49 protein-coding genes (2 of these 49 cut by a window edge) are annotated in these 57671 nt (G+C 60.0%); 22 read left to right on the top strand and 27 right to left on the bottom strand.

Annotation, left to right across the window (positions count from 1 at the left end):
• The 4 genes from aroC to NE637_RS05780 form a co-directional block, all read right to left on the bottom strand.
• Positions 1-153, bottom strand: the beginning of a protein-coding gene (aroC, locus tag NE637_RS05795) for a chorismate synthase (protein WP_256267613.1). Its footprint begins 945 nt before the window's first position; 153 of the gene's 1098 nt are visible here — the first part of the coding sequence; its start codon is at positions 151-153; its stop codon lies beyond the left edge, outside the window.
• 348 nt (positions 154-501) lie between these two features.
• Positions 502-1674 carry a methionine adenosyltransferase gene (gene metK / locus NE637_RS05790; protein WP_192112566.1) on the bottom strand — a complete coding sequence of 391 codons (1173 nt, stop codon included), beginning with the start codon at positions 1672-1674 and terminating at the stop codon, positions 502-504.
• A gap of 40 nt (positions 1675-1714) precedes the next feature.
• On the bottom strand, positions 1715-2563 hold the full coding sequence (gene panC, locus NE637_RS05785; protein ID WP_215648171.1) for a pantoate--beta-alanine ligase: 849 nt from the start codon (positions 2561-2563) through the stop codon (positions 1715-1717).
• Positions 2564-2594: 31 nt separating this feature from the next.
• The gene (locus tag NE637_RS05780) at positions 2595-2717 is read right to left on the bottom strand and encodes a hypothetical protein (RefSeq protein WP_256186038.1); all 123 of its coding nucleotides are present in this window, start codon (positions 2715-2717) and stop codon (positions 2595-2597) included.
• On the opposite strand from NE637_RS05780, the gene NE637_RS05775 reads away from it, so the two are divergent.
• Positions 2716-3285 (top strand): hypothetical protein, encoded by a 570-nt coding sequence (locus tag NE637_RS05775; RefSeq protein WP_022658923.1) that lies wholly within the window; start codon positions 2716-2718, stop codon positions 3283-3285. The genes NE637_RS05780 and NE637_RS05775 overlap by 2 nt on opposite strands.
• A gap of 126 nt (positions 3286-3411) precedes the next feature.
• Here the strand turns inward: NE637_RS05775 and NE637_RS05770 are convergent, their stop codons facing one another.
• Positions 3412-5655: a putative bifunctional diguanylate cyclase/phosphodiesterase gene (locus NE637_RS05770; RefSeq protein WP_192112569.1), complete on the bottom strand. Its 2244-nt coding sequence runs from the start codon at positions 5653-5655 to the stop codon at positions 3412-3414.
• A gap of 173 nt (positions 5656-5828) precedes the next feature.
• Between NE637_RS05770 and rimO the strand changes: the two genes are divergently transcribed.
• Entirely contained in the window at positions 5829-7157 is a 1329-nt protein-coding gene (gene rimO / locus NE637_RS05765; protein ID WP_227118669.1) for a 30S ribosomal protein S12 methylthiotransferase RimO, read from the top strand.
• 124 nt (positions 7158-7281) lie between these two features.
• On the opposite strand, the gene NE637_RS05760 is transcribed toward rimO, so the two are convergent.
• The 5 genes from NE637_RS05760 to surE form a co-directional block, all read right to left on the bottom strand.
• On the bottom strand, positions 7282-8169 hold the full coding sequence (locus tag NE637_RS05760) for a flagellin N-terminal helical domain-containing protein (protein WP_192112571.1): 888 nt from the start codon (positions 8167-8169) through the stop codon (positions 7282-7284).
• Positions 8170-8889: 720 nt separating this feature from the next.
• Entirely contained in the window at positions 8890-9777 is an 888-nt protein-coding gene (locus tag NE637_RS05755) for a flagellin N-terminal helical domain-containing protein (protein WP_192112572.1), read from the bottom strand.
• Between the two features lie 421 nt (positions 9778-10198).
• Positions 10199-11200 carry a type I glyceraldehyde-3-phosphate dehydrogenase gene (gap, locus tag NE637_RS05750; protein WP_192112573.1) on the bottom strand — a complete coding sequence of 334 codons (1002 nt, stop codon included), beginning with the start codon at positions 11198-11200 and terminating at the stop codon, positions 10199-10201.
• A gap of 26 nt (positions 11201-11226) precedes the next feature.
• Positions 11227-12153, bottom strand: a complete 927-nt coding sequence (gene fba / locus NE637_RS05745) for a class II fructose-1,6-bisphosphate aldolase (protein ID WP_192112574.1) — start codon at positions 12151-12153, stop codon at positions 11227-11229.
• A gap of 287 nt (positions 12154-12440) precedes the next feature.
• Entirely contained in the window at positions 12441-13202 is a 762-nt protein-coding gene (gene surE / locus NE637_RS05740) for a 5'/3'-nucleotidase SurE (protein ID WP_227118670.1), read from the bottom strand.
• Positions 13203-13358: 156 nt separating this feature from the next.
• On the opposite strand from surE, the gene NE637_RS05735 reads away from it, so the two are divergent.
• The 6 genes from NE637_RS05735 to NE637_RS05710 all read left to right on the top strand — a co-directional run bounded on the left by NE637_RS05735 (position 13359) and on the right by NE637_RS05710 (position 20093).
• Entirely contained in the window at positions 13359-14390 is a 1032-nt protein-coding gene (locus NE637_RS05735) for a 3'-5' exoribonuclease YhaM family protein (protein ID WP_227118671.1), read from the top strand.
• Entirely contained in the window at positions 14366-15019 is a 654-nt protein-coding gene (gene tmk / locus NE637_RS05730; protein WP_192112577.1) for a dTMP kinase, read from the top strand. Before NE637_RS05735 ends, tmk begins: the two co-directional genes overlap by 25 nt.
• A 101-nt stretch (positions 15020-15120) precedes the next feature.
• Entirely contained in the window at positions 15121-15456 is a 336-nt protein-coding gene (locus NE637_RS05725; RefSeq protein ID WP_215648174.1) for a hypothetical protein, read from the top strand.
• The gene (locus tag NE637_RS05720; RefSeq protein ID WP_192112579.1) at positions 15449-16813 is read left to right on the top strand and encodes a histone deacetylase family protein; all 1365 of its coding nucleotides are present in this window, start codon (positions 15449-15451) and stop codon (positions 16811-16813) included. The genes NE637_RS05725 and NE637_RS05720 overlap by 8 nt, the downstream gene beginning before the upstream one ends.
• 227 nt (positions 16814-17040) lie before the next feature.
• On the top strand, positions 17041-18249 hold the full coding sequence (locus NE637_RS05715) for a saccharopine dehydrogenase family protein (RefSeq protein WP_022658910.1): 1209 nt from the start codon (positions 17041-17043) through the stop codon (positions 18247-18249).
• 254 nt (positions 18250-18503) lie between these two features.
• Complete coding sequence (locus NE637_RS05710; protein WP_227118672.1) at positions 18504-20093, top strand: histidine kinase N-terminal 7TM domain-containing diguanylate cyclase; 1590 nt, start codon at positions 18504-18506, stop codon at positions 20091-20093.
• Positions 20094-20267: 174 nt separating this feature from the next.
• Here NE637_RS05710 and purE read toward each other — a convergent pair whose 3' ends face one another.
• The 3 genes from purE to NE637_RS05695 form a co-directional block, all read right to left on the bottom strand.
• Complete coding sequence (gene purE / locus NE637_RS05705) at positions 20268-20765, bottom strand: 5-(carboxyamino)imidazole ribonucleotide mutase (protein ID WP_192112581.1); 498 nt, start codon at positions 20763-20765, stop codon at positions 20268-20270.
• Between the two features lie 62 nt (positions 20766-20827).
• A complete protein-coding gene (purD, locus tag NE637_RS05700) occupies positions 20828-22114 on the bottom strand; it encodes a phosphoribosylamine--glycine ligase (protein ID WP_227118673.1) in 1287 nt (428 codons plus the stop codon).
• Between the two features lie 187 nt (positions 22115-22301).
• Positions 22302-23981 carry an FG-GAP repeat domain-containing protein gene (locus tag NE637_RS05695; RefSeq protein WP_227118674.1) on the bottom strand — a complete coding sequence of 560 codons (1680 nt, stop codon included), beginning with the start codon at positions 23979-23981 and terminating at the stop codon, positions 22302-22304.
• Positions 23982-24199: 218 nt separating this feature from the next.
• Here NE637_RS05695 and NE637_RS05690 point away from each other — a divergent pair, with 218 nt between their 5' ends.
• Entirely contained in the window at positions 24200-25591 is a 1392-nt protein-coding gene (locus NE637_RS05690) for an RsmB/NOP family class I SAM-dependent RNA methyltransferase (RefSeq protein WP_227118675.1), read from the top strand.
• A 53-nt stretch (positions 25592-25644) separates the two neighbouring features.
• On the opposite strand, the gene hypF is transcribed toward NE637_RS05690, so the two are convergent.
• Complete coding sequence (gene hypF, locus NE637_RS05685) at positions 25645-28146, bottom strand: carbamoyltransferase HypF (protein WP_227118676.1); 2502 nt, start codon at positions 28144-28146, stop codon at positions 25645-25647.
• A 176-nt stretch (positions 28147-28322) separates the two neighbouring features.
• On the opposite strand from hypF, the gene NE637_RS05680 reads away from it, so the two are divergent.
• The 4 genes from NE637_RS05680 to NE637_RS05665 all read left to right on the top strand — a co-directional run bounded on the left by NE637_RS05680 (position 28323) and on the right by NE637_RS05665 (position 32736).
• On the top strand, positions 28323-28892 hold the full coding sequence (locus NE637_RS05680) for a helix-turn-helix domain-containing protein (RefSeq protein ID WP_192112586.1): 570 nt from the start codon (positions 28323-28325) through the stop codon (positions 28890-28892).
• Between the two features lie 108 nt (positions 28893-29000).
• Positions 29001-30680, top strand: coding sequence for an AMP-binding protein (locus NE637_RS05675; RefSeq protein ID WP_192112587.1), 1680 nt, complete (start codon positions 29001-29003; stop codon positions 30678-30680).
• A gap of 351 nt (positions 30681-31031) precedes the next feature.
• Positions 31032-32072, top strand: a complete 1041-nt coding sequence (sppA, locus tag NE637_RS05670) for a signal peptide peptidase SppA (protein WP_227118677.1) — start codon at positions 31032-31034, stop codon at positions 32070-32072.
• Positions 32073-32244: 172 nt separating this feature from the next.
• Positions 32245-32736: a hypothetical protein gene (locus NE637_RS05665; protein ID WP_227118678.1), complete on the top strand. Its 492-nt coding sequence runs from the start codon at positions 32245-32247 to the stop codon at positions 32734-32736.
• 84 nt (positions 32737-32820) lie between these two features.
• On the opposite strand, the gene NE637_RS05660 is transcribed toward NE637_RS05665, so the two are convergent.
• The 4 genes from NE637_RS05660 to NE637_RS05645 all read right to left on the bottom strand — a co-directional run bounded on the left by NE637_RS05660 (position 32821) and on the right by NE637_RS05645 (position 36840).
• Positions 32821-34083: a sensor domain-containing diguanylate cyclase gene (locus NE637_RS05660; protein WP_227118713.1), complete on the bottom strand. Its 1263-nt coding sequence runs from the start codon at positions 34081-34083 to the stop codon at positions 32821-32823.
• Between the two features lie 372 nt (positions 34084-34455).
• Complete coding sequence (locus NE637_RS05655; protein WP_192112591.1) at positions 34456-34800, bottom strand: hypothetical protein; 345 nt, start codon at positions 34798-34800, stop codon at positions 34456-34458.
• Positions 34797-36215: a tetratricopeptide repeat protein gene (locus tag NE637_RS05650; protein ID WP_256267612.1), complete on the bottom strand. Its 1419-nt coding sequence runs from the start codon at positions 36213-36215 to the stop codon at positions 34797-34799. Before NE637_RS05650 ends, NE637_RS05655 begins: the two co-directional genes overlap by 4 nt.
• 40 nt (positions 36216-36255) lie before the next feature.
• Positions 36256-36840, bottom strand: a complete 585-nt coding sequence (locus NE637_RS05645; RefSeq protein WP_022658895.1) for a YajG family lipoprotein — start codon at positions 36838-36840, stop codon at positions 36256-36258.
• A gap of 239 nt (positions 36841-37079) precedes the next feature.
• On the opposite strand from NE637_RS05645, the gene serS reads away from it, so the two are divergent.
• On the top strand, positions 37080-38354 hold the full coding sequence (gene serS / locus NE637_RS05640; protein ID WP_192112592.1) for a serine--tRNA ligase: 1275 nt from the start codon (positions 37080-37082) through the stop codon (positions 38352-38354).
• A gap of 84 nt (positions 38355-38438) precedes the next feature.
• On the opposite strand, the gene NE637_RS05635 is transcribed toward serS, so the two are convergent.
• The 5 genes from NE637_RS05635 to NE637_RS05615 all read right to left on the bottom strand — a co-directional run bounded on the left by NE637_RS05635 (position 38439) and on the right by NE637_RS05615 (position 43998).
• Positions 38439-38927: a DUF4198 domain-containing protein gene (locus NE637_RS05635; RefSeq protein WP_227118679.1), complete on the bottom strand. Its 489-nt coding sequence runs from the start codon at positions 38925-38927 to the stop codon at positions 38439-38441.
• A 90-nt stretch (positions 38928-39017) separates the two neighbouring features.
• Complete coding sequence (locus tag NE637_RS05630) at positions 39018-39809, bottom strand: DUF4198 domain-containing protein (RefSeq protein WP_225529932.1); 792 nt, start codon at positions 39807-39809, stop codon at positions 39018-39020.
• A 141-nt stretch (positions 39810-39950) separates the two neighbouring features.
• Complete coding sequence (locus NE637_RS05625; RefSeq protein ID WP_215648186.1) at positions 39951-40592, bottom strand: class II aldolase/adducin family protein; 642 nt, start codon at positions 40590-40592, stop codon at positions 39951-39953.
• A gap of 33 nt (positions 40593-40625) precedes the next feature.
• Positions 40626-41693, bottom strand: a complete 1068-nt coding sequence (gene thiL, locus NE637_RS05620; protein ID WP_215648187.1) for a thiamine-phosphate kinase — start codon at positions 41691-41693, stop codon at positions 40626-40628.
• 1 nt (position 41694) lies between these two features.
• Positions 41695-43998, bottom strand: a complete 2304-nt coding sequence (locus NE637_RS05615; protein WP_227118680.1) for an ATP-dependent helicase — start codon at positions 43996-43998, stop codon at positions 41695-41697.
• Between the two features lie 117 nt (positions 43999-44115).
• Here NE637_RS05615 and NE637_RS05610 point away from each other — a divergent pair, with 117 nt between their 5' ends.
• The 5 genes from NE637_RS05610 to panB all read left to right on the top strand — a co-directional run bounded on the left by NE637_RS05610 (position 44116) and on the right by panB (position 48810).
• A complete protein-coding gene (locus tag NE637_RS05610) occupies positions 44116-45372 on the top strand; it encodes a multidrug effflux MFS transporter (protein WP_227118681.1) in 1257 nt (418 codons plus the stop codon).
• A 133-nt stretch (positions 45373-45505) separates the two neighbouring features.
• Complete coding sequence (locus tag NE637_RS05605; protein WP_227118682.1) at positions 45506-46273, top strand: class I SAM-dependent methyltransferase; 768 nt, start codon at positions 45506-45508, stop codon at positions 46271-46273.
• A gap of 10 nt (positions 46274-46283) precedes the next feature.
• Complete coding sequence (locus NE637_RS05600) at positions 46284-46820, top strand: hypothetical protein (RefSeq protein WP_227118683.1); 537 nt, start codon at positions 46284-46286, stop codon at positions 46818-46820.
• 272 nt (positions 46821-47092) lie between these two features.
• Entirely contained in the window at positions 47093-47980 is an 888-nt protein-coding gene (speB, locus tag NE637_RS05595) for an agmatinase (protein ID WP_192112600.1), read from the top strand.
• A complete protein-coding gene (panB, locus tag NE637_RS05590) occupies positions 47977-48810 on the top strand; it encodes a 3-methyl-2-oxobutanoate hydroxymethyltransferase (RefSeq protein WP_215648191.1) in 834 nt (277 codons plus the stop codon). The genes speB and panB overlap by 4 nt, the downstream gene beginning before the upstream one ends.
• A gap of 74 nt (positions 48811-48884) precedes the next feature.
• On the opposite strand, the gene NE637_RS05585 is transcribed toward panB, so the two are convergent.
• Positions 48885-52100 carry a DEAD/DEAH box helicase gene (locus NE637_RS05585; protein WP_227118684.1) on the bottom strand — a complete coding sequence of 1072 codons (3216 nt, stop codon included), beginning with the start codon at positions 52098-52100 and terminating at the stop codon, positions 48885-48887.
• A 32-nt stretch (positions 52101-52132) separates the two neighbouring features.
• Positions 52133-52804 (bottom strand): acyltransferase, encoded by a 672-nt coding sequence (locus NE637_RS05580; protein ID WP_227118685.1) that lies wholly within the window; start codon positions 52802-52804, stop codon positions 52133-52135.
• Between the two features lie 254 nt (positions 52805-53058).
• On the opposite strand from NE637_RS05580, the gene NE637_RS05575 reads away from it, so the two are divergent.
• Positions 53059-53310 (top strand): FeoA family protein, encoded by a 252-nt coding sequence (locus NE637_RS05575; RefSeq protein WP_192112604.1) that lies wholly within the window; start codon positions 53059-53061, stop codon positions 53308-53310.
• 95 nt (positions 53311-53405) lie between these two features.
• Here NE637_RS05575 and NE637_RS05570 read toward each other — a convergent pair whose 3' ends face one another.
• A complete protein-coding gene (locus NE637_RS05570) occupies positions 53406-54356 on the bottom strand; it encodes a LysR family transcriptional regulator (protein ID WP_227118686.1) in 951 nt (316 codons plus the stop codon).
• 224 nt (positions 54357-54580) lie between these two features.
• Here NE637_RS05570 and NE637_RS05565 point away from each other — a divergent pair, with 224 nt between their 5' ends.
• Both NE637_RS05565 and NE637_RS05560 read left to right on the top strand, forming a co-directional pair.
• Positions 54581-55876 (top strand): MFS transporter, encoded by a 1296-nt coding sequence (locus tag NE637_RS05565; RefSeq protein WP_227118687.1) that lies wholly within the window; start codon positions 54581-54583, stop codon positions 55874-55876.
• Positions 55877-55898: 22 nt separating this feature from the next.
• Positions 55899-57092 (top strand): mandelate racemase/muconate lactonizing enzyme family protein, encoded by a 1194-nt coding sequence (locus NE637_RS05560; protein ID WP_227118688.1) that lies wholly within the window; start codon positions 55899-55901, stop codon positions 57090-57092.
• 92 nt (positions 57093-57184) lie between these two features.
• Here the strand turns inward: NE637_RS05560 and NE637_RS05555 are convergent, their stop codons facing one another.
• Positions 57185-57671 carry the final stretch of a diguanylate cyclase gene (locus NE637_RS05555; protein WP_227118689.1) on the bottom strand. It continues 698 nt past the right edge of the window, so only the last 487 of its 1185 coding nucleotides appear in the window; its start codon lies off the right edge, out of view; its stop codon occupies positions 57185-57187.

Raw genomic sequence — 57671 nt, 5'->3', positions numbered from 1 at the left:
ACCGGGTTTGCGGCGGTCAAGCTCGGCCTGAATGTCGGCCTCTGTCAGGGTCAGGCCCGCCGGGCAGCCGTCAATGACGCCGCCAAGGCCCACGCCGTGGGATTCGCCGAATGTTGTCAGCCGCAGGGCCTGTCCGAATGTATTGCCAGCCATGTGCTACCTCGCCTTCACTACAGCATTGTAAGTCGCTCACGGGGCGTTTGCCAGTGCAATGCATTGCGTCTGGGCCTTCGTGGCGGGCGTCTGCGTGAACAGACGCCGGACAGTTCCAGGGTGAAACTGCTCGGAATTGCGCCGGAGCGGCGCGGTCAAGTGAGTCAGTATAGGCAAGGGCGGGGCGGCTTGCAACTCGTGCGGCGGACGGGATATTTCGCCGGGATTAAGGCCGTAAAAAGCCTGTGGCCGAAGTATGCGGGCAAAAAAATATGGATAAAAAATGAGGTGCAGAAAACCCAGCTAGGAATTTCCTGCACCTCAAAAGGGCAAATACGCTGGCTCGCGCTACACCTTGGCGGCGGTGCGCAGGTCGGCTACGGCATCTGTCTTTTCCCAGGTGAATTCCGGCAGTTCGCGGCCAAAGTGGCCGTAGCAGGAAGACTTCTGATAGATGGGGCGCTTGAGATCAAGGCGCTTGCTGATGAAGTAGGGGCGCAGGTCAAAGACTTCGCGCACGGCCTTGGTCAGCAGTTCGTCCGGCAGGTCGCTGGTGCCCTGCGAGGAAACAAGTACGCTGACGGGCTGGGCCACGCCGATGCAATAGGCGATCTGCACTTCGCATATAGGTGCGAGGCCCGCGGCAACAACGTTTTTGGCGATGTAGCGGCCCATGTACGCGCCGGAACGGTCAACCTTGGAGGGGTCCTTGCCGGAGAACGCGCCGCCGCCGTGGTGGCCGCTGCCGCCGTAGGTGTCCTGAATGATCTTGCGGCCTGTGAGACCGCAGTCGCCCATGGGGCCACCCACCACAAAACGGCCCGTGGTGTTGATGAAAATTTCGCAGGCCTTTTCGTCAAAATAGCCGGAGGGTTCCAGGATGGGGCGAATGACGTGCTTTTTCACGGCTTCGGCCACATCAGCCTGGCTGGCGTTGGCGCTGTGCTGGGTGGAGACCACCACGTTGTTGATGCGCACGGGCTTGCCGTCCTGATATTCAAAGGAAACCTGGGTTTTGCCGTCGGGACGGAAGATGTCCACCGTGCCGTCCTTGCGCACATTCGCCAGCTGCTGCGAAAGCTGGTGCGCCCAGTAAATGGGAGCTGGCATAAGGGTGGAGGTTTCGTTGCAGGCATAGCCAAACATCATGCCCTGGTCGCCCGCGCCCTGATCTTCTGGCTTTTCGCGCAGTACGCCCTGCGCGATGTCGGGCGACTGGCGGCCAATTGCGTTGATAACAGCGCAGGTCTGCCAGTCAAAACCCATTTCTGAGCTATTGTAGCCAATACCCTTGATGGTTTCGCGCACCACATGGGGCAGGTCAGCGTAGCCGCTGGTGGTGATTTCGCCAGCGATAACGGCCATACCCGTGGTCACCAGGGTTTCGCAGGCCACGTGGGCGTTGGCGTCCTGTGCCAGCAGGGTATCAAGAATGGCATCGGAAATCTGGTCGGCGACCTTGTCGGGGTGGCCTTCAGTTACAGATTCGGAAGTGAAAAAGTATTTGCCCTTGGTGTGCATATGAATCTCCTTGGGCGCTCGCGTCAGTGCGGCGCGGGTTTTAGGGTCGCAACAGAATATTGTCGATAAGCCGGGCCTTGCCCATGCGCACGGCACAGGCCATGAGCGCCGGACCGGTGACTTCGGTGAGCGGAGCCATGGATTCCGGGTGAACAATACTGAGGTAGTCAAGGCGCCCCATGGGTAAAAATTCCGCCCAGCGGCGCAGCACAGCCTCGCGCAGCAGTTTGACGCTGGTTTCTCCGCTCTGGGCCAGTTTTTGAGCGAAGAGCAGGGCCTTGCGGATTTCCGGAGCATGGGCGCGTTCGTCCGGGCTGAGGTAGACGTTGCGCGAGGAAAGGGCCAGGCCATCAGCTTCGCGCACGGTTTCGCGCGTTTCAATGCGCACAGGCACATCAAGGTCGCGCACCATGCGGCGCAGAATGGCCTGCTGCTGCCAGTCCTTCTGCCCAAATACGGCAACATCTGCGCCGGTCAGCATAAAGAGCTTGAGCACCACGGTGCATACGCCCCGAAAGTGCACAGGCCGGGTGAGGCCGCACAGGCCTCGGGAAAGTTCGGGAACTTCCACCCAGGTGGCGTGGTCTGGCGCGTACATGGTTTCGGGCTGCGGCATGAACAGCGCGTCCGCCCCATGACTGCGGGCTATGTCCGCGTCGCGCTCGGCATTGCGGGGATATGCTTCCAGATCCTCGCCGGGGCCAAACTGGGTAGGGTTGACAAAAAGGCTCACCACCAGGCGTTTCGCCTGCGTGCGGGCAAAGGCCATGAGGTCTTCGTGCCCCTGATGGTAGTAGCCCATGGTAGGCACCAGAGCGATATCGTCTCCGGCGCGGTGCCAGGCCTTGCATTGGGCCGCCAACTCTTGGGGATTTGTGAATATCTGCATATCAAGGTATTGTGATATTGTTTGTGAAGGCTCATTTATACACGTCAGGCAGCAGCTTGTAAAGAAAGACCTTGGCAAAAGCAGAAATGCTGGCGGGGTGGGAGGCTTGACCCTGGGTGTTGCTGTGGGCATAACAACCGATGGGGGTATTCATGCTGAAACCGTTTTATCAGGGCAAGCTGGACACATTTTGCGCAATTTATGCAGTGCTCAACGGCTTGCGGCTGACCCACACCATCAGGGTTCTCAAGGCGCGCGACATTCTTAACGAAACCCTGATGGGTCTTGCGGCCTCGCCTGAGGCCTTCCGTGCCGTGCTGGAGCAGGAAACGGATTATTGCGGGCTGGTTGACGGCATGCTGCGCATCCAGAGCCGTTCCTTTCCGCTGGAAGTGCGCCAGCCCTTTACAGACGAGGACGACCCCTCTGTGGATCAGGTGTGGGAATGCTGCCGCACATGGCTTGCGCCGGGCAGCGGCAGGGCTGTGATCTTCCGTTTTTTGCGTCACATCACCCCGGATGGCCCGCCTGTGAACCGGCACTGGACCACCGCCGACTCGCTGACCGATGACGTGCTGCATCTTTTTGACTGCAGCCACGAGGCAGAAGCCATCCTGAACGTGAACAAGGACAGCTTTGTGACCCGTGCGGACGACATTCGCGAAGGCAAGTTGCTGTATATCCAGCCGCACACCATCCGTCTGCTGCGCCTGCCTCTGTAAACGGGGCAAGCCCGCGACCATGCATGCCAGACACGTTGAGGCAGCATGTGCAGCGACAGTTCTGCCGCAATCTGACGGCTTGGGATGTGTTGCTGAGGCTTGGGCGAGAAGGCGGGACGGGAAAAATCAGTATTCCTTGATGGGAGCTTCCGTGCTTATGGGCAGCCCCAGACGGATGGCGTCTTGCTTTAGTTGCGGATGCACCCAGAATGCCTTTTCCTGCACAAAGCTGAGCACTTCAAACTCCGCCGTATCCACCGGCCTGGAATAATAGAATCCCTGGGCGCAGTTGCAGCCGCTGTTGAGCAGGAAACGGGCGTGTTCCTTGGTTTCCACACCTTCGGCCACAATGGACATATCAAGATCACGCGCCAGAGCGATGGTGTTGCGGGCCACAATCTGGCCGCGCTTGTTGGTGGTGCCGTCGCTGATGAAGGCCCGGTCAAGCTTGACCACGTTGAATGGCAGATCGCGCAACGTGCTCAGCGATGAATAGCCCGTACCGAAATCGTCCATGGAAAAAACAAATCCCGCCGATCGCAGTTCGTTCATCAGGCGTTTCAGCCTTGGCTCATTGGCAAAAAAGGCACTCTCGGTCAGTTCCAGCTCAAGCATGTGGCGGGGCAGATTGTACTTGTTCAGGAGGCTGACGAGCTTGTTGGGCAGGTCGTCATCGTTAAAATGCAGCCGTGACATGTTTACGGAAATGGGCATGGGGTCGTATTGCTTGTCGATCCATGTGCGCAGTATCTGGCAGGTCTGATCCCAGATGTACGAGTCCAGCCGCACAATAAAGCCGTTGCGTTCAAAAAGGGGAACAAAACGGCCGGGCAGGATAAGCCCGTCAGTAGGGTGCTGCCAGCGTACCAGCGCTTCTGCGCCCACAATGCGCCCGCTGGAAATCTGCACCTTGGGTTGCAGAAAAAGCCTGAACTGGTGCTTTTCCAGCGCTTCGTACATCTGGTCAGTGATGTAGCTTTCATCGTGCAGGCGTTTGCGCAGGGCATCATCGTAAAAGGCAAAATTGACAATGTCGCTGCCCTTGACCGTCTTCTGCGCCAGATAGGCCCAGTCGCACAGGATGTGAGCCGGAGTGCGGGAGTTCTCCACAGGGCAGATGCCAAAGAACAGCTTGACCCGGAAGGTGTCGGAATAGTGATCCAGCCGCAGAGAAAGGTTCTGGATGAACTGTAGCGTCCGCTCGGTGCCGCCTGTGAGGCAGACGGCAAAAACATCGGCGGTGAGCCGGGCAAAGATTTCCTTTTCAGGAATGAGGCGCTGACGGATCAGGCGGGCAATGCCCCGCAGCAGGCGGTTGCCCTCTTCAAGCCCGAAAGATTCGTTGATGGCCTTGAACCCGGCCACGTCAAAGCGCAATACGCAGTATTGCTCATTGGGCCGGTTTTTGATGAGCTTGTCAATTTTTTCAAAAAAAGTCTGGGTGTTGAAAGCGCCTGTGAGGGGGTCGTGCTCTGCGCGCAGGCGCAGGGCCTGCTCGGTACGGGTGGTGGCGTCCACATCGTTGAGGGTGCCGATGTAGCGTTCTTCCGACTCCCCGTCGTCAAGCTTGGTGTAGGTGATTTTGCACCAGATGTACTGGCCGTCGCGGCGGCGCAGCCTGACGGTCATTTCGCCAGAGCGGATGCCCAGGGCAAGGCGCGCCAGACAGGTGTCAAAGGGCTCCATGTCGCCCGCGTAGAGAACATCGTCTTCACGCCACACGTCAAAGGGATTGCGCCCGTCATATTCGCCTGCCAGCAGTTCGGGAATCCTGTGGCTCAGGTAGGTCAGATCTGTACCGCTCCATTCAAAAACCAGGGTGCGTGTATGGTCCACCACTGCCTTGTAACGCAGGGCATCCAGCTTTTGCCGGCGGAGCATCTCGTTCTCATGGGCAATGTCGGCCGCAATCTTGTGGTTTTCAATGTCTTCTGTGCAGACAATATAGGTCTGTTCCCCGCCGTATTGGGGTGCAGGAAAGACAATAACGCGCACCCACCTGTATAAACCGTTGAGGGCTTTTTTGCGAATGTCTTCCGCAGCAAAGAGGGGAGTCTGGGCCAACGTCTGGCGCAGGCTGTCCTGAGAAAAAAACGCCGCAAAGCGTTGCGCGTCGTCAGGGTGCACCCTCTCGGCAAGTTCGCGCCTGAGCGTTTCGGCAAGAGGCTTATTCTGAGGCATGCGCGCAAAGTGACCTTCCCCGTGGTACAGTTCGCGGCAGGTATCCCTTGCAAAATCTATAAGCAATATGTCGCCGTAGACGCTCTGCAAGGCATGGGAAAGGCAAATTTCCTGGGGAGATTCCGCAGGAGGCTTTTCCCCGGATTGGGTAGCCGATATGCTGAGGTTTGCAGGGTCCGCGTTTTTCATATTTATGTTCCGCCGTGCGGCATTACATTTGTGTATTAGCCTGTTAGACAACAGATTAAATCTAGCATCTGTGTTATCGTTTTGCAAATTTGCAGGCCTGCCCCCGCCCGGTTTGAAGAATGGGGACTGGCCTCAATGATGACAAGCGCCCCGCCCCTCTGTATTGTGCCCCCATGACACGAGCTATTTTTCCTCATTCCCTGAAAGTATGGTCGCTGAGCCTTGGCTGCCCCAAAAACCGCGTGGACAGTGAGCGCCTGCTTGGTTCGCTCGGGGTCGCCGTGCAGCATGTGGAACACATGGGCAAGGCGCGTCTGGTTTTCATCAATACCTGCGGATTCATCGACCCTGCCGTGCGAGAATCCGTTCGTGCGGTTGTGGACGCCATCCAGAGGCTTGAAAAGTGCAAGGTCAAACCGCTGCTGGCTGTTGGCGGCTGTATGGTGGGGCGTTATGGCGCTGCCGATCTGGCAGCGGAACTGCCGGAAGTGGACGTGTGGCTGCCCACCGGCGAGCTGCCGCGCTGGCCAGCCATGCTGGCCGCGGCCCTGGACCTGCCTGAGCCGCCTGCCCGTATCCCCGGCGGGGGCAGATTGCTTTCTACCGGCCCTTCATACGCATGGCTCAAGGTGGGCGAGGGGTGCAGGCACAAGTGCGCATTCTGCACCATTCCTTCCATTCGGGGCGGACTTAAATCGCTGACCGCCGATGATATTGCCGATGAAGCCAAGGCCTTGCTGGCGCAGGGCGTGCGCGAGCTTGATCTTGTGGCGCAGGATCTGACCTCCTGGGGTGTTGATCTTGGGCTCAAGCACGGCCTGCCCAGCCTGCTTGAAAAGCTGGTGGGGCTTGAGGGCCTCGCCTGGCTGCGCCTGCTCTACCTGTACCCCACAGGCGTGACGCCGGAGCTTTTGCGTTTTATCAGGGATTGCGGCGCACCTTTGCTGCCCTATCTGGATATTCCCCTGCAACACGCTCACCCTGATGTGCTGTCGCGCATGGGCCGGCCTTTTGCGGGCGACCCCCGGCGCGTGCTGGATACCGTGCGCTCCATGCTGCCCCATGCGGCTTTGCGCACCACGTTTATTGTTGGCTACCCTGGCGAAACGGAAGATCATTTTGAAAGCCTGTGCCGTTTTGTGGAAGAAAGCCGCTTTCAGCACGTGGGCGTGTTTGCCTATCAGGCAGAAGACGGCACCGTGGCGGCAACATTGCCAGATCAGGTGCCGGATGAAGTCAAGCAGTGGCGCCGGGATTCTCTTATGGAAATTCAGGCCGACATCAGCAACGAGCTGCTCTCCGCGCAGGTGGGCAGCCGTATGCAGGTGCTGGTGGACGCTCCGCACCCCGACTGGCCGGGGCTGCACAGCGGGCGCGTATGGTTTCAGGCGCCGGAGGTGGACGGGATCACCTACGTGAGCGGGCCGGGCGTTGCGCCCGGAGCGCTCGTGGAATGCGATATCGTGGAAAATACGGACTATGATCTGACCGCTCTGGCCTGAGCCAGTGTCTACGGGGCCATGCCGGGCCCAGCCGCAAGAAACGTCTCCGCAGCAAAATATCCCCGAAGGGCGAACCCTTCGGGGATATTTTGGGATACGTGCTAAAGCACGCCCTCAACCAGCGTTAACCCTGGATAAGCTGCATGGCCATCTTGGGCATGCTGTTGGCCTGCGAGAGCATGGCCACAGACGACTGGGTGAGGATCTGATTGCGGACGAACTGCGTCATTTCCGTGGCCACGTCCACGTCGGAAATGCGGGATTCTGCCGCCTGCAAGTTTTCAGCCTGGGTGGTGAGGTTGGAGACGGTGTTCTCCAGGCGGTTCTGCAACGCGCCCAGATGCGCCCGGATCTTGTCCTTGGAAACCACCGCGTTGGTGATGGCCACAAGGGCCTTCTGCGCCGCTTGCTGGGTGGAGATGGTGGATCCATCGCGACCGGCGGCAGTCTCATTGCCTACACCAAGGGCAGAGGCTGTGCTCGTGCCGATCTGGATGTAGTAATAGTCTTCCGCGGAGTCGTTGGCGGTGCCAAAGTGGACCTTCATCTTGCCAGTGGCGGTCATCGTGCTGCCGTCGTGCGTGTCGCCGGACAGATTGCCGTTCAGCAGGTGAATGCCGTTGAAGTCCGTGGCGTTGGCGATTCGGGTAATTTCCGAAGCCATTGCCTGGTACTCCGATTCGATCATCAAGCGCTGAGTGGAGTCATAAGTACCGGTGGAAGCCTGTTCAGCCAGTTCCTTCATACGGGTCAGCTTTTCGTCGATGATGCCCAGGGCGCCGTCGGCGGTCTGAATGAGGGAAATGGCGTCGTTGGCATTACGCACGCCCTGTTGCAACGCCTTGATATCCGTACGCATCAATTCGCGAATAGCGAGGCCGGCGGCATCGTCGGCAGCGGAGTTCACGCGCAGGCCTGTGGACAGACGCTGGGTCGAAGTCGCCAGGTTGCTGTAATGCGAGGTCAAGTTGTTGGCAACATTGGAAGCCATTGAGTTGTTATTGATATACATGACATTCCTCCATGAATGTTCTGTCTGCCCGGCGGCGCACTATGCGCGCCCGCGTCCATGCGGACTGCCGCCGTTCATCCCGCAAGGAGCGGGGAAAGAGTTACCAAAAGCCAGACTGGTATCGGCCTGAGCCGACCTGGGCTGGCAGCCCTAAACAACAGGCGCTGTTGCCCTTCTGATTCGTGGCTTCAGAGAGGCAATATTTGCCTGAAAACCTGCACTCCGTTTACAGCAGGATTCATGCCAGAGAGCGCAGAGTTATGCGTCAATAAGCTGGCGGCTGGTGCGCCAATGGCAAAATGTTGAGGCACGCGCAGAAAAAATATACAAATTTCTATATGATGCGAATTTTTGGGGTATGCTGCAGTGAACAATATTCATTGCCTGCCACGGCTATTCTGTGCAGGGCAAGCTCTGGCAGAACGGGCGGGGACATCGCATTGTTTTTTTGAGCGGATGCAAAAATGTTGACGGGGCAGGCGTGCAAGAGGCCGTAGCACAAGAGTGGAAATGGGGAAAAGGAAGGACTGCGCATTCTGAAAAACTTTGCGGCTGCTGTGCCAGTGCAGAATTTGCCGAAGCTCAGAAGATAGCGGGCGTAAAAAAGCCGGGTCGCGAACGACCCGGCTTTCATCAGAAACGTGTTGGTTGTGGCCTTAAAGCTCTCCCCAGCCTCTTGGCCGGTCCTGGGCTATTGCCCTCCACCACCTGGTTTTGCCGCTAACCGGAAATCAGGTTCAAGGCCAGCTTGGGCATGCTGTTGGCCTGCGAAAGCATGGCCACAGAAGACTGGGTGAGAATCTGGTTGCGGACAAACTGCGTCATTTCCGTGGCAACGTCCACGTCAGAAATGCGGGATTCAGCCGCCTGCAGGTTCTCGGCCTGAGTGCTCAGGTTGGAGATTGTGTTTTCCAGCCGGTTTTGCAGCGCGCCCAGATGCGCCCGGATCTTGTCCTTGGAGACAACGGCGTTGGTGATGGCCACAAGAGCCTTCTGCGCCGCCTCCTGAGTCGATACCGATCTGCCGGCGGAAGTGGTGGCAGCCTGATTGCCTACACCAAGGGCAGAGGCGGTACTCGTGCCGATCTGGATGTAGTAGTAGTCTTCCGCCGAATCGTTGGCTGTGCCGAAGTGTACCTTGAGCTTGCCCGTACTGGACATGGTACTGCCTGTGTGCGTGTCGCTCGACAGGTTGCCGTTCAGCAGGTGGATGCCGTTGAAGTCCGTGGCGGTGGCGATTCGGGTAATTTCCGAAGCCATTGCCTGGTACTCCGATTCGATCATCAGACGCTGGGTGGAGTCATAGGTACCGGTGGCGGCCTGTTCGGCCAGTTCCTTCATACGGGTCAGCTTTTCGTCGATGATGCCCAAGGCGCCGTCGGCGGTCTGAATGAGGGAAATGGCGTCGTTGGCGTTACGTACGCCCTGTTGCAGGGCGGCGATATCGGTACGCATGAGTTCGCGAATGGCCAGACCGGCGGCATCGTCCGCAGCGGAATTGATGCGCAGGCCGGATGACAGCCGCGAGGTAGAGGTTTTCAGGTCGTTGTAGTGCGAGGTCAGATTGTTGGCCACTTGCGAGGCCATCGTATTGTGATTGATATACATACATTCCTCCATGAATGCTGTATGTCACAGGCGGCGCGAAATGCCGACGCGTCCTTGCGTGCTACCACCTTTTGTCCACTTAATCGGCGCAACGGCAAAAAGTATTAGGGTCGGGCGTAAATGACGCGTTCAGGCGATATGGCTGTAAATCATTGTGTAGAGCCAGTTTTCTTGGATGCTGCTTAAAATGCCGCAAAGAAAAGAGGAAATTTTTTCCCGTGGTGGCGAGGGGTGAGCAGAATTTGCCTGGGGCCTGCAAGTCAAACCTGGTGCTGCGAAAGGTCCAAAAGGGGCAGATTGTAGCCGCGCCGCGCAGTGGTGGTCAAAAAGGCGAACAAAAACAGAGCGCGGCGGGTAATGCAACCCGTCGCGCTCGTAATTCATGCCTATCCCTGCCCGGCAGGGCAAGGCGCGCTCTTTATCAGCAGTCCTTGCCCACCATGCGCAGCAGGCGCAGTAGCTGGTTGGTGAAGCCGGATTCGTTATCGTACCAGATAAGCAGTTTAACCATGGTGCCGTCAAGCACCTGGGTGGAAAGCGCATCCACCACGCCGCCGAAGGTGCTGCCCTTGTAGTCGATGGACACCAGCGGCTCTTCGGAATAGCCCATATTCTCGGCCAGAGCGCCATTGCTGGCAGCCTGGAGGGCCGCGTTGACGGCGGCGGCATCACAGGCTTTTTCCACTTCGCAGGTCAGGTCGACCAGAGAGCAGTCAAAGGTGGGAATACGCACCGACATGCCGTTGAGCTTGCCTTCCAGTTCCGGCATGACCTGCCCCACAGCCTTGGCAGCGCCAGTGCTTGAAGGCACCATGGACACGGCAGCGGCGCGGCCGCGACGCCAGTCCTTGTGGGTGCCGTCCAGAATGCGCTGGCTCATGGTGTAGGAGTGAATGGTGGTCATGAGGCCATGGCGGAAGCCAAAGGTTTCGTGCAGCACCTTGACCGCAGGGGCCAGACAGTTGGTGGTGCAGGACGCGGCAGAAATGACGCTGTGTTTTGCGCCGTCATAGACATCGTGGTTTACGCCCATAACAATCATGGCGTCCACGTCCTTGCCGGGGGCGGAGATCACAACCTTTTTTGCGCCGCAGGCCAGATGCTGAGCCAGCCCTTCGCGATCCTTGATGGTGCCCGTGGTTTCCACGGCCAGGGTCACGCCAAGGCGTTCCCATTCCCATTCGCCCGCCTTGCAGCGGGTAACGGTGATGTGGCGGCCATTGACGATGATGCCGTTTTCATCGTGATCAACAGTGCCCTGAAAGGTTCCGTAAGTGGAATCATACTTGAAAAGATAGGCCAGCGCGGCGTTGTCCGCACGGGCGTTGATGGCGGCGATCTGAATTTCTTTGTCGTCGGCCATAAGACGCAGCAGATACCGACCAATGCGGCCAAAGCCGTTCATTCCAACTTTCACGGGCATGATTCGCGCTCCTTGGGGCGTAGGGATTAGGCTTTATTTGAAGATCCCATGACATTGCGGATCTTGTGGGCCACCATGTTCTTGACGGCATCGCGAGCGGGGGTGAGGTAGGCGCGCGGGTCAAACTGGTCAGGGTGTTCGGCAAGATACTGACGGATGGATGCGGTGACGGCCAGGCGGATGTCCGTATCCACATTGATTTTGCACACATTCATGCCCGCAGCCTTGCGCAGCATGTCTTCGGGCACGCCCTTGGCTCCGCCAACCTGGCCGCCATACTGGTTGCACAGGCTTACAAATTCCTGCGGTACGCTGGACGCGCCGTGCAGAACCAGAGGGTAATTCGGCAGCTTGTCGCCAATGCGGGCCAGACGGTCAAAATCAAGCTTGGCTTCGCCCTTGAACTTGTACGCGCCGTGGCTTGTGCCGATGGCAACGGCCAGCGAATCGCAGCCCGTGCGGTTTACAAATTCCACGGCTTCATCGGGGTCGGTGTAGACGTGTTCGGCAGACTGCACATGTTCCTCTATGCCAGCCAGCTTGCCCAGTTCGGCCTCAACCCATACGCCGCGAGGGTGGGCATAGTCCACCACCTGCTTGGTCAGGGCGATGTTGTCTTCAAACGACAGGTGCGAACCATCGATCATCACGGAGGTGAAGCCGCCGTCAATGCAGTCGCGGCACATTTCAAAGCTGGGGCCGTGATCAAGGTGCACCACCACGGGAATGGAAGGATCAAGCGCAAGCGCCGCTTCCACAAGTTTCATGATGTATATCTGCCCGGCATACTTGCGCGCGCCCGAAGACACCTGAAGGATGACCGGAGATTTTTCCTCGGAGGCCGCGCTCATGATGCCCTGGATGATTTCCATGTTGTTGACGTTGAACGCGCCAATGGCATACCCGCCGGCATAGGCGGCGGCGAACATTTCTTTGGGATTGATAAGAGGCATGATTTCCTCCAGAGGGGTCTGGCATTAAGGACGGTCAAAAAAGCATAAGTCGCCCGGAAATGACAAGTCTGCACATACACCAATTCCCCGTAAAGGGGAATGCCTGCCGCGCAGGAAACGGGCTTACTTTGCAGTTCTTCCGGCGGGCGCAGTGCCCGGGCAAACGCAAAACATATTTTGTATGCCCGAGCGCGCCTGTAGCCCACATGGGGCGGCGGAGTCAAGAGGGGTCGCCTGATCCCTTATGTTTCCGGCAGGTTGCCGCAGGCCTTTGGGCGGTGTACGCCCTAGCCGAGCTTCATGCCCGCCAGCGCGTTCAGGCCAGCCGGATCGGTAAAATCAAAGCGCAGGGGGGTAAGGGTAATGTATCCCCGGTTGAGCATGTCTTTGTCCGAGTCCGGTTCAATGGTTTCCGCAGGAATTTCGCCCTCAAGCCACCAGTAGGGCGCGCCGCGCGGGTCCAGGCGTTCCGAGTAGGTGTTTACCCACACGGCGCTGGTCTGCGGGCAGACGCGCAGGCCTTTGACCTCGTCCAGCGGGCAGGCAGGATAGTTGACGTTGACGACCCTGCGGCGGCCCAACTGCGACCAGTCGATGCGCTCGGCCAGCGCCACCAGATGCCGGGCCTGCGGCAGCAGATCGCCGTTTTTGACCTTGTAGCAGTCGTGCGAAACAGCAATGCTCGGCAGATTTTCGTGGCCCGCCTCCGTGGCAGCGCCCACCGTGCCGGAATACAGAATGTCCGGGCCAACGTTGGGCCCTGCGTTGATGCCCGAAATGACCATGTCGGGCTTTTTGGGCAGGAGCTGCCCAAGAGCCAGTTTGACGCAGTCCGTGGGTGTGCCGTAAATACCCAGACCCTTGAAGTCGGGTTCTTCAAAGTCCATGGCGCGTACAGGTTCGAATACGGTCAGCGAGTGCCCCACGCCAGATTGCTGGGTCATGGGGGCCACCACATGCACTGTATGCCCTGCTTCAAGCAGGGCGGCGTAAAGCGCGCGCAGGCCGCGCGCCCGGATGCCGTCATCGTTGGTCAGAAGAACGTCCATTTGACAATACCTCGGAAAGAAGGGAAATTCGGCCTAAGGCCCGCGTGGTTCCAGTGTTTTGCGCGGCCTGCCAATTTTGGAAGTTCCGCGTCAGGGGCCATGCCCGCGTGGAAAACAGCATATGCCCGGCGCAGATACGCGCCGCTGGAACGATATATGGAAAAAGGTTGTTACGTCAAAGAGATTGGCCCCGCCTCGGAGGCGCGCGGCATATTCGTGGTTACGCAGGCGGCGCAGGGGCAGTCGCGCAACGGCCCGTACTGGCGGCTTACCCTGGCTGATGCCAGCGGCAGCCTTGAAGCCAAGATATGGCATCCGCTGAGCGCGGAGTTCAGCGAAATCGCGGCGGGAACCCTTGTGTGGGCCGAAGGGCGCGCGGGGCTGTACCGCGATCAGGTGCAGCTCACGGTGGAGCAGATACGCTTTCTTTCCGATGAGGAATGCGCTGCTGTGGACCATGCGGCCCTCATGCCCGCCAGTCCCTTTCCGCTGGATGAGATGCTGGATGAACTGCTTGATCTCATCAAGAAGGAATTTGTCCACACGCCCTGGCGCAAGCTGGTGCAGGGATTTTTTAACAACGACGAGATGCGCGCCGCCTTTCGGGTCTGCCCGGCGGCCAAAGGGGTGCACCACGCCTATGTGGGCGGGCTGCTTGAGCACACTTTGAGCGTATTCAAACTTTGCCGCCGCATTGCCGATCATTATCCGGAACTCGACCGGCAGACCTTTCTTGCGGGAGCGCTGTTCCACGATATTGGCAAACTGCGCGAATTTTCTGGCGGTATCGCCAATGATTACACTGATGAGGGCCGCCTGCTGGGGCACCTCATGCTGGGCATTGAAATGCTGGAGCCGTACCTGGCTAAATCCGGTCTGGAAGAGCCGTTGCAGCGGCATCTCAAGCACCTGATTTTAAGCCACCATGGCGAGCTGGAGTTCGGCGCGGTGCGCGTGCCGCATACGCCGGAAGCCATGGCCCTGCACTATGCCGACAACCTGGACGCCAAGATGGCCCAGTGCCGTGGCCTTTTTGCCCAGATAGAGGGCGAAGGCGAGGCCTGGACACCCTGGCAGGCTACGCTGGGGCGACCCGTGCACCGGGCCGCGCGTACGCCGGACAAAGCCGCCCCCGCAACCCGCAAAAAAGCGGTGAAAGAAGAATGTTTATCTCTTTTGAAGGTATAGAAGGCGCGGGCAAGTCCACGGCCATCAACTATCTTGCGGGTTTTTTGCAGGAAAACGGCCACGACCCCCTGTGCACGCGTGAGCCGGGGGGCTGTGCGCTTGGGCGCAGCCTGCGTTCCATACTGCTTGATGCCCGCACGCGCGAACTCTCCAGCAGGGCGGAGCTTTTTCTGTTTCTTGCCGACAGGGCGCAGCATGTGGCGGAGATCATCCGGCCTGCGCTGGAAGCGGGGCAGACCGTGCTGTGCGACCGTTACACCGACTCCACTCTGGCCTATCAGGGGCACGGACGCGGGCTTGATACGGAATATCTGCAAAGGCTCAACCAGGCCGCCACGGGCGGCCTGCAACCGGAGCTGACCCTGCTGCTGGATCTGCCGGTGCGTTGCGGCCTCATGCGCGCAGGCGAGCGCAACCGTCTGGAAGGCCTTGTGGTTTCAGAGGGCCGTTTTGACGCGGAGAGCCTTGATTTTCACGAACGGGTGCGGCAGGGCTACAGGGTTCTGGCCGAAGAAGAACCCGAGCGCTTTGCCATCATTGACGCCTCGCAGCCGCCGGAAGACGTGGTTTTGCAGTGCCGTTCCGCCATTGAGTCCCACTTGCGTCAGCGCGGTTGGGGATTGGAATAGTTTTTTTGCGGCGGGAGCCGCTTTCCGGGCCTTTGCAATTTTGCCGGTTCAGCCTGCCATGCAGGCTTTTGGCGCGCTCCATGCGCCACCAAGGAGAATATATGTACGAATGTTATACACTCGAAGTTGAAGGCGCGGGCGTGCGCTTTGCCCCCCGTGAAGGCAAGGAACTGGCCTATCTGCCGGGTCAGCCGCCCAAGGGCTACACCCTGATCAACGTTATTGGCGATCCCGGTTTGCTGCACTGCGCCGTTTTTCGCAAGGATGGCGGTGCTGGCGGCTTTTTTGCCCTGCACGATACTGAAGGCGTGCTTTTTATGGCCGTGGCAGAAAGCAATCTGGCCTACGGCATGGGCCTTGCGCACATGGGTCGTATGGTGACGTATGCCCGTTATGGGGCCGATATTTTTGAAGAACTTGGCGAAGGTGATGACTGAAAAACCACTGCCGCCTCTGGTGGCGGCCCGCAGTCTTGGTGTGGTGTTTTTCCCTGCCTTTGACTGGGCCATTTCTGCAACACACCCGGAGCGGGAAGAGCGCCTGCTCTATACGCGCGACCAGCTGCTTGAAGAGGGGCTGTTCGACATCCCCGGTATTACGGAATACCGCCCCGCCTTTGCCACGCATGCCCAGCTTGAGCGCGCGCACTTCTGCCTGCCTTCGGCTGCGGCGGTGAGTACGGATTCGCATCTGGCTTCGGCGGGCGGGGCTATCCGCGCGGCCCGGCTGGTGCTTGAGGGGCGCGAGCAGCGGGCCTTTGCCCTGGTGCGGCCTCCAGGCCACCACGCCATGCGCGTGGTGCACGGCAACCGCGGCTTCTGCAATATCAATAATGAAGCCGTCATGGTGGAGTATATCCGCGATCACTACCCGCGCCCCGACGGCCGCCCCCTGCGCATCGCCATTGTGGATACGGACGTGCATCACGGCGACGGCAGCCAGGATATTTTCTGGAACGACCCGCATACCCTGTTCATCTCCCTGCATCAGGACGGGCGCACCCTGTACCCCGGATCGGGTTTCCCGCAGGAATGCGGCGGCCCCGGCGCGCTTGGGCGCACCATCAACATCCCTTTGCCGCCCGAAACCTCGGACGAGGGCTATCTGTACGCCATAGAGCATGCGGTGCTGCCCATTCTGGAAGATTTCAAGCCTGACCTGATCATCAATTCCGCCGGGCAGGACAATCACTTCACCGATCCCCTTGCCAACATGAAGCTTTCGGCCCAGGGCTATGCGGCGCTCAATGCGGCCCTGCAGCCGCATATCGCAGTGCTGGAAGGCGGCTACTCCATACGCGGGGCATTGCCCTACGTGAATCTGGGCATCTGCCTTGCCCTGGCCGGGCTGGACGCCTCAGATATCCGCGAGCCGGGCTGGACGCCGGAAGCCACGCGTCAGCGGCCGCAGGTGGGGGAATACATCGCCAGATTGTGCGGGCAGATCCGCGATGTGTATTTTCATCCCCCGGCGCAGCCTGCTGAGGGCGAGGAAGAAAACGGCTGGTGGGTGCGCCGCAAGCATATCTTTTATGATACGGACAACCTGCGCGAAGGGCAGACGGAAGCCTGGCGGCTGTGCAGCGATTGCTCGGGCCTGGGGCGCATTGAGACCGCCTCGGAACGGGTGCCCCGCTCCCTGTGCATACTGGTGCCGCGCCACGCCTGCCCGCAGTGCAGGAGCCAGGGGCTGGAGCTTGCCGAGCGGGCGCGCAAAAGCGGGCGTTACGCCCATGTGCGCCTGATGGATGGCGATGCGGCAGATCCGGGCCCTGCGGCCAAAAGTGAGAAATAAGGCAGAGTTGACGGTTTTTGCACCACGATCTGTTGACGCCGGAACTTTCCTGGGCCATAAGGCCCATTCCGCGCGTGGCGTAACGGCTTTGTCACGCCGTGCGGGCATCATGTTTTCCGGCCAGGGTCATGCGGCCCGGCAACCCTGCGCCCACGGGCGCAATATATGAAAATGGCGGCGCGGTCATGCCGCGCAGTGGTATACCTCTTCCACCACGGAGAAGGAACATGTCTCATATTCTGATTATTGGCGCGGGCGGCGTAGGCAGCGTTGTGGTGCACAAGTGTGCGCAGGTACTCAAGGAAGGCGGATTTTCAAAGGTAACGCTGGCAAGCCGCACCCTTTCTCGCTGCGATGCCATTGCGCAGAGCGTCAAGACGCGCCTTGGCGTCGAGGTTGCCACCGCTCAGGTGGACGCGGACAATGTACCCGAGCTGTGCTCCCTCATCCGGCAGGTCAAGCCCGATGTGGTCTGCAACGTGGCCCTGCCGTATCAGGATCTGCACATCATGGACGCCTGCCTTGAATGCGGCGTGCATTACGTGGACACCGCCAACTACGAGCCGCTGGACACAGCCAAGTTTGAATACAAGTGGCAGTGGGCCTATCAGGATCGCTTCCGCGAGGCGGGGCTGACGGCCCTGCTCGGTTCCGGTTTTGACCCCGGCGTCACCAACGTGTATGCGGCCTGGGCGCTCAAGCATCAGCTGGACGAAGTGCACGTGCTCGACATCATCGACTGCAACGCGGGCGATCATGGTCAGCCCTTTGCCACCAACTTCAATCCTGAAATCAACATCCGCGAGGTCACGGCGCGCGGGCGGTACTGGGAACGCGGCGAGTGGGTGGAAACCGACCCCCTGTCCTGGTCCATGAATTTTGATTTCCCTGACGGCATCGGCTCCAAAAAGTGCTTTCTCATGTATCATGAAGAGCTGGAATCGCTGGTGCAGAACCTCAAGGGCATCCGCCGCGCCCGCTTCTGGATGACGTTTTCAGAGAACTATCTCAACCACCTCAAGGTGCTTGGCAACGTGGGCATGACCCGCATTGACCCTGTGAAATTTCAGGGGCAGGACATTGTGCCCATCCAGTTCCTTGCCAAACTGCTGCCCGACCCAGCCTCCCTTGGCCCCCTGACCAAGGGCAAGACCTGCATTGGCGACCTCATGCGCGGCGTCAAGGACGGCAAGGAAAAGACCGTCTACGTGTACAACATCTGCGATCACGAAGAATGCTACGCAGAAGTTGGCTCCCAGGCCATTTCGTACACCACGGGCGTGCCCGCCATGATCGGTACAAAGATGGTGGCTCAGGGTTTGTGGCGCAAGCCCGGCGTGTGGAACATGGAACAGTTTGATCCTGATCCTTTCATGAAGGATCTCAATGTGTACGGCCTGCCCTGGCAGTGCCTGGACGTGACCGGCAAATTTTAGTCAGCAAGCTGGTTTGATTGTTGCAAAGACTCCGGTGTCTGCTCAGGCAGGCCCGGAGTTTTTGTTTTGCTGCCGGGGCCGCGCTGCTTGTCAGCTTGTGGGGATGCAGGTAAAAAAAATCGGACACGCGAAGCTGCGCAGGGCGAGGAACGGTATTTTCCCGCTCACGCAGTGCGTTATGAATGCACTGCTGCGTCACGTAATGCCAGTTGCAGAGGGCGCGTTTGCAGGGTGAATAGTATAGGGCATATCCAGTGATCATAAGAGCTGCCTGTATTCTTTTTCTGAGTATATCGTGCGCGGGCATGCTCTATGCTGTTTGCTATTCGTCCAGGATAGCACGGTCAAACGGTTACGCGGCCTTTTTGTTTTTGTTTATGACTATTTTCATGTACACGGTCGGGTACATTTTCGAGCTTGCATCAAGCACGCCTGAAACAATCTATCTTTCCTTAAAAATTGAATATCTTGGAGCACCCCTTATAGCGGTGTTCTGGTTTCTTTTTGCAGTTTATTACAATAACTATTCAATAAAGAGCAAGGCTGTGATGGCTCTGCTGTTTGTAGTTCCGTTGACGACTATTGCAATGCTCTACACCAATGAGTATCACCACTTTCATTATAGAACATTTGATGTAGATGCCAGCGGCCTCTTCCCTGTGGCGGTAACGCAGAAGGGCTGGTGGTATTATGTGGATTTTGTTTACAAGATGCTTGTTGCCTTTGCCGGTCTGGCTTTGTTTGCCTTTTCCTACGGCAAGGCAACGGGCTATCGCAGGCGTCAGGCAAAAACCATCTTTATTGGCGCGCTGAGCCTCTGGATAGGCAATTTTTTGCAGATGTTGGGCTTTGCGCCCTACGGTATTGATATTGAGCCCTTCATCCTCTCGGCGGCCCTGCCGTTGAGTGGTTTTGCCATGTCCCGCCTGCGCATGTTCGACCTCGTGCCCATAGCGCGCGACAAGGTGTTTAAAACCATGAGCGCCAGTGTTCTGGTGCTGGACGGCAAGCTGCGCGTGGTGGATTTCAACGACAGCGCCGTGTCCATTCTTCCAGCCCTGTCAGAGGATGCCGTGGGGCTGACGGTCAGGGATGTGTTTCCTGAACAAAGTTCCCTTGACGTGGCGGCGCTTGTGCAGAATGAGGAAATGGAGATTGCTCTGCCAGTGGCGGGGGGGCTGCGTTTTTACAAGGTTTCCTGCGCCAGGGTTGGCGAGTCAGAAAAAGATTCCGGCCTCATTGTATCCTTGTACGATATGACCGAAAGCAAGGAACTGCTTGAAAAAATGCAGCGCATCGCGTCGCAGGACGCGCTGACACAGGTGTTCAGCCGCTGGTTTTTTATGGAGGCCTTTCAGCGCGAGATTGACCGCTGCAAGGAGATTGGCGGCAAGCTCGGTTTTATGTTGCTGGACATCGACCATTTCAAACGCGTCAACGATGAATATGGGCATATGGCGGGCGACAAAGTCCTGCGCGGCGTCACGTCAGCTCTGAAAGACACGCTTGGCCACAAAGCCTTGCTTGGTCGCTATGGCGGCGAGGAATTTTCTGTGCTGTTGCCCGGGATGGGGCAGGATGAGGCCGTGGCTCTCGCTGAGCGCCTGCGACAGGTTGCCGCCATGATAGAGGTGCCATTCAACGGCACGGCCATAAATGTGACCATCAGCGTTGGCGTTGCCGCCGCAGTATTTGAACCGGGCACCCCGCAGGGCATGGAGAGCACGCAAATCTGCGATTCCCTCATTCTGGCGGCAGATACAGCGCTGTACCGCGCCAAGCAGGAAGGACGCAACAGGGTATGTTCCGTTGGTCTTGAGTACGGTGCAGACGCGTCCGTGTAATCCTCTGTCTGTTATTTTCCTGCCTCAGCAACAGCACCTCACAAAATAAATGCCCGCAAGCTCAGCTTGCGGGCATTTATTTTGTGAGGTGCATACGGTGCGTTTTCCATTGCGAATCAAAGCAATGGACAGAACACAGCGCAAGAACTGATCCTGTTGCCAGGGCCTACTACACTAGGCGTATTTGCGGCTAATTTCGTCCCCGGCTTTTTCCACTTCTTCGCGCATTTTGGCGCGGGCTTCGGCAATGCGCTCATTGAGCGCAGGGTCGGACACGGCCAGAATCTGGGCGGCCAGCCATGCGGCATTGCGTGCGCCAGCCTTGTCGGTGGCAACGGTGGCGACCGGGAATCCGGGAGGCATCTGCACAGTGGCAAAAAGCGCGTCCATACCGCACAAGGCGGCGCTGGAAACAGGAATGCCGATCACAGGGCGCGTGGTGCGGGCGGCAACGGCTCCAGCCAGATGCGCGGCCATGCCCGCGGCGCAAATAAACACGCGCGTGCCTTCGGCTTCGTACTGGCTCACCAGTTTTTCGGTGCGTTCAGGCGTGCGATGCGCGGAACTCACGGTGATAGCGCAGCTCACGCCAAGGCTTTTCAGAACGTCTACGCAGGGGCTGACCTTTTCTTCGTCAGACTTTGACCCCATCAAAATGACTACTTGCGGCATAGTCTTACCTTCCTGTAGTACGGCGCAGTGCGCCGGAATATTCTTGCAAAATCAAACTGTTGCTATTTTCCGGCCAGGCGGCGGATGCCTTTTTCGCCAATATCGGTGCGATGAAAACCATCCTGCATGCGTACCTTGGCCACACCGGCGTAGGCGGCCTTTTGCGCGGCGGCCAGGCTGTCGCCCAGTGCGGTGACGCACAAAACACGCCCGCCGTTGGAAACGAGTGATCCGTCCTTAACGGCAGTGCCGCTGTGAAAAACCTTGACGCCGGGTACGCTGTCCGCATCTTCAATACCTTCGATGGACAAACCCTTGGCGTAGGAGCCGGGATACCCCTTGGCGGTGATCACAACGCCAAGCGCCGTCTGGCTGGTCTGGCCGAGGCTTGCCGGGTCAAGCTTGCCGCGTACGGCGTCCAGCATGATGGCAGGCAGGTCGCCGTCAAGGCGCATGAGCAGGGGCTGACATTCCGGGTCGCCAAAGCGCACGTTGTATTCCAGCACCTTGGGGCCGTCGGCGGTCATCATCAGCCCCGCGTACAGCACGCCCACAAAGGGGTGTCCGTCCTTGGCAAGCTCGCGCAGGATGGGCCTCACCGTGAGGTCGGCCATTTCTTCAAGCATGCTGTCGGGCAGCACCGGGGCGGGGCTGTAAGCGCCCATGCCACCTGTATTGGGGCCTTCATCATTATCAAATACGCGCTTGTGATCCTGCGCCGAAGGCAGGGGAACAGCGCGGGTGCCATCGCATACGCAGAGGAAGGATGCTTCCTCGCCTACAAGACATTCTTCCACCACCACAAGATTGCCAGCGTCGCCAAAGGCACGTTCGGTCATGATTTCGTCAATGGCGTCCAGCGCCTCCTGCACGGTCTGGGCAATGATGACGCCCTTGCCCGCAGCGAGGCCGTCCGCCTTGATGACCAGGGGAGCGCCCACTTTGTTGATATGGTCGCGGGCCGCCTGCGCATCGCTGAACACGGCGCAGTGGGCGGTGGGCACCTTGGCGCGGTTCATGATTTCCTTGGCAAAGGCCTTGCTGCCCTCAAGGCGCGCGCCATAGGCATCCGGCCCGAAGCTGGGGATGCCGGCTTCGCGCATGCGGTCAACAATGCCCAGCGTCAGGGGCAGCTCGGGGCCTGGAATCACCAGGTCGATGTGCTCCTTGCGCGCAAAGGCCAGCAACCCGTCCAGGTCGTCCACAGCCACAGGCACGTTAACGGCCCCTTCGCTGCTGGTGCCGCCGTTGCCGGGCGCAACAAAAACGGCGCTGACTTCGGGGCTTTGCAGAATTTTCCAAACCAGGGCGTGTTCGCGGCCACCGGAGCCGATCACAAGGATGCGCATGCTGTCTCCTTACTCCAAAAACTTTTTCCGTTTCATAAACTGGTTATAAAGCGGTAAAACCCATGTGGATTTTACCGCTTTAATATTGGCTATTGCCAGAGCCGCGGCAAGGCCGTTGCTCCATATCCGCAGCTCTGCGCCGCAGATAAAAACGGCCCCTCGCGCTGGCGAAGGGCCGCTTACCCCGCTAGTTGGGGCTTATTTCAAAGTCGCTCAAATCCGCAGGCACGTTGGGGTTGGTGGCCGAAACGTCCAGAGGATAGGCGGTAATCATGCACTGGCGGCTGCCGATGCCGAGATCGGGCGAGGTGTTCAGGCCCACCACAAGATCAAGGATGCCATCGTTGTTCACGTCAGCCAGGTCGATTTCTGCCACAGAACCACGGATGCGGCGGGTCTTCCACTTGAGGCCAAGGCCCACGCCGTCCCAGTACAGGGCATGAACTTCGCCCTGGGGGAAGAAACGGTAACGGTCAAAGAACTGCGCCGCAGTGGATATGGGCTTGTTGACCAGCAGCGTGTAGTCGCCGGTATTGCCGATGTCGGCAGCGATGAGGCGCATGGGGGCGTAGTACTTGCTGGGCAACTGGTAGGCTTTGTCCACGCCCAGGCCCGGCATGCCCTTGTAGTGATCCATGCCCGTGGCAGAGCCGGAATAACGTTCCATGGTGGTGTGAACCAGGGTGTTGCCGTGGCCCTGGAAGAGCTTGATGCGCTCGTCGTCGGTCAGCATGACAAGCTGTTCACCCTTGCCGTTCTTGCCGGCGGGCAACCACACGCAGTTGAACACGGTGGCGCCGGTGGGCAGGTCAAGACGGGTGCCAAGCGTAAACTTGCCGTCCTGCTTGGTCATGATGCGCACGCCGGGAGCAAAGAGCTTGAGCGAATCCCAGCCCTGACCCACGAGAGTGGGGCTGTAGGTGGGGGGCACACGCATGACGCTCACGTAGTAAGGAATGCGGTCGGCAATGGTGGTGAATTTGTTGCCCTTGAAGCTGTAAATGAAGGAGTAAGGGCGGTTGCTCGATTCTTCGGTGGTGGTCACAACAAGGGCCATGCTGCGATCGCGGTTGAGGTCGATGGCGCGCATGGAGAAGTTGTTGTTGGAACGCGAAACCACGGTTTCGCCAATCAGCTTGAGCTGACCATTGGCAGGCCAGCTGTAGATGCGCAGATCGTGATCGCTCAGGATGGCGATTTCATTCTTGCCATCGCCGTTAAAGTCGCCCACGGCCATATCGACCATGTTGTAACCCAGGCGCTGGGTGCGCAGGCGGGAACCGTCTTCAGCGCCGGCGCCCTGATAGCGGAACTGCGGGTTCAGGTACACCTGCTGCTGACCGGTTTCGTTGGTGACGATGTCGCCATTGGCGGTTGCGCCACGCGGGGAACCAGAGGCGGTGGAGCCGGGGGTGCGCATTGCGGAGGAAATACCAAACACTTCCTGGCTCAGGGTCGAGGTCAGTTTCTGCACAGAAGTGGTCAGTTCGCTCACAGGAGCCTGGGCGGTTTTGCTCCAGGTTTTGCCTGCCTTGTCCACGCTGTTCATAACAACAGTGCAGTCGTTGCCCATGACGCTCACCGAGCCCCAGATGGCGTTGTCTGCACCAGAAGAGCGGAGCGCCTGCTGGGCTTCTGCCTGGCTGGCGGCCTTGTTCTGTCCCGCACGGGCTTCAAGCACGCCAGGGCGGTCAAGGCGTCCCTGAATGGTAGCCTGAACAGCCTTGGAAAGGTAAGCATAGCTCTGGGGGGCATTGACCACAAAGGGCAATACCACAGCGCTTTTAGCGGCGGCGCTGGCAGCGCCCGCAGCAACGGCGACGAGCAGCAGGCAGACCGAAAAAGTCAGTCGCATGGCGAATTTCATTCCATTCTCCTTGAGTATTCACGCAAATACCCGGTAAAGTACGGCCACGGGCCGTTGTGGCGGTCAACCGGTACCGACTGTCAAATGCAGCCCGGCACGTCCGCACTGGCGCACTATACGCACACTTGCAGCGCCGTGCAAGACGCAAGGAGCCCGTGGAGCGCGCCGCAACAGATAAATTCCTTGCGGGAAGGGCGTACTGTCAATAATATGCCGCCATGCCGAAAACTCTTATCCGTTCTTTCCGCCTGGTATGCGCCCCGGAGCAGGTGCCCGCAGTGGAGGCCCTGCTGCGCGCTCAGGGGTATGATTTTGAGCCGGAACCTTTTTCTCCCCTGTGCCGTCGCCTTGTGGCCGAGCCGCGCCCGCTTGGCGGTTCGCTGGCTGCATTTTTCGGCTACATCTATATACAGGACCGCTCATCCATGTTGCCGCCGCTGGCGCTGGCTCCCGCTGCCGGCAGCGCCGTGCTCGACATGTGCGCAAGCCCGGGCAGCAAAACCGGCTTTCTGGCCCAGCTTGTGGGGCGCAATGGTTTTGTGCTCGGCAACGAGCCTTCGCCCGCGCGCCTTGGCACCCTGCGTGCCAACCTGCACCAGCTTAATCTGATACAGGCCGCCACCTGTTCGTACAGCGGCGATGCCCTGCCTTTACGCCCCGGCTCGTGGGACGCAATCTTGCTTGACCCGCCCTGCTCCGGCTGGGGAACCGCAGAAAAACACCCGCAGGTGCTCAAGCTCTGGCAGGGCGACAAGCTCGACAGCCTCACCGGGCTGCAACGCCGTCTGCTGCGCCATGCAGCCTCGCTGCTGCGCCCCGGCGGGCGGCTGGTGTATTCCACCTGCACGACCAATGTGGATGAAAACGAGGCGCAGGTGCGCTTTGCCGAGCAGGAGCTGGGGCTTGAGCGCGAACACCTTGATCCCATCCCCGGTTTCGTGTGGGAGGAACTGCCCGGCGGTGAAGGCACCTTGCGTGTGGACGGCGCACGCTCGCAGGCTCAGGGATTTTATGTGGCCCTTTTCCGCAAACCGGGCAATGTGAATACGGCGGTTTTGCCCTTTGAAAGCAGCGCGTCTGAGCCGCAGGAAGCCGTTTTTGAAGTGCCTGCTTCTGCTCTCTCAGGGATGCAGAGCGCGGGCCAGCGCAATGGACGGCGTGCCGGGCGGAACCGCGGTGACGACCGTGCGGGAAAGCCCGTTGAACGTCCTTCTGGCAGCCCGTTGCCGCCGGAAAGCCTTGTGGGCGCTACCTGCAACCCTGACCTGCTGCCCCCAGGGCGGGCGGTGCTGTACGGCGAGCACGTACGTTTTGTGCCGCCTCAGGCCACAGTTCTTTTGCCCCCCGGTTGCGTATGGCAGGGTTCATTGCTGGGCAAGCTTTGCGGCGGAACGCTGGATGCCGCGCCGCGCCTGCGCGTGCTCATGCAGTCGCCGCCGGATGCCGCCTCCAGTCTGGTGCTGGACGATGTGGCCGATATCACGGCCCTGTTGAGCGGGCAAAGCCGCCAGACAGGTTTGAATGGACGCGAGGCTGGCCTGTGGTGGCGCGATCTGCCTTTGGGGCGCATTGTTCTCAAGCAGGGCAGGGCCATAGCCGGGTTCAAATAGGCGCGGATACTGTCAGCAGGTTGCCTTGCGGGCTTTTCCCGTCTTGCTTGCAATCAGAGTTTCGCCCTTGCCAGCATCCTTCTGCCCCACACGGCCTGACCGAGGGAAAGCCCACCATCGCCTGGCGGCAGCTCATGGTGGGTGAGGGCTGTGAGGCCCTGCTCCGCCAGCGCCAGCGGCAGCAGCCGCGCCAGCGTGGCATTCTGCAATACGCCGCCGGTGAGCCCCACACAGTTCAGCCCCAGTTTGCGGGCCGCACGGCCCGCCATACCTGCCAGCGCCCGCGCAAGGCTGAGGTGAAAACGCGCCGCGGCTTCTGTGGCGTCCATTCCCTGCGCCTGCGCCTGCGCAACGTGGGCGAACAGGCCTGCGCTGTCCATTTCCAGCAAATCGTGGTGAAGCGCAATACCAACGGGCCAGACCAATGCGGCCATGTCCTTGTCGCGCGCCTTGCCCTCCATCGCCGTGCGGACATGCTCATTGGCCCGGTTGGCGGCATCTTCAAGACGGATGGCGGCCTGCCCTTCGTAGCTTGTATCAAGGCACAGCCCCAGTTGCGCGGCCACCGCATCGAAGAGGCGTCCGCAACTGGATGTGGGCGGACAGTTGATGCCGCGCCGCAGCATTTCTGTCACTGCGGCTGCGGCCTGCGCCTGTTCCGGCAGCCAGGGGGTACGCAGTGACGGGAGGGGAATTTCCGCCTGCTCGCAAAGGCTGCGCAGGGCCAGCGCAATGCGCCAGGGTTGGCGCACGGCTGCATCTCCGCCCGGCAAGGCAAAGGGGGCCAGACGGCCCACCCTGCGCCACTGGGCCTGCTCAAGCTCCATGAACAGCAGCTCTCCACCCCATACTGTGCCATCGTCGCCAAGCCCCGTGCCGTCAAGGCAGAGGGCCAGCGCCGGGCCGTAGTGGCTGTTTTCGGCCAGTACCGCTGCGGCGTGGGCGGCGTGGTGCTGCAAGCGCCACAGGGGCAAGCCCTCGCGTTCTGCGCGGGCCTCGGCATAGCGGGTGGAAAGAAAATCGGGGTGCGCATCGCACACCAGAGCCTCGGGCCGCACCTCCAGCAGTTTTTCCAGATGCGCTGCCACCTCCTCATAAAAATTCAGGGTGGCGGGATTTTCCAGATCCCCAATGTGCTGGCCCACAAAGGCCTCGGCCCCGCGCGTCAGGCAAATGGTGGCCTTGAGCTCCGCTCCGGTTCCCAGCACGCAAGGGGCGTTTTGTTCCGTCTTGGGCAGAAAAACCGGGCGCGGCACATAGCCCCGGGCGCGGCGGTAGAACAGCGGTTCGGCAAGCTGGTTTGCGGTCGCAGGTGTGCCGTGCGCATCCGCGCCGGACAGGCTTGGCTGGAGAGTCACCACGCTGTCGTCCACGCGCACCAGAATATCCCGGTCGTGCAGGAGCCATGCGTCCGCCAGATGGTCAAGCCGGGCTAGAGCCTCGCGGTTGCCAAGGCAAATGGGTTCGCCCCCGGCATTGGCCGAGGTCATGACCAGCACGGGCGGCAAAGTTGTGCATTCTGCAAGGCGGCTGAAAAGTACGGCATGCAGGGGGGTGTAGGCCAGCATGATGCCGACCTTGCCAGTGTCGGGAGCCACCTCATGCGGCAAATATGCAGCATCATCCTGAATGGCAGCACCATGCTGCGGCGTGCTGCGGCGGGGGCAGAGAACAACGGGTTTTTCCGGGCTTTGCAGCAGGGCCTCATGTTCCGGCGTAAGGTCGCACAGGGCGCGGGCTGTTGCCAGATCGCCAACCATGAGGGCCAGCGGTTTGTGCGGGCGTGTTTTGCGCCGCCGCAGCTCTTGCAGGCTTTGAGCATTGCGCGCGTCGCAAGCCAGTTGAAAGCCCCCCAGACCTTTGAGCGCCAGAATTCCGCCGTGGAGCAGGGTCTGCACGGCCTGCTCCAAAGCCTGTTGCTGATTTTCTGCGGTCGGCGCGGTGTTTCCCTTGCTGGCAGCCGCCTTATCCACAAACCACAGGCGCGGCCCGCACGTTGGGCAGGCCACGGGCTGGGCATGAAAGCGCCTGTCTGCCGGGTCGGCATATTCCGCGCTGCACCGGGGGCAGAGCGGGAAACAGCTCATGGATGTGACGGCGCGGTCATAGGGAATGGAGCGCGTGATGGTGTAGCGCGGCCCGCAGTTGGTGCAGTTGGTAAAGGCGTACTGGTAGCGGGGGTTGGCGGGATTGCGCATGTCGGCGAGACAGTCGGCGCATACGCCCATATCCGGGCTTACAAGCACGCTGTGCGCTGCCTGCCCTGAGCTGGAAACAATGCGGAAGGCTGTTTCATCCTCCACAACAGGCAAGTCGTGTTCGTCCACTCCGGTCAGCCGTGCCAGCGGCGGCAGTTCGGCGCGCAGGCGGTGGCCAAAGCGCTGCACTTCCGCCGCTGCGCCCTGCATTTCCATGCGCACGCCTTCAGAGGTGTTGCCCACAGTGCCTGTAAGCCCGCCTTCGGCTGCGAGGCGATAGACAAAGGGGCGAAAGCCCACGCCCTGCACCTGCCCGGAAGCCACAAAAGCCCTTCTGACCAACGGTTGTTTGCTCATGCCTTTCATCATAACGCAAAGAGCAAAATGTGTCAGCAGGGGTACTGTATGGCCGCTCAACAGCGCATGTTTGCTTGCGAGCGCACGGGCTTTTCGGTATTTAGTGGGTTGCTTGCCGCCACGTCATCCTGCCAGAGCGGCATCCAACCCGGCATATCCGGTAATCAGGAGCGTCTATGCCCCCCGTGCGTACCATTGGTTCCCGCATCCGTGGATTTCGCGAAGAACGCGAAGTTGACCTGCAAACCCTTTCCCAGAATACGGGCCTTACGGAAGACTATCTTGAAAAGCTGGAATCAGACGCCATCTATCCCTGTATCGGCCCCCTGCAAAAGGTGGCCCGCGCTCTTGGCGTGCGCCTTGGCACTTTTCTGGACGACCAGTTTTCGCGCGACCCGGTGGTGAGCAGCATCAATGGCGAGGCCGAGGCCGATGAAGCGCTGCACACAGGGCGCGTCCCCCGCCCCAGCTATACCTATCATGCGCTGGCCAAGGGCAAGAACGACCGCAACATGGAACCCTTCCACATCCGCATTTTCCCCGACAGCGGCGAACGCAAGACCACCTCGCATCAGGGCGAGGAATTTATCTGCGTGCTCAAGGGCGAACTGCTTGTGGTCTATGGCCGCGAAACCCGCGTGCTCAAGCCCGGCGAAACAATTTACTACAATTCCATTGTGCCTCATTACGTGGGCGCTGCGGGCGACGAGCCTGTGGAATTTCTGGCTGTGACTTACAATCCCTAGGGCATGTTCACTTTCTGTTGGTCTGCTCCAGGGCGCGATTCATGGCCCTTCAGACCGCACACCGCGTAACAGCGGCGCACTCGCCGCAACACGCCTTTGGGAGGATGCATGGAAGAAAAAGTTCGTGAGCGTCAGGCGCAGTTTGAACTGCGCGAATGGACGTTGGGGCAGGTGCTTGACCACACTGTGGCGCGCTTTCCCGATAATGAAGCCCTGGTATACCCTGACCGCAACTATCGCCAGACCTGGAGCGAGTTTGGCGCTCTGGTGGACGATTTCGCCAAAGGGCTGATGGCTCTTGGCGTGCAGAAGGGTGAAAAGGTCGCAGTATGGGCCACCAACGTGCCGTACTGGGTGGCATTGCAATTCGCCACGGCAAAAATCGGCGCCATACTTATTACGGTAAACACCAATTACCGTGAACACGAGCTGCGCTATCTGCTCACCCACTCCGAGTGCGAAAATATTTTTCTTATCGACAGCGTGCGCGACCACGATTATCTGGACACGCTCTACCGCATTGCGCCTGAGCTGCGTTTGCAGTCGCGCGACAGGTTTGTGTGCAAAAGCCTGCCGCACCTCAAGCGCGTGTGCTTTCTGGGGGCGGAAAAGCACCGGGGCATGTATTCCGTGCCGGAAATACTCGCCCTTTCCGTCATGGTGGACGAGGCGGAATACGCCGCCCGTCAGGCCCTGCTCCAGCCGTGGGATGTCATCAACATGCAGTACACCTCGGGCACCACGGGCTTTCCGCGCGGAGTCATGCTGACCCATGTGGGCGTGGGGCTGAACGGGTACTGGATTGGTCGCCACCAGAATTTCGGCCCGGAAGACAGGGTGTGTCTGCCGGTGCCGCTGTTCCACTGCTTCGGCTGCGTGCTTGGCGTCTCCGCCGCAGTGAACCACGGCGCGACCATGGTTATCCTTGAGTCGTTCAACGCGCTCAAGGTGCTGGCTGCGCTCGACAGCGAACGCTGCACGGCTGTGTACGGCGTGCCTACCATGTTTCTGGCAGAGCTGGAGCATCCGCTTTTCAAGCGTTTTGACCTTTCGCACATGCGCACCGGCATCATGGCTGGTTCCGTCTGCCCCGAGCCGCTCATGCGCCGCGTGGTGGACGACATGAACATGACGGAAATCACCATCTGCTACGGCCTTACGGAAGCTTCGCCTGTGATGACCCAGTCGGACATTCACGATCCCCTGTCGCTGCGCTGCGAAACCGTGGGTTGCGCCATGCCTGGCATTGAAGTGCGCGTGGGCGACCCCGATACCTGCGAGGAACTGCCGCGCGGCGAGGTGGGCGAAATCCTCTGCCGTGGCTACAATGTCATGAAGGGCTACTACAATATGCCCGATGACACGGCCAAGGCCATCAGCCCCGAAGGCTGGTTGCATTCCGGCGATCTGGGCGTTATGGACGAAAACGGCTACCTGCGTGTGACAGGCCGCATCAAGGATATGATTATCCGTGGCGGCGAAAATATCTATCCGCGTGAGGTTGAAGAGTTCCTTATGGGCATGCCCGGCATTCTGGACGTGCAGGTTGTGGCTGTTCCCAGCCGCAAGTACGGCGAAGAGGTCGCGGCCTTCATCATCCCCCGCCCCGGTGTGGAAATTCTGCCGGAAGACGTGCGCGATTTTTGTCGCGGCAAGGTGTCGTGGTATAAAATACCCAAGTACATCAAAACAATAACAGGGTTCCCGCTTACGGCCAGCGGCAAGATCCAGAAGTTCAAGCTGCGCGAAATGGCCGCAGAATTCTGGCCAGAGCCCATGCAACGCTAAATACAATGGGCGCGTCCTGCATCGTGCGGGGCGCGCCAGTGCAACAGCATCAGGCTGTGCCTGAAAAGTGCGGGCTCCCCTGGGCCGCCATCCGCGTCACGAACCGGGCAGATAGTTTGCCGCCGAATAAACCTGCATAAACAATCCCGCTCCGCGCCAGTCTCCAGCTTCTGCCGTCAGCCCAACCGTGTGCCCAGCCCCTTGCCATAAGGCATTTCCCAAGCCATTGAAAGGGCATGCGGCCATCCCCGGCGATAGTGCCGCCAGCCTGCGAATTTTTCCACCATCGGGCCAAGGCCCGTCACAACTACAATCAGGTCAAAGAGCGTTATGAGCAATCAGGAATTTTCATTGAATACAGAGTCCCCGCTTTCCATGTCCGCCATGCCCGAGGGCGGCCCAGCCGAGCCTGCACCATCTGCGGCGTCCTCAGCAGCAGCGCCTGCACCCACGGCGGGGCAGTCCTGCGCCTGCCCGCTGGCCCAGGTTCCGGCAAACGTATGGAAGGATCTGCTGCGCCGTCCGTTCCGCAAGCGGCATCCGGTCATCTTTTGGGGGCTGATACTGCTTTTGCTGGCAGGTGTCGGCGTGTTTGGCGCTGCCCTCGGCAGCAACGGCCTCATGGGCGGCCAGCGCATAGCCCTTGTGTCTGTTTCCGGCCCCATCATGGATCCGGAACCTGCCCTTGAGTGGATACGCAAGGTGGAGCGCGACCCCATGATAGCGGGTGTGCTGCTGCGCGTGGATTCGCCTGGCGGGGGCGCAGCGGCATCGCAGGAAATCTATAGTGCCGTGCGTGAGCTGGCCCGCAAAAAGCCCGTGGCTGTCAGCATGGGGTCTCTGGCTGCTTCGGGCGGGCTAATGGTTAGCATGGCGGGATCGCGCGTGTTTGCCAATGCCTCCACCGTGACAGGCTCCATTGGCGTCCGCATGGACATTCCGCAGTTACAGGGCCTAATGGGTAAAATAGGCGTGGGGCAGGAGACCATAACCACCGCCCCCTACAAAGACGCCGGTTCCTACATGCGCCCGTTGAGTACCGAGCAGCGCGACTACTTTAAAAAAGTGCTGGACGACATGCACCAGCAGTTTGTGGACATAGTGGCCGATGGGCGGCACATGGAGCATGCCCGCGCCGCCGCGCTTGCCAGCGGCAAGATTTTTACCGGGCGTGAGGCCGTGCAGCTTGGGCTGGTGGACGAACTGGGCGGGCAGCAAACGGCTTTGGCGTGGCTTTCGGAGCAGTGCGGCGTACCAGCGGAGCGCAAGCTTGTGACCCGGCCCAAGGAAGGCGGCTGGCTGCCGCGCAGCCTCAAAACCATGCTTGGGGTTGATCTGAGCGCGCTGGGCAGCCTTTCTTCCAGCAGCCCTGTGTTTCTTTATCAGTTTTAGGGGAGCAGCGTTACAGATAGTGCCGACGCCAATGCGCTCTGACAATAATAGTTAATAAATCTCTGGCATTATGAGTATTCTGGGCGGCTGTTCTAGACAGCCGCCCTTCCTTGTGCGATACTTCCGCCCGAAAAATACCGCGCACTGCGCGGACATTTCAAGGAGCTTGTCCATGAAATATGCGCTGTTGGGTTCATTGATGGCCTGTGTGCTGTTGGCGGGCCTGTGCGGGGCGGCTGCCGCTGCGGAAAAAAAATTTAACCATTTCAGCATAGACTTGCCCGCCAAGTGCTCGGCAACAGAAAAAGAAAGCATCGTAACCGTTTCCTGCGGGCAGGATTCATTCTTTTCCATTGGTATTTTTACCAAGGCGGAAACCGGTAATCTGACGCCCAAACAGTTTGCCGAAAAGCAGTCGGCCAGGCTTAAAGGCACTGCGCCTTCAAAGGCTGACGACGGCGGCGGCTGGACGTTTCAGGCTATGTCCGGCAGGGTCATGACCCATGCGGATGTGTCCACTGAAGGCGATCTGACCCTGCTGTTTATCAGCGACGTGAGCGACACGGACTGGCCCGATGCCTTGCAGAAGGCGTACGATTCCCTGCGCGGAGCCGATGACCGTGCGGACGCCCTGATCCAGAAATCACTTTTTGAGCGGGAATAAGCCCGCGCCAGACGCGCTTTTAATCAAGCTTGCCTTAACAGCAAAGCCCCGCCGGATAAACCAGCGGGGCTTTGCTTTGCGCTGTTAATCGCTCTCAGCAATGCTGCACGCGGCTGAGGCGACCTTGTTGCGCCCGCTGTTTTTAGCGGCGTACAGGGCTTTGTCCGCTACCCTGATGAGCTCTTCGCAGGCCGTGTGGCCTGACAGGGCGCTGGCTGCATCGAGCGCTGCAACGCCTATGCTGATGGTCACATGCCCAAGGGCGCTTTGGCAGTGGGGGATGCGCAGGGCGCTGATGGCTTCGCGCACGCGCTCGGCAACCATTGTGGCGCTTTTCTTGCCTGTTTGGGGCATGATGATGGCGAATTCTTCGCCGCCGTAGCGGAACAGTTCATCACCTGGCCTGAAAAGCGCGGCGCTCATGGCCTTTGCCGCACGGGCGAGGCAGTCGTCCCCGGCAAGGTGCCCATAGGCGTCGTTGTACAGCTTGAATTTATCCACATCGACCATGCCAATGCACATTTCGCCGCCTTCCCGCGCAAGGCGCGCCACTTCCCTTTGCAGGGCTTCATCAAAATGGCGGCGGTTGAACACGCCTGTCAGGTAATCCTTGAGATTCATCTCTTCCAGTTGGCGATTGGCGGCCTCCAGCCGGCGTTCCAGCCCCTTGCGCAGGCTTATGTCGCGCAGCGAAACACAGATGGAGCGAATCTCGCCGCAGGCGTCGGGCAGGCCGTACATGGCCATGACGTAGTCCTTGTCGTCCCAGATGATCTCCTGCTCGGCGATGCTTTTGCCAGACGGAAGAAAGCTGAAGGCCCTGTCCACATCTTCAACAGAGGGAACGCCCGCTTCAAGAATGTGGGCGCGCACCAGGGCGTTGGCGGGCTTGTTCGCAATAATGGCGTACTGCGCGTTGACCGCCAGCAGTTGCCCATCCCTGTTGACGATGCAGAGCGCCATGAAATCGTGCGCAAATACCTCCTCAAAAATGGGCGCGAAATCTCCGTGCATGTCCACAGAACCTATGCTGTGTTCTTCGCCTTCAAAGCCGAGAAGTGTGCCGCAGGCACTGCGCAGAGGTTTTATGCTCAGGCTGGTAACCGTGTGTGTACCCTTTGGGCACACATAGCGCACGGTGCAGCCTGTGAGCGCCCTGGGCTCGGCAGAAGCAAGGGCGCGGCGCAGCATGGCGGCATCATCCGGGTGCATGCAATGAACCAGAAATTTGCCCGTCAGTGATCCCACTGGCAATTCCAGCAACCGCTCCTTTGCAGTGTCCACATTACGATAGACCAGATCAGGGTCAACGCCCCAGCAAAATGATTTTCTGGTATTTTTTTGCATCGACACGATTCCCCCTCCCTTGCCGCCCTGACTGGTTCAGGGGCATTGCCCCTGCTGCGCAGAACTGCGGCAAAGACTCTGTCGATTTCAACGCCAGAATATACATAAGGGAAGCCTTTCGCCAGAGATTTCGGACAGAAAGGCGAGGGCCAAAGAAATATCGAAGATGCCAACTATCCGGCGGGCACAATGGTTGTGATTATGGGAGCAAAGGGAGGACGCGAACAAAAAAAATATGAAAACCATAATTCTCTGGCGCGGAAACTTACACATAAAATGTGATCAAATCACATTCTGGAATAACGGCGCAAGCGCGGAATACCTCTGTGCAAGGTGATGAAATTAAGGCAGGCAGGGAAAAATTCGAATAAATCAATGACCGGAGTAATCCAGAACATTGTTCAGCGGAGCACTGTGGCTTTCAATACGCCCGTGGTTGAAGGCATGGCGATAAAGCCGCCAGCCCTCCATATCAAGCACATCGAGCTTTCCCTTATGTTCGGGGCACAGGTGCTCCCCAAACACAGCCAGTACTTCATCCACGGGAAAGTACATCCCTTCAAAAGAAATGCGGGCCATGTCGCCGTCACGCTCAAGAACAGGCACGTCATCTTCATCCGGCATGGCATCGGCGCAGGCCTGTTCCAGAGCCGCGTAAAAATCGTTGTTTACAGGGTACACATGCCCGTAAACCTTAAGCAAGGGGGAGCGGCTCATGGTTTTGCCGCCGTGTCGCCAGCCTTTGCTGGCACTTGGGGGGTGACGGCATCAGCCTCGGGCTGGCCTCCCTCTTGCCTTGGAGATGTAAGGCACATCTGCTGCCCACGGGCGGCAGCAAGGCCATCGCAGTCGCCCAGAGCGCAGGCGGCGGCCAGATCATCGCACATGCCCGGTTCGTTGCTGCGCAGCATGCGCAACGCGCCGCGCGCCCGCAAAAGCCGGACTTTGTCCGAAGTGTGAGGAAAAGCATTCGTTGTAGCTTCCAGCGCCGCGCTCAGGTCATCTTCGGCAAGAGCCAGTTGCTGCAAGCGCCAGTGGGCCAGTGCGCGGATGTACCGCGCGCGCCCAAGGTCAGGGGCAAGCTCCAGTGCGGCAGTGCAGGAAGCGATACTGCGCTGCGGCATGCCTGCCTGTAAAAGAGCCTCGCCCAGGAGTAGCTGGGCAGCGGCGCTTTGCGGCAGATTGACGGCAGCTTTTTCAAGGGCTGCCAGAGAGTCCGCCGAGGTCAGCCAGCCCTCGGGCGAAAGGCGTAAGGTATCCAGAGCCGTAATGGCGGCGGCAAAAGTGTCTGCCAGAGCATCAGCGTTCTGCTGCGCCTTCTGTTGCGCCGCCTCTTTGGCTATGTCCTCGGGAGTAGGCATGGGGGGGTGCTGGGTCAACTGCCCCGGCGGTGTCACCTTGGCAATATACCATGTACCGCCAGAACCGGGAGACACATCGCCGGAGCCGCCAGCTCCAGGCAGGGCATCGGCGGCAGCGAGCTCCTGAGCGACCTGCTGGGCGTTTGCCGTTGCGGCCATCAGGTCTGCCAGCAACAAACGCCGCACTTTCAGGGCATCTGGATTGCGTAGCAGCCGCAGCAATGTTTCCGCCGCATCTGGCCGGGCCAGCAAGGTGACTGTGATGCTTTGTGCGCCGGAATCCCCGCCAGCGGCAGCATGGTCAACTTCTGTCAGCGGGGTGTACAGTTCTGCGGCCAGCGCCGTGTATTCGTTGAAGTCGGTTATGCCCATGCGGATGTCGCGTCTGTTGGGTAGGGCTGCTGCGGCAGTGTGCAGGGCATCCAGAAGGGCCGCGGCTTCCGCGCACAGCCTTTGGGCATGCGGGGGCAGTGGAGCGGCGGGGCAGTGCGCGCTACGAAGAACGGGCGATGGCAGGGGGAGGGGGCCTGGTCTGGAAGCAGATGGGCCGTTTTCCAAAGGCGAGAGCGGATCAGGCGCGGGAGAAGAGGGGCTGGCCCTTTCGGCTGGGTTGTTGTCAGCCGCATTGCCGTGGGTACCCTTGCCCGCAGTTGCTGGTTTGTCAGCGGCAGAGACTGCCGCCGGAGGGCCGGGCGTATGTTCTGCTGCGTATGCCGCACCGCCGGTCAGCAAGACCGGCGGCAGGGCAAAAGTTCCCAGCAGAACCGCCATGGGCAAGCTGGAAAACAATGTACGCAAGGCCCGCATGGGCTTATTTTTTTGCCTCGATGGTCTGGACAATCTTGTGCGCCATGGGCTTGACCAGGTCGCGCAGAGTTTCCAGCATCAGGTTGTCGGCAGCGCTGCCGGAGGGCAGGCCGGTACGCGACTGCGAAGCGTTGAGCGATTCACGCAGGATGCGCGCCTGCCGGTTGGCAAGCACGTAGTTTGCGCGCAGCGATGTGGACATGTCGGTGGTGGACGTTTCGCGGATGTTGGCTTCATCGACCTGGCCAGTGACCATAAAGTCGGGGTTGCCCTTGCGCGCTTCGTTCACGCTGATGGAATAGGAAACCTGCATGCCGTTGCGCGCAAGTTCATCGGCCAGAGCCTTGCTGATCCACTGGGCGACATTGTCGGTGGTGACAAACGCGCTGCTGTCGCGGCGGGTGCCAATGACGGTCTGATCCATGCGTTTGTCTTCAAACATCACAACGGTCACACGGGGCGCGTTGGGAGAAGGAAGCACCGAAGCGTCCAGAGCGGGCGGCGGCAAGAGTCGAACATTGTTGCTCGGCCCGCAGGCTGCAAGCAACGCCAGCAGGGATACACAAAGAACAATGCGTAAATGTTTCATGACGGCCTCACGTAACTTGTATAGAAAATCTCCAGAATACTCGTTACTACGTATACGCAAAATTTGCCTTTTGCAAGGTTTGCAGGTCTGCCTGCGCCGGATTGTCAGATACAGGCCGCATGCAGCCGCCTTGCAGGCAGCGGCCCAGCATGCTACAGCCTGTCTGTTGCGCTCCCCATCCTCATGCGGAGCAGATTCTGCTATATCCCGCGCGGTGCGCGTTTTTTTCAGGAGCGGCTATGATTGACCTCAAACTGGTGCAAAAGCAGCCCGAAGTGCTGACCAAGGCTTTGACCGACCGGCATTCGGATCTGGATGTTAATGAATTTCTGGCGCTGGACGCCCGCCGCCGCGCCCTGCTGACCGAGGTGGAAACCCTCAAGAGCCGCCGCAACGCGGCCTCTGCCGAAGTGGCCGCCAAAAAACGCGCGGGCGAAGATGCCACGGCCCTGCTGGCCGAAATGAGCGGCGTTTCCGACCGTATCAAGGAACTGGACGTTGAAACCGCCCAGGCCAAGGCCGATGTGGAAACATGGCTCATGCGCGTGCCCAACCTGCCTGACGCCGCCGTGCCAGTGGGCAAGGACGAATCGGAAAACGTGGAAGTGCACCGCTGGGGCACGCCGCGGGAATTTGATTTTGAGCCGCGCGAGCATGGCGATCTGGGCGTGGCCCTTGGCGGGCTTGATTTTGAGCGCGCCGCCCGCCTGACTGGCAGCCGTTTTGTGGTGTCCCTGAACTGGGGCGCCCGCCTTGAGCGCGCACTGGTAAACTTTTTTCTTGATCAGCACACAGTGGCCGAAGACTATATTGAAGTCTGCCCGCCCTATATGGTCAACCGCGCCAGCATGACAGGCACGGGCCAGTTGCCCAAGTTTGAGGAAGACCTGTTCAAGCTGCGCGAGTGGGAATACTATCTGATCCCCACTGCCGAAGTGCCGCTGACCAACCTGCACGCTGGCGAAGTGCTGGACGAGGCCGATCTGCCCCGCGCCTACTGCGCGGCCACGCCCTGTTTCCGCTCCGAGGCGGGCAGCGCGGGCAAGGATACGCGCGGCCTTATCCGCATGCACCAGTTCACAAAGGTCGAGATGGTGCGTTTCGCCCATCCTGACGACAGCTTCAACCAGCTTGAGATCATGCGCGGTCATGCCTGCAACCTGCTGGAAATGCTCGAACTGCCCTACCGCGTCATCACTCTCTGCACGGGGGACATGGGCTTCAGCTCCGCCAAGACCTATGATGTGGAAGTGTGGCTGCCCACGCAAAAAACCTTCCGCGAAATTTCGTCCTGCTCCAATTGCACGGATTTTCAGGCCCGCCGGGCCGATATCCGCTTCAAGCCCAAGGGCGGCAAGGCCATGTTCCTGCACACGCTCAACGGTTCCGGCCTGCCCACGGGCCGCACAATTGCCGCCATCCTTGAAAACTGCCAGCAAAAGGACGGCAGCCTTGTGCTGCCCAAGGCGCTGGTGCCCTACATGGGCGGCAGGGAAGTTATCGAGCCGAAATAACCGTTTTTCGCCAGATGTAAAAACCGGGTGTCTCCTCATGGAAGCACCCGGTTTTTTGCGGTCAAAAATAATTTGGAGCGGCGGTCAGACCGTAAGTTTTTTTCTGCGCCGCAGCACGGCTGCCGCAAGCGCCATGTTGGCGATCAGGCTCAGGCCAAGCAGAATGCGCAAGGGCATGGCAAAGCCGCCCGGCCCAGCATCGTGCCCGCTGTCTGCTGCTGCGGCCCCCTGAGCGGCGCTGACCTCCACCGGGTGTTCAACCCTGTGGCCCATGTTGTCGGCCATTATGATACGCCAGCGGCCCGGCGCATCAGGCATGAAGGCAAAGCGCCCCTGCGCGTCAGTGCGGCCATTCTGAAATTCCACCTTGTCGTCTGCGGGGCTGTAAACCTCCACCTTGGCATAGGTGGGCTGCTCGCCGCTGGAGTAGGCAAACTGCACAAGCACCACGCCGTCGTGCCGGGTGTCTGCCGCATACAGGGCATGGGCCGAAACCTGGGCCGCAGCGCCTGTCAGAAGCAGCGCAACCGCAAGGCTGATGGCGGCGCAGCGCCCCAAAAGGAAAATGCGCATATAACTATCCTTGCCTCAAGCAGGTGTGGGAATGCGATCAGGCGGGAGAAAGCTAACCTTCCCCCGCCTGCGTGCGTGTGGATATGGGGGCTACTTTACGGGGAACACATAGGTGGCGCGCAGATGGTGCTCGTCAGCGTCCGCGCCGGGGGTCTTTTCAACCACCGTGGTACGCAGCATCCACAGGGCGGGCTTGTCCACGGTAAAGGAGGCCTTGCCCTGCGCATCGGTCTGCGCCTTGGATTTGTAGGTGTCCTGATCCTTGCTGAAGGCATCGTGGGTCAGGCCCACAGTGGCATTGGGCACGGGCTTGCCGCGCAGCAACACCTGTACGTTCAGGGGTGCGCCGGGCTTGATGTCTGCGGGGTTGGTCAGCAGCACAAGTTCCAGATCCTGGCCAAGTGCCTTGCCGAACAGGGTGTCGTTGCTGGCGGGATTGAGCAGGGTCTTGGCGAATTTTTCATACTTGCCGGAAGATTTGACCTTCATGCCCTTGGCTTCAAGGGCGGCGCGGCTGCCTTCCATTTCACCCTGCGTTGTTTCGCACCATATCTGGGGCAGGCGGTGGCCCACCAGCATGGCGGGGCCGTTCTGCGCGAGGGTGAAGTCGCCCACCAGCGAAACGAGCGCCTTGTCTTCCACAAGGGCGATGTCGGTTTTTTTGTCGCCCTGCAAGAGGTACAGACGCACGTTGGCGGGATTTTCGGCTTCTTCGCTGACCATGAACACATGGGCTGCCTGCGCCTGCATGCGGGTTTTCTGCCCGGCGGCAGGGGTTGCCGTGTCGGGCTTGAGGATAAATTCGTGGGCCAGGGCGGCAGTGCTGGAAATCATGAGACCCATAAGGGCCAGGGCAGCGCAGAAGTGCGAACGGATATGCATGGTGGGGGGCTCCTTTGAGTTTGTGTTACGAAATTTTATTGAATGCTACAATAGCGCATATGTTTTTGCAAGTTGTAACACTTAAAGAAACAAAAAAGCCCGCAAGATGCGGGCTGAAAGAAAAGTGCGGCAATGCCTGCACTAAACTGTGGCAAGTATCTGCAGCGCGGCAAGATGTTCCAGTTCTTCTGCAAGGCACAGGGCTTCGGCCAGGGTGCGCCCAAGGCAGCACAGGCCGTGCCCGGCCATCCACACGGCATCCTTGCTGCTGGCAGCCAGAGCCACGGCGTCTGCCAGCTCGGTAGTGCCGGGGGGAAGTGCCGGGGCAAAGCCCAGCTTGGCCCGCCATACTTCGGCTTCAAAAAGGGGCAGGCGCAAAAAGTCTTCCTGTCTGCCCGCCAGCCGCAGGCTCAAGGCGAGCAGTCGGCGGGGATGGGTGTGCAGAATGGCGTTGCAGTCCGGGCGAGTGCGGTAGATGGCGAGGTGCATGCCTGATTCGGTGGATGCGGGACCGCCGGATACAACAGCGCCAGTGGCGATGTCCATAAGGCAGCAGTCGGCGGCGGTCAGCCTGCCCTTGGCAGCGCCGCTGCGGGTGATGCAGACAAGCTCCGGCGTATGGCTGCCAAGCCTGCGGCTGGCGTTGCCGTTGCAGCCGGACAGCAGGCCCTGCTTCCATGCATCGCGGCAAACTGCGCGAAATTCTTCAACCATTTCAGAAGGGATGGAAGGTTGATCTTCTGGGATCGGCGCGGTTGTTGACCGCTGCGAGGTGATGCTCATGCGGGGTTTCCTTTGTTTTGCCATGCGCGCATGTCAGGCTTCCTGCCCTTTGCGTTCAAAGTGGTCAAAGCCGCGCATTTCCGCCAGAGTGTCCAGCGGCTCGTTGTTGCACACAATGCCGCCGCCCGCAGTCACAACGCCGATGCTTGTAAGGCGCGGTATGGCAGCATGCAGGGGGGGCAGCATGTCGGGTGCGCACGAACCAAGCAGGGCGTAATCCTCGCCGCCAAGCAGGGCCTCGTGTACGGGATTTTTGCCATTGGCCTCGGCATAGCCCACTACTTCCGGGTGCAGTTGCCCACGGGCCAGCATGATCTCCGCCCCCAGACTGCCGCGCGAGACCTGCCCCGCAGCGCTCAACTCGCCCGTAAGGCCAAGCAACCGGGGCAGATCACGCATGATGCCGTCAGAAACATCCATGAGCGCAGGCGGCCGGGCGTTGAATCCCGCCCGCGCCAGCATGAGGCCAGCGTCCACCTGCGGCTCGGGGTGCAGGTGCGCCGCGCAGGCGGCGGGCCACAGATCCAGGGCCGCGCGGCCCTGAGCTTCAAGAGCTTTGAGTCCCACGCGGGCAAGGCCCAGACGCCCCACCACAAAAAGCACATCGCCGGGCATGCTGCCGCCGCGCACAAGAAAGGTACCGGGGTCGGCGGGCTCGCCCCACACGGTCACAGAAATATGCAGCCGCTCGCAGCCGGAAAGGTCGCCCCCGGCTAGCACCATGTTGTGCTGCTTGGCAAGACCCGCCATGCCCGAGAAAAACGCGTCCAGCCACGGTTCGTCCACCCAGCCGGGCAGGCCGAGGCACAGGGTAAAGGCCGCGGGCCGCGCCCCGCAGGCCGCAAGATCGCTCACATTGACAGCCAGCGCCTTGTAGCCTGTTTCTTCAGGGGTAAAATACGAGCGGCGAAAATGCACGTCTTCCAGAAAAAGATCGCTGCTCACGGCAAGGGGCTTGCCGCCGCGCAGCACGGCGCAGTCATCGCCCCTGCCCAGCAGCAGGGAAGGCCCGGTTTGCGGAAAATGTCTGCCAAGACAGGCCAGAATGCCGTCTTCAGAAAGAGAGCCATGAGAAGCCGGGGATGCGTGGGGCGGAACCATATCAGCTCTCCAGAATCAGATATTCGCTCAGGATGACCTTGAGGCCGAAGCCGGGGAAATTCACCTGCACCTTGTCCGGCGGCAAATGACGCACGATCTTGCCGCGCCCGAAAATACGGTGACGGCAGTAACACAGTTCGCCATCGCCTGCGGCTTGTGGCCTTGAATTCCCCTGCGTGGGCACAGGAGCGGGTGCAGGATTCGTCAGAGGAGTGGCCTGCCTGCCCGCATCGTCTGGCGCAAGCTGGCAGTCGTCATAGGCATCGTGGCTCGGCGAGCGCTGCGGACGCGGCAAAAGCCCGCCAGAAAAGCCCTGCGCGCCGCTAGGCCCGCCAGCGGAAGGCATGGCGGTTTTACGCCCAAAACCTACGCCGCCCACGCTGCGGCGCGAAAGCACACCGCCAAACCCTTCAATCCATTCTTCAACCATGCCGGGTGCAAGCTCGCGCACAAAGGGGCTCTGGCTCACGTGCTGACTGCCGCGCTCCGCCCTGTTGTAGAGCGAGGCAGGGGCGTAGAGGTCAAGGCACTGGCGCGCGCGGGTGCAGGCCACGTACATGAGGCGGCGCTCTTCTTCAAAATCTTCTGGCCGGGCCAGTGCGTGGCGCGAAGGAAAGCGGTCTTCCACCAGATCAATGATCAGAACGGCGTTCCACTCCAGCCCCTTGGCCGAATGCACGGTGGAAAGGGTGATCTTGCCCTCGTTGCTGTCGGCGTCATCGTCTTCCGGCGCTTCAAGGGCAAGATCTGCCACAAAAAGATCCAGCTCGCTGTAGCCGGAGGCCATCTGGATGATTTCTTCCAACCCCTGCTGGCGGCGGGGCCAGTCTTCCGGGTAGAGGGCTTCGAGGCGGGGGCGGTAATGTTCAAGAACGGACGACAGCGTCCCCGATGGCGGCATGGGCCGGGCGCGCAGGTCGTCCACAAAGCGCATGTCTTCCAGAAAACCCGGATACTTGGCAAAGGCTTTTTCTGTGGATTTCTGGTCGCCGCTGCGGGCCACGGCATAGAGTTTTTCTACCGTCTTGGGGCCAATGCCGCTGTGCTGGGCCGCCACGCGGGCAAAGGCGGGCAGGTCGAGCGGGTTGAGCAGCAGGCGCGCGTAGGCGATAACATCCTTGACGTGGGCAGCCTCGGTATAGCGCAGCCCCCCGTATTTGCGAAAGGCAATGCCCGCCTGATTGAGGGCCATTTCCAGGTTATAGGAATGGAAGCCCGCGCGGAACAGCACCGCGATTTCGTGCGGCAGGTGGGTCGCCAGCAGTTCCTCAACCCGGCGCACCACCAGCTTGGCCTGACTCATGTCGCTGAGCGGCGTCACAAGGCGCACGGGGTCGCCGCCTTCCTTGCGCGTGAACAGGTTTTTGCGGAAGGATTCCGCAGCGTGGGAGAGCAGGTTGTTGGCCACATCCAGCACGGGCTTGGTGGATCGGTAGTTTTCTTCCAGCCGCACCACGCGCGCGCCGGGAAAAAGCGTGGGGAAGTCCAATATGTTGCGCACATTGGCACCGCGAAAAGCATAGATGGACTGGGCTTCGTCGCCCACAGCCATGACGTTGCCTGGGGGGCCGTCCAAGGGCCCTGCCAGCAGGCGCACAATGCGGGCCTGAACCAGGTTTGTATCCTGATACTCGTCAACGAGAATATGGCTGAACCTCTGCCGCAGCGAGGCGGCCGCCAGCGGATTTTCGCGCAGCAGGGCCTCAAGCTCGAACAGCAGATCATCGTAATCCAGCAGGCCCTTGTCGCGGCGGTAGGCATTGTAGGCATCGCCCAGCCGGGCCAGGCCATCGGCGTGGGGCAGCAGGTGAAAGGCCTCGCGTCGCAGCACTTCGTCCAGCGGCAGCTCCTTGTTGCGGGCCTTGCTCAGCAGCCCCACAATGCTCTGGGTTTTGGGAAACGACCTGTCGCCCTTGCCCAGCTTGAGCTGATCCTTGCAGTGCTTGACCGCCTCGTTGATGTCGGCGGAATCCATGACTGTAAAAGGTCTGTCGCCAAGCCAGTCGGGCTTCCAGCGCCGGAGCGCCCCAAAGCCAAAGGCGTGAAAGGTGCCGCCCTGCACGCCCGCAAGCCCCTGATTGAGCAACAGCCCCGCGCGGTGCAGCATTTCCTGCGCTGCCTTGCGGGTAAAGGTGAGCAGGAGCATGGCGTCAGGTTCGACGCCGTGCTCTGCCAGCCATGCCAGACGGTAGACGATGGTGCGGGTTTTGCCGCTGCCTGCGCCTGCCACAACCAGAACCGGGCCGTCGCCGCAGGTGGCTGCCTCGTACTGGGCTTCGTTAAGGGCTTGAGCGTAATCAATCATGTGCGCAGGGTAGCATAAGGCGGCAGCGCATACCAGAGCCGCGCAGGGGTGTTCCCCGCCCTTGACTTTGCCAGCGTCCGTCCCGAATATCGCGCAAAGAAAAGAAAAAGGACAAACATGCGCATTACGGAAAATGATTATATTGTGGGTGCCGGCGCAAGGCTGCCCCGCCGTCGCAGGCTGTTTCTGGCGCTCTTGCTGGGCATGATGGCCGCCTTTGGCCCGCTGTGTACCGATACCTATCTGCCAAGCCTGCCCGCCCTGGCGGCAGACCTTAATATCTCCACGGCAACAACCCAGTTGACCATCACGGCCTGTCTGCTGGGCATGGCCCTCGGTCAATTGTTTGTGGGGCCCATTTCAGATTCCACCGGGCGGCGCAAGCCGCTGTTCATGGCGCTGATCTTCTTTACGCTGGCTTCCATCTGTTGCGCAGCGGCCAAAACGGGCAACAGCTTTATTGCCCTGCGTTTTGCGCAGGGGCTTGGCGGGGCAGGGGGCATTGTGCTGGCCCGCGCCATGGCCTGCGACCTGTTTCGCGGGCCGGAGCTGACCAACTTCATGAGCCTGCTCATGGCGGTCAACGGCATTGCCCCCATTACCGGGCCGCTCTTGGGCGGCTGGCTGGCATCCCTGAGCGGCTGGCCCCTGATTTTTTATTTTCTGACGGGCTTTGGGGTGCTGCTGATCGTGCTGAGCGCCGTGGGCCTGCCCGAAACCCTGCCGGAAACCATGCGCCGCGAGGGGGGCTTGCGCGCCTCGTGGAAGGCCATGGGCGAGCTTTTGCGGCAAAAACCCTTCATGTGCTATGTGGGCGTGCAGGGTTTCACCATGGGCGGATTTTTCGGTTACGTGGCGGCCTCGCCCTTTGTGCTGCAGGGCATGTACGGCATCTCACCGCAGGGCTACAGCGTCATTTTTGGCTGCAACGCCTTGAGCGTCATGTTTGTTGCCCTTGCCACGGCCCGGCTGTCGCGCCGTTTTGGCGAAGCCCGTTTGCTGCAAATCGGCAACACGCTGCGCTGCGCGGCCTGCCTTGGCGTACTGGCCGTGACGGTGATAGCGCCAGCCTCGCCCTTGCCGCTGCTCGTGGGGCTGTTTTTCATGATCGCCCTCCAGGGCATGACGCTCCCCACCAGCTTTACCCTTGGCATCAGCGCGCAAAATGTGGGCGCGGGAACGGCCTCGGGCATTCTGGGCGTGGCGGTCTTTATTTTTGGCGCGTGCACCTCCCCTCTTGTGGGGCTGGCCGGGGGTGATACCGCCGTGCCGCTGGGTCTGGTGAGCGCCTGCACCGGGCTTGCCGCCTCAGTGCTTGGACAAGTTGGCAACAGCGAAATGCAAAAGCGCGCATTGCGGGAAAAGCAGGCCTGAGCCTGCTCGTTTCTAGCGGGGATCGGGCGGCATTGTTGCTGCAAATCAGCCCGCCGCATTGACGCGCTGTAGTCTGATGTTTACAACAAGTGGCGCTTGCGCTTTTTTTCGCCGCGCAGGGAGAACCGGATTCATGGATTGGGATGCCCATCTTTATGACCAGAGCCACGACTTTGTGGCAGCCTACGGTGAAAACCTGCTGGGGCTGCTGCCCGATGGTCTGGGCTTTGTTGTTGACGTAGGCTGCGGCACAGGCGCACTGACAGAAGCCTTGACCGCCAGAGCCGCCCGCGTGGTGGGCATTGACGCCTCGCCCGACATGATCGTGCAGGCCAGGATGCGTCTGCCGCGAGTGGAATTTCTGGTAATGGACGCCTGCGACATGCCGTGGAACGGCTGCGTGGACGCGCTGTTTTCCAACGCCGCGCTGCACTGGATAGAAGATCAGGAGCGCCTGACCTCCGTCATGGCGCGGGCGCTGCGCCCCGGCGGCCTGCTGGTGTGCGAATTTGGCGCGCAAGGCAATATCGGGCGTATCCGCGCTGCCTTTGGGGCGGCCTTTCAGGCCGTGCTGGCGGGGGAAGGCATTGGCCCGGCGCATCTGAACAGCGAGCGTTTTTATTTTCCCTCGGCGCAGGAATATGCGGCCCTGCTGAGCCGCCACGGGTTTTCCGTGCGGCTGGCGGAAGAATACGACAGGCCCACCCCTCTCAAAGGCGGGGAAGAAAGCCTTGCCCGCTGGATGGCCCAGTTTTTTGCCCAGGATCTGGATTGCGTGGCCCCAGAGGCTCAGGAAAAAGTTTTTGCCGCCGTGGCGGATGCCCTGCGCGCATCCATGTGGAATAACGGCGGTTGGATTGCTGATTATCGGCGGCTGCGGGTCGTGGCCGTAAAACACTAAGGGAGTCTCCATGCCCGAAGCTCAAGAACAATTTCAGAATGGCGTTGCCAAGGTTCTGGAAGCCGTAATGTTCGAGAACTGGCTGCGTTTTTATTTCATCTCTGAAAAACCCGAAGCCCCTGCCGCTGCGGACGGCCAGCCCGCCCTGTTCATCGCCGTGCCGGTCAAGGCCATGGAGCGCATCAGCGAGATGTTCCCCCGGCTGCTGCCCCTGGCAGAAGACATGAACGGTCAGGAAGTGACCTTTGAAACTTCCCGCCGCGCGGTCTGTAATTTTGTTCTGGCCCATGTGGACGGTCAGGTCATGCCCCGCGATACTGCGGCCATGATTTTTGAGAGCGCCACCTTCCAGGTGCAGATGCAGCTTTTCAACGCCTGGGTGCAGATGCACGAAGAACAGCTTGACCGCAACTTTGTGGATTTTGGCGGCTGGCAGAAACTCTTTGACGAATGGCGCAATACGCCCGCCGCGCGCGAACTGGCCGAAAAGCTTTCCCTTTCTTTGCAGGGTGCGGCTGTTGCGCCGGGCAAGGACACTGTGCAGTAGGCTGTGCAAGAAAATATTTTGTACAGTTTTGCGCCTTCCAGGCAGGGCGCAGGCACGAGGGGTTAAACATTTTTAACGCGCCTATTGCGAGGCTGTAAAAAATTACCAATAAAAAGCAGCAGGTTATATGATTATCCGTATGCTGCTTTTTGTGGCACGGCCATTGCAGCTTGGAAAGTACCTTCCTTTCTTTTGCTGACAGTCTCCTCCAACCAAAACGGCCTGCCTCCCCAAGCGGGCCGTTTTTTTATGTCAAATCACGGCAGGATCACATGCAAGACAAGTTTCTGGCTTCTGAATATCCCCAGTCTGCACCGGAGCAGGCAGGGTTTCACATTATCCCCGTTCCTCTGGAGCAGAGCGTTTCTTATGGCGGCGGCACGGTCAAAGGCCCTCAGGCCCTGCTTGCCGCCTCGCATCAGCTTGAAGCCTGGGAATGCGGATTCGCACCGGGCGAGTCAGGTTTTTTTACCGCTCAGGCCGTGGACTGCGCTGGCCCCATAACCGACACGCTTGACCGCATAGAGGCCGCTGTGGCCCATGCCATTGCCTGCGAGGCAGTGCCTGTGGTGTTGGGCGGCGAGCATACCGTGACGCTCGGGGCCTTGCGGGCACTTGCCCGGCAGGCTGAAAAAACGGGCGAACCCTTTGGCGTTGTGCAGTTTGACGCCCACGCCGACCTGCGGCCCCAGTATGAGGGCAGCCCCTTTTCACACGCCAGCGTCATGTACCGTGCCGTGGCCGACCTCGGCCTGCCGCTCACGCAGTTTGCCGTGCGCGATTTCTGCCGGGAAGAAGCCGAGATCCGCAAGAAGTTCAACGTCACCCATTACGACGCCTATTTCCTCGCCCGTGTGGGCCTGCCGGAGCTGCCCCTGCCAGAGGATTTCCCCAAAAATATTTACATCACCTTTGATGTGGACGGGCTTGATTCGTCCATCATGCCAGCAACAGGAACGCCCTCGCCCGGCGGCATCAACTGGCGCGAGGCCCAGTACATGCTGGAACGCTGCGTGGCGGGCCGCCGCGTGGTGGGGCTGGACGTGGTGGAACTGGCCCCCATTGAGGGCCTGCACCATGCGGACTTTACGGCTGCCAAGCTTACCCACCTCATCATGGGTCTGGCCCACGATGCCAACCAGAAGGAGGCTCAGTCATGAAGAACACCATAGTTACCTTCCGCGAGGCCAAAGGGCAGGAAAAGCTTGTCATGCTGACGGCTTATGACTACAGCACCGCGCGGGTCATGGATATGGCCGGGGTGGATGCCCTGCTTGTGGGCGATTCGCTGGGCATGGTGATGCTGGGCTATCCCGACACGCTTTCCGTCACGGTGGACGACATGGTGCGCCACTGCGCCGCCGTGGCGCGCGGTGCGCAAAAAGCCCTTGTGGTCTGCGACATGCCCTTTATGAGCTACCATGTTTCTGTGGAAGAAACCGTGCGCAACGCCGGGCGGCTCATGACAGAAGGCCGCGCTCAGGCGGTCAAGCTTGAAGGCGGCGCGGAATTTGCCGCAGAAGTGCGGGCGCTGACGCGGGCTTCCATCCCCGTCATGGGGCATCTTGGCCTCACGCCGCAATCGGTGAACGCTTTTGGCGGGTTCAAGGTGCAGGGCAAAAGCATGGCTGCAGCCCAGAAGCTGCTGGACGATGCCCGCGCCCTGCAAGAAGCCGGGGCTTTCGCCCTGGTGCTGGAATGCGTGCCCGCGCCCCTGGCCGAGCGCGTGACCCAGGCCCTGTCCATCCCGGTTATAGGCATTGGCGCAGGCGCTGGCTGCGATGGTCAGGTGCTGGTGTGGCAGGATATGACGGGTATGACCCTGAGCCACCTGCCGCGCTTCGTCAAACGTTTTGGCGAAGTGGGCGCAAGCCTGCGCTCAGCGGTGGAGGCCTATGCGCGTGAAGTGCGCGCAGGCGCGTTCCCCGGCGAGGATCACGGCTATCCCCTGCCGGAAGGCATGGAAAAGACGCTGAAAAAGTTGAAATAACGCTGCCGTGTCACAGAGATTTGAAAGCAAGACGCCCGCGATTGCGGGCGTCTTGCTTTTTCCGGCTGGCAGTCTCAACGCCGGTGAAAATCCACAGGAACGCGCACACGGGAGCCAGCCTTGTTGCTGAACAGCAAAAAGCCCTGCTCCAGACCGTGCAGATAAAGGCGGCGGGTGATGTCCACATCCTTGCGGCAATACGTGGCGATATCTTCCAGCTTTCCTTCCTTCCACCATTGCAGGGCTTGCAGGCCGTCGGCGCTCTTGGGTTCGCCCAGGGTGGCCTGCCCCAGATTGTCCAGTGGAAGGCGGTAGTTCAGGCGTTCGTACACGCGCTGCAAAAGATCAAGACTGGGCAGGGTGCGCAGATCAAATGGCGCAAAGGGCGAGAGCACGGCGTAGTCAAAGCGCAGGTTGTTGAAGCCCACCACAAGGTCGCTCCCGCGCAGGCGTTCGAACAATGCGGGCAGTTCCTTCTGCTGATAGGAGAAATAGTCGTCCGCCTTGCTGTCGTAGGCCACGGCAACACTCACGCCCATGCGGTCGGCCCGGTTCCAGCCGCCCACTTCGGCGGCGGAGCGCCGGGTTTCGACGTCAAAGACCACAAAATTTTTTGGCGGCGGCACGGGAATGTGCGTCAGCAGGCCTGCGGCGTCAAAGGTATTTGTCCCTTGAGCGTCCGGCGCGCTGCTGGCCTCCCTCTGAGGCGTGGGGGCGCTGCCGCTGGAGCCGGACTGCGCAACGCCGTTAGCGCCGAACAGGCTGTTCTGATTGTCCGGCGCGGAGTGCTTTTTGCTCATGGATTGTTCCTCCATTGCAGTGTGCGCGGCTTTGGGCTGGCTGCCTTCATTGATGAAATCCAGAGCCGAAACCGCAGGCCGGGGCGCTGCCGCCAGGGCAGAGGCTGCGTCCAACGATTCCATATCCAGCCTGTCAGGAGCGGGGCTGATGCGCAGGTCGCTGCACAGGGCATAGCCTTCCGTGCCGGGGGCCAGCATTTCGCGCAGCAGCTCCAGCGCGCCGATCTTGCTGATGGGTCTGTTGCCGGATCCGCACTTGGGCGAATGCACGCAGGAGGGGCAGCCGTCCTCGCAGGGGCAGGCGGCAACAGCCTTGAAGGTGGCTTCCAGCAGGCCCCGCGCATCGGGAAAGGCCTGACGGGTCAGACCCGCCCCACCCGGCAGACCGTCGTAAATAAATACGCCCGACAGTCCGGTTTGGGCATGCAGCGGGGTGGAAATGCCGCCAAAGTCGTTGCGGTCGGCCATGATGAGCAGGGGCAGCAGGCCAATGGCAGCATGCTCAAGGGCGTGGATAGAGCCCATGTAGTGCAGAAAGCGTTCTTCCAGCGAGGCCCGGATGCTGTCTGGTATGACATACCACAGACCCTCGGTTTCAAAAACCTGCGGCGGCGCGGCAAGCGGCGTGATGGTGAGCAGGCGGTTGCCCGATGTGGAGCGCTTTTCATACCCGGTCACAGTGTCGGTAATGCGCAGGCGGCCACGGCAGACCAGCACGCGGCCCAGTGATGTGCGCTCAATTTCTTCAAGAATGTCCGTGCTTTTTTGCCCGCGTGTGCGCGTAAACCACGAGACCTTGGCAGCCTTGGCCACAATGCGGGCGCGGGCCGGGTCCATCTCTTCAATCACATAGCTGCGGCCCCGGTGCAGGTAAACAGCGCCGGGGTGCGTCTCCTGCCATGCGCGAAAGCCATCCACAGAGCCGATGATCTGGCCGTCCTGATCTTCAATGCTGAAGGTCTGGCCTGTGCCGCGCAAATCCACATGCCGCTGGGGTCGCTTGCGGGCGGCCAGCAGTTGGGTGCCGTCCGCCGATTGCAGCAATAGGCCCTTGGCGTTGAGCGCGCGGGCGGCGGCGCGGGCAGCAGGGCTTGCCAGCATGGCTTCACCGGGGGTGAGGGGCATTTCTGCCGCCGCGCACTCCAGATGGCGGGTCAAAATGACCTCGTTGTCCGGGTTGACCACGGCTTTTTCCGCAGGGCGGCTGAAAAAGTCTTCGGGATTACGAGCAAAATACTGATCCAGCGCATCCTCGCCCGCCACCACGATAACGGCGGATTCCTGCTGCGCGCGGCCCACGCGCCCGCCGCGTTGCAGGGTGGACATGACCGTGCCGGGGTAGCCCACTAGAATGCACACGTCCAGCCCGCCAATGTCTATGCCCAGTTCCAGCGCGCTGGTGCTGACCACGGCCAGCAACTCGCCCGAGGCCATGCGGGCCTCGATGCCGCGTCTTTCCTCTGGCAGAAAGCCCGCGCGATAGGCGGAAATTCGCTCGGAAAATACGCCAGATTGCCCGGCCCACAGGCTGATAAGTTCTGTCATGCGCCGCGAGCGGCAGTAGACTATGGTGCGCAGGTTGCGGGCCAGCGCCGCCTTGAGCAGGTCAATAGCCGCAGTAGCGGGGCTTTGTTCCGGATTAAGAAAAACAAAGTGCCTTGGCCCCTGCGGCGCGCCGGACTGGTCAATAACCACTGGCGCATCCGCTGTGCGGGTGGCAGAAGCAGAGGAAGGAACCGGAGACGGGGAATCTGTAGCAAGGATAGGCGCGGCGGCAGGCGCATCCGTGCCGGTCAGCGCTGCCGCCAGTTCGCCGGGATTGCCCACAGTGGCCGTGCACAGCACATAGACGGGCCGCGCGCCGTAGCGTCCGGCGATGCGGTTGAGCCGCCGGAACACCTGGGCCATGTGCGCCCCAAACACGCCCCGGTAGGTATGGGCCTCGTCCACAACCACATGGCTCAGGCCCGCCAGAAATTCCGCCCATTGCTCGTGGTGAGGCAGAATGCCGAGATGCAGCATCTCGGGATTGCTGATAAGCACCGTGGGCGGATTGCGCCGGATTTTGCGCCGAAAATGGTCGGTGGTGTCGCCATCATACAGGGCGGCAGTGGGGCGGGCCTCCTTGGGCCAGCCCTCCACCAGAGCGTTGAACGCGCCAAGCTGATCCTGCGCCAGAGCCTTGAGCGGGAAGAGATACAGGGCGCGGGCGTCACGGTCGCGCAGGTAGCGGTCGAGCACGGGCAGGTTGTAGATAAGGCTTTTGCCGCTGGCCGTGGGCGTGGCTGCAACAATGGAATGCCCGGCGCGGATGTGGTCTGTGGCAAGGGCCTGATGGCTGTAAAGCCCGTTGATGCCGCGCTGCTCCAGGGCACGGCTGATGGCAGCGGGCCAGGGCAGGCGTGTGGGCGCGTAGCATGGCTCCACCGGCGGAAAGAGCTTGTGGCACGTGACCTGCGCACCCAGCTTTTCTGACGCCAGCAGTGCCACGATATATTCTCCCACAGACACCGTGCAGTGACCTATTCCGCAGTGCCGGGCTTGAGGCTGCGCAGCACGCGGGCGGGAGCGCCAGCGGCAAGGCAGAAGGGCGGCACATCTCGCGTGACCACGCTGCCAGCGCCGATGATGGCCCCCTCGCCAATGGTTACGCCCTTGAGGATAAGGCAGTTCATGCCAATCCACACGTAGTCGCCAATGGTTACCGGGCGGTCGCCTTCCATGCCGGGTTCTGTGGCGCGGGCTTCCGGCGGCCAGTGGGCGTGAAAGTCGGAATCCACCATAATACAGTTGGGCCCAACCATGACCTGACGCTCAAGGCGTATGACCGTGGAGCGGGCGGTGATGGATGTGCCGCTCAACTGGCAGCCGGGGCCGATTTCAATGCTGGCTCCTGGGCCAAAGGTGCGCAGACGCACGGGATGGGCCAGAGCCGCAGCAGTGGCCCGCCGCCAGGAAGAAATAAGGCTTGCGCCAGCACCGATGCTCATGCGGCTGCCTGGCCAGCGCAGCAGGCCCACAGGCCCGTGGGCTGACACGCCAGCACCCACCTGCACGCCCAGCGCAAGGGCCTTGAGCCGCAGGCGCAGGGTGCCCCAGAACGCGCCGTTGACGCGCATGATCTGCAAACACAGGTAGCTTATGACGTTGGAAGGGGTGAGGCCCCGTTCCAGAACTTTTTTCAGAATACTCATGGCTTGTCCGTTGTTGACGTGTGCCGGAAAGGGCGTGGAGGCAAGCGACCCTCCCGCTGCAAGGCATCATGCCAGAGTCGGGCCATATGGTCGAGTGGAGCGGAGGAGCCTGTCCCGCGAGGAGCAGCGCGTGGCGCGCTCACCGCAGATTGCCGAGGGTCTCTTTTCTTGACGCCAGGGGCAATGAATGGTAAATTGAAAATGAATGTTATTTTTAAATTATACAGTTTTTTAAAGGTTCTCCCGGAGGCGCAATGGATTCAGTTATTCCTCTCACGTCCCTCAAGGTGGGCGAGATGGCTCGTATTGTCAGCATCAATGCACGGGGCGAACTTGCGCGGCGCATCCGAGACATGGGGCTGGGGTCTGGCATGCCTGTTTCTGTGGTGGGCTATGCCCCCCTGCGCGACCCTCTGGCCTTGCGTTGCGCGGAAGTAACCATTGCCCTGCGCCGCAGGGAGGCCGGGGCCATCATGGTGCAGCCCGCCGCCGCGACAAACAATTAGCGCACGTTCTTCAGGTTTGTCCGATGTGTGTTCAGACGCTCTGCTTTTTAGCGGGGCGTTTTTTCATGCTGCAAAGGCAGGCCAGCCACCTGCGATCAGGAGTCTCTGCGTGTACAGAGCGGCGGTGCCAGTTCGGCAACAGTGGCTGAATCCAGTGTGTTGGGGTCGTGATCTTTCACAAACTGCGTGGCAAAATCCACAAATGTGGCGGCAGCGTCCGAGAGTTTGCGGGCAGCAGGCAGGTACATCTGCATTTCCCGGTACAGTACTGGGTCGTGCAGGAGGGTAGCCACAAGACCATAGCCCCGTGCCAGCATCAGCGAAAACCGTCCAGCCAGTGCAACGCCGCAACCTGCTGCGGCCAGAGCAAAGGCTGTTGGCATCTGGTTGACCACATGGCCAATGGTAAACGGCGGCTGCGTACCCACGTCCGCGGCGATATAGCCCACTGATTCCCTGCCCACCGCAACCACGGGAACCTTTTTAACCTCGCTCCAGGTGCTGTGCCTCCCTGCCAGCGGGTGATCCGGGCGTGAGAGCATGCTCACAGGGGTGGTAAAAAAATGGCGGGCGATAATGTCTGTCTCAGGCAGGCGGGCCGGGCCAAAACCGACTTCTGCATCCCCTTGCTGTATACTTGATTGTACCAGCGCCATGGGCTGATCCACCAGCTCGACACGTATGGCGGGTTGGGCCCTCTTGAAGTGCGCGAGCAGCAGCGGCAACAGTGTGCAGGCTATGAGCGGCGCGCCAACAACGCGCACTCTGCCCGCGCGCAGACTGCTAAGATCTGCGGCGTATTTCTCCATAAGCAAGAATTCGTGAAAGGCCTTTTGGGCCAGCGTGTACATCTCCCGTCCATCGGGGGACAGTGAGACGAAGCGCGACGTACGGTCAAAAAGTGGCACGCCAACCTGCGCCTCAAGATCCTTGATGAGGTTGCTTACGGCACTTTGGGTTATGTGCAAGGAAGCCCCTGCAGCAGTGAAGCTGCGAAGGTTTGCAACCGTCAGAAATGCCTCAATTTGCCGCAGCGTCAATTGCATGAGTTTTCCCTTTCATTTAGCTGTTTCAATAACTTTATCTTATTAATCGACAAATAAAAACAATTTTACCCATCTGGATTTACGCAGCATAGTCGTGACAATAAAAATTCCATATGGGCAATACCGGTAGCCTGCAATGGGAACGAATTGACTGATAACGGCGTAATATGATTACAGCAAATGCGCATTGGCTGCTCATAGAGAAACCGCCAAAGGGAGAGCATATGAGTGAAGGCGTTATTTCCCCTGCAAATGCAGTAAAGGATGTGGGCGAAGAACCGACAAAAAAGCGGTTCATCGTTGTATTCTGTCTGTTTATCGGGATATTCATAGCATACCTTGACCGCGTTAACGTTTCGGTCTTGGCCGCCAACGATCCTTTTCTTATTGAAATGGGCATCAAAGGCGCACCCGTTCAGATTGGCATGATGATGTCCGTATTTCTTGCGGCCTATGGCGTTGCAAACGTGCTGCTGGCCCCCATAGGCGACTATTTGGGGCCGCGCAAATCCATGATGCTCTGTATCGGCCTTTGGACGGCCTCCCTGTTCCTGGGCGGCATTGCCTCCACATTTGCGATCATCATCGTCAGCCGCATTATGCTGGGCGTTGGCGAAGGCATGTATTACCCGCTACAGAGTGTTTTTGTAAAAAATTGGTTTCCCCGGCAGGAACGCGGGCGGGCCAACGCCGCCTGGGTTGTGGGGCAATCTGTCGCTCCGGCTCTGGCTATGCCGTTTTTTGCTTATCTTATTGGTAACTACGGCTGGAGAGCCAATTTCCATTTTTGCCTTGCTGTGGGTTTGATCCCTCTGTACCTGCTGTGGCGGCATACGGCGGATACCCCGAGGCAGCATAAAAGCATCAACAAGGCAGAACTGGCTCACATTGAAGAGGGGCAGGAAGTTTCGGCGACCAATGAAGTTGCGTTGCCGCTGGGGCAGCGTCTCAAGGGATTCATCGGCAATTACCGGTACTGGCTTTTGGTGTTTTGGTACTTGTGCCTCCAATGCATGTACTGGGGCCTGATAACCTGGTTGCCGAGCTACCTCAAATCAGCCAGAGGGTTCAGCTGGAGCGAAATGGGCTGGATGGCGTCCTTGCCCTTTGTGCTTTCCATTATCTTTAAGGTGTCCTGCGGATTTTTGACGGACAAGATAGGCAGAAGCGCGCCAATTCTGATGGCAGCCATGTTTTTTGCCGGTTGCTGCGTTTATCTGGGTGCGGTCACTGAGCAAAAATATCTCTCCGCCATATTGCTGTCTCTGGCTGTGGCATTCTGCACCATGGGAACGCCGGTGGCCTGGACGTTGCTGCAAGGGCTGATTCCCGGCCCGTCCATGTCTACAGCGTCAGGCATAATGAACGGCCTTGCCAACGGGCTTGCATCGCTTGCGCCCGCCATGATCGGATTTTTCATAAACACTACCGGCCAGTACAGCGGCGGCCTGCTCTGCCTTGTATTCACAGGAGCGGCGGCAACCATCGCTGCGGGCGTTCTTGCAGTCAAACGCTATTAGCGGCGCTGCTCACAGGAGAATAATGATGAAGATTACGAGTATTGATATTATTGATGTGGCCAATGACTTCAGTTCCGCTACCAGCAAGTGGCGTCCGGTTGTTGTTCGGGTAAATACGGATGAAGGCATCAGCGGTTTTGGCGAAGTGGGCCTTGCATACGGCGTGGGCGCTTCTGGCGGATTTGGCATGGCCAAGGATCTGGCCCAGATTCTCATTGGCATGGACCCCATGTGCAACGAAGCAATATGGGAAAAGATGTTGCGCAAGACATTTTGGGGACAGGGCGGCGGCGGTATTTTTTCCGCTGCCATGAGCGGCCTTGACCTTGCCATGTGGGACATCAAGGGTAAGGCTCTCGGCGTCCCAGTGTATCAGCTACTTGGCGGCAAAACGCGCAGCAAGATACGAGCTTATGCCAGCCAGTTGCAGTTCGGCTGGGGTTCCGGCAAGGACAAGGCCATGCTTGTTGATCCCCAGGCCTATGCGGAAACCGCGCTTATCGCTCAGGAAGAAGGATACGATGCCCTTAAGGTGGACGTTCTCGCCATGGACGGGCAGGGCAACTGGAACCAGCAGGATCTTTCAGGCGTACTGCCCGACAGGGTGCTGCGCCGGGGCTATGACCGCCTTGCAGCCATGCGCAAGGCGGTTGGGCCGGATATGGATATCATTGTTGAAATGCATTCTTTTACGTCCACCATTGCAGCCATTCAGTTTGGCCGCATGATCACCGAGCTGGGCGTCCTGTATTACGAAGAACCCGTCATGCCTCTGAACCCCAAGCAGATGAAGAAGGTTGCGGACAATGTGCCGATTCCCATCGCTGCCGGTGAGCGCATTTACTGGCGCTGGGGCTACCGTCCCTTCCTTGAAGAAGGTTCTGTGAGCGTCATTCAGCCTGATATCTGCACCTGCGGCGGCATCACTGAAGTAAAGAAAATCTGCGATATGGCCCATGTTTACGATGCGACCGTCCAGATCCACGTATGCGGCGGACCTATTTCGACCGCTGCGGCCTTACATATGGAGGCGGCTATCCCCAACTTCATGATCCATGAGTTGCACCGCTACGCCTTGCTAGAGCCCAATACCAGAACGTGCGTGCACAACTACATGCCCGAAAAGGGAATGTACTCCGTGCCCGAACTGCCCGGCCTGGGCCAGGAATTGACGCCGGAAACCATCGCGGCTTCAACAGTTGTAACGGTGAAGTAAGTTATACTCTTCGTCAGAACAGCGAATATAAGCCGTGCGGATTGAATCCGTACGGCTTTTTGTATGTCGGGCAGGGCTACCCGCTTGGATCGTCATGAAGCCTGCCCGTAAACGCAGGTGCGGTTGCGGCCTGCCGCCTTGGCGGCATAGAGGGCGGAATCTGTCTGACGCACAAGCATCTGGCTTTCTTCCTTTTGCTCTTCCAGCGGCGTCAGGCTGCTCACTCCGAGGCTGACAGTCACCATGTCGCCCACGGGCGAACTGGGGTGGGGCAACTGCTCGCGCGCTACCTCCGCATGCACGCGGGCGGCCACGGCCTGCGCCGTTGCGGCGTCCGCACCGGGCAGCAGCAGGGCAAATTCCTCCCCGCCATAGCGCGCGCAAACATCCGTGGAGCGTGCCGCCCTGCTCATGGCGGCGGCAATGCGGCGCAGGCATTCGTCCCCGGCCTGATGCCCGAGGCTGTCATTATAGCGCTTGAAGGTATCCACATCCAGCATGATAAGCGCTAGCGGCGTGCCATGTTGCAGGGCATGAAGCCACAGGGAGCGCAGCTTGTCGTCAAAAGCGCGGCGGTTG

It is taken from the genome of Desulfovibrio desulfuricans (assembly GCF_024460775.1).
Taxonomy (GTDB): domain Bacteria; phylum Desulfobacterota; class Desulfovibrionia; order Desulfovibrionales; family Desulfovibrionaceae; genus Desulfovibrio; species Desulfovibrio desulfuricans_E.
This window is presented reverse-complemented; position numbering and strand designations above follow the sequence as displayed.

Bases quoted from the DNA above. Each gene is read 5' to 3' on its own strand.
- NE637_RS05695 (WP_227118674.1), bottom strand. From the start codon at position 23,981: ATGAAATTCGCCATGCGACTGACTTTTTCGGTCTGCCTGCTGCTCGTC.
- NE637_RS05580 (WP_227118685.1), bottom strand. From the start codon at position 52,804: ATGAGTATTCTGAAAAAAGTTCTGGAACGGGGCCTCACCCCTTCCAAC.
- NE637_RS05625 (WP_215648186.1), bottom strand. From the start codon at position 40,592: ATGAGCATCACCTCGCAGCGGTCAACAACCGCGCCGATCCCAGAAGAT.
- NE637_RS05755 (WP_192112572.1), bottom strand. From the start codon at position 9,777: ATGTATATCAATCACAATACGATGGCCTCGCAAGTGGCCAACAATCTG.
- NE637_RS05660 (WP_227118713.1), bottom strand. From the start codon at position 34,083: ATGCAAAAAAATACCAGAAAATCATTTTGCTGGGGCGTTGACCCTGAT.
- NE637_RS05675 (WP_192112587.1), top strand. From the start codon at position 29,001: ATGGAAGAAAAAGTTCGTGAGCGTCAGGCGCAGTTTGAACTGCGCGAA.
- panB (WP_215648191.1), top strand. From the start codon at position 47,977: ATGAAGAACACCATAGTTACCTTCCGCGAGGCCAAAGGGCAGGAAAAG.
- NE637_RS05775 (WP_022658923.1), top strand. From the start codon at position 2,716: ATGCTGAAACCGTTTTATCAGGGCAAGCTGGACACATTTTGCGCAATT.
- NE637_RS05635 (WP_227118679.1), bottom strand. From the start codon at position 38,927: ATGCGCATTTTCCTTTTGGGGCGCTGCGCCGCCATCAGCCTTGCGGTT.
- hypF (WP_227118676.1), bottom strand. From the start codon at position 28,146: ATGAGCAAACAACCGTTGGTCAGAAGGGCTTTTGTGGCTTCCGGGCAG.
- NE637_RS05690 (WP_227118675.1), top strand. From the start codon at position 24,200: ATGCCGAAAACTCTTATCCGTTCTTTCCGCCTGGTATGCGCCCCGGAG.
- fba (WP_192112574.1), bottom strand. From the start codon at position 12,153: ATGCCTCTTATCAATCCCAAAGAAATGTTCGCCGCCGCCTATGCCGGC.
- NE637_RS05630 (WP_225529932.1), bottom strand. From the start codon at position 39,809: ATGCATATCCGTTCGCACTTCTGCGCTGCCCTGGCCCTTATGGGTCTC.
- metK (WP_192112566.1), bottom strand. From the start codon at position 1,674: ATGCACACCAAGGGCAAATACTTTTTCACTTCCGAATCTGTAACTGAA.
- NE637_RS05680 (WP_192112586.1), top strand. From the start codon at position 28,323: ATGCCCCCCGTGCGTACCATTGGTTCCCGCATCCGTGGATTTCGCGAA.
- NE637_RS05570 (WP_227118686.1), bottom strand. From the start codon at position 54,356: ATGCAATTGACGCTGCGGCAAATTGAGGCATTTCTGACGGTTGCAAAC.
- NE637_RS05605 (WP_227118682.1), top strand. From the start codon at position 45,506: ATGGATTGGGATGCCCATCTTTATGACCAGAGCCACGACTTTGTGGCA.
- gap (WP_192112573.1), bottom strand. From the start codon at position 11,200: ATGCCCGTGAAAGTTGGAATGAACGGCTTTGGCCGCATTGGTCGGTAT.
- NE637_RS05655 (WP_192112591.1), bottom strand. From the start codon at position 34,800: ATGAGCCGCTCCCCCTTGCTTAAGGTTTACGGGCATGTGTACCCTGTA.
- thiL (WP_215648187.1), bottom strand. From the start codon at position 41,693: ATGGTTCCGCCCCACGCATCCCCGGCTTCTCATGGCTCTCTTTCTGAA.
- NE637_RS05760 (WP_192112571.1), bottom strand. From the start codon at position 8,169: ATGTATATCAATAACAACTCAATGGCTTCCAATGTTGCCAACAACTTG.
- NE637_RS05780 (WP_256186038.1), bottom strand. From the start codon at position 2,717: ATGAATACCCCCATCGGTTGTTATGCCCACAGCAACACCCAGGGTCAA.
- NE637_RS05600 (WP_227118683.1), top strand. From the start codon at position 46,284: ATGCCCGAAGCTCAAGAACAATTTCAGAATGGCGTTGCCAAGGTTCTG.
- serS (WP_192112592.1), top strand. From the start codon at position 37,080: ATGATTGACCTCAAACTGGTGCAAAAGCAGCCCGAAGTGCTGACCAAG.
- NE637_RS05610 (WP_227118681.1), top strand. From the start codon at position 44,116: ATGCGCATTACGGAAAATGATTATATTGTGGGTGCCGGCGCAAGGCTG.
- NE637_RS05645 (WP_022658895.1), bottom strand. From the start codon at position 36,840: ATGAAACATTTACGCATTGTTCTTTGTGTATCCCTGCTGGCGTTGCTT.
- NE637_RS05615 (WP_227118680.1), bottom strand. From the start codon at position 43,998: ATGATTGATTACGCTCAAGCCCTTAACGAAGCCCAGTACGAGGCAGCC.
- NE637_RS05770 (WP_192112569.1), bottom strand. From the start codon at position 5,655: ATGAAAAACGCGGACCCTGCAAACCTCAGCATATCGGCTACCCAATCC.
- purE (WP_192112581.1), bottom strand. From the start codon at position 20,765: ATGCCGCAAGTAGTCATTTTGATGGGGTCAAAGTCTGACGAAGAAAAG.
- NE637_RS05725 (WP_215648174.1), top strand. From the start codon at position 15,121: ATGTACGAATGTTATACACTCGAAGTTGAAGGCGCGGGCGTGCGCTTT.
- NE637_RS05665 (WP_227118678.1), top strand. From the start codon at position 32,245: ATGAAATATGCGCTGTTGGGTTCATTGATGGCCTGTGTGCTGTTGGCG.
- rimO (WP_227118669.1), top strand. From the start codon at position 5,829: ATGACACGAGCTATTTTTCCTCATTCCCTGAAAGTATGGTCGCTGAGC.
- surE (WP_227118670.1), bottom strand. From the start codon at position 13,202: ATGGACGTTCTTCTGACCAACGATGACGGCATCCGGGCGCGCGGCCTG.
- NE637_RS05560 (WP_227118688.1), top strand. From the start codon at position 55,899: ATGATGAAGATTACGAGTATTGATATTATTGATGTGGCCAATGACTTC.
- NE637_RS05650 (WP_256267612.1), bottom strand. From the start codon at position 36,215: ATGGCGGTTCTGCTGGGAACTTTTGCCCTGCCGCCGGTCTTGCTGACC.
- NE637_RS05715 (WP_022658910.1), top strand. From the start codon at position 17,041: ATGTCTCATATTCTGATTATTGGCGCGGGCGGCGTAGGCAGCGTTGTG.
- NE637_RS05575 (WP_192112604.1), top strand. From the start codon at position 53,059: ATGGATTCAGTTATTCCTCTCACGTCCCTCAAGGTGGGCGAGATGGCT.
- NE637_RS05735 (WP_227118671.1), top strand. From the start codon at position 13,359: ATGGAAAAAGGTTGTTACGTCAAAGAGATTGGCCCCGCCTCGGAGGCG.
- NE637_RS05720 (WP_192112579.1), top strand. From the start codon at position 15,449: ATGACTGAAAAACCACTGCCGCCTCTGGTGGCGGCCCGCAGTCTTGGT.
- NE637_RS05565 (WP_227118687.1), top strand. From the start codon at position 54,581: ATGAGTGAAGGCGTTATTTCCCCTGCAAATGCAGTAAAGGATGTGGGC.
- speB (WP_192112600.1), top strand. From the start codon at position 47,093: ATGCAAGACAAGTTTCTGGCTTCTGAATATCCCCAGTCTGCACCGGAG.
- panC (WP_215648171.1), bottom strand. From the start codon at position 2,563: ATGCAGATATTCACAAATCCCCAAGAGTTGGCGGCCCAATGCAAGGCC.
- tmk (WP_192112577.1), top strand. From the start codon at position 14,366: ATGTTTATCTCTTTTGAAGGTATAGAAGGCGCGGGCAAGTCCACGGCC.
- purD (WP_227118673.1), bottom strand. From the start codon at position 22,114: ATGCGCATCCTTGTGATCGGCTCCGGTGGCCGCGAACACGCCCTGGTT.